Raw genomic sequence first — 57,671 nt, 5'->3', positions numbered from 1 at the left:
TCACGGATGTCGGACAACACCAGATGCTGGTTTCCCAGTATGCCGAAATCACACCAGGCAAACAGCTTGTTATGTCCGGGGGACTTGGTACCATGGGATACGGTTTTCCCGGTGGTGTAGGCGCAAAGATCGGTAATCCTGACAAACCGGTTATTGTTATTTCCGGCGACGGTGGAATGCAGATGAATATTCAGGAATTTGCCACAGCTGTTCTGGAAGAGCTTCCACTGATCCTTTGTGTATTTAATAACGAATATCTTGGTATGGTTCGTCAGTGGCAGAAGCTTTTCTATGGCAAACGCTACAGCATGACCAATCTTCGCTCCGGTGCCCTTTCCCGCCGTACAAATGGCGAGGAATACCCGAAATATACACCAGATTTTGTAAAGCTGGCAGAAAGCTACGGTGCCAAAGGGATCCGGGTTTTCAATAAAAATGAGGTTGCCGCAGCCTTTGAAGAAGCAAAGAAAAATACCAAAGTTCCGACCCTGATCGAGTTCATCATTGATCCTGAAGAAATGGTTTATCCGATGGTAAAGCCTGGCGGAACACTGGAAGATTTAATTATGGATTGTTAATTAACAGGAGGTTTATCCAATGGCAGATAAAGGCATGAAAAAAAGATGGATTTCCCTCTACGTAGAAAACCAGGTAGGTGTTCTGTCCAAGATTTCCGGACTTTTCTCCGGCAAAAGCTATAACCTGGACAGCCTTACCGTCGGTACTACAGAGGATCCTACCGTTTCCCGAATGACCATCGGAACTGTAAGCGACGATGAAACGTTCGAACAGATCAAGAAACAGCTGAACCGAATGGTAGAAGTCATCAAAGTTATTGATTTCACCAATATGTTCGTCCGAATGAAAGAGATTCTTTACATCAAGGTTTTTAACTGCTCTTCTGAGGACAAAGTTGAATTATTCCAGATTGCTGAGACTTTCAAGGCCAGAGTCATTGATTACGGTAAAGACAGCCTGCTTCTGGAATTCGTACAGACAGCGACCAAAAATGATGCAGTTGTCAAACTGATCAAAGAAGAATTCGGCCGCATTGAAGTAGTTCGAGGTGGAAGTGTAGGAATTGAATCTATCAGCATGATGGAAAGATAATTTAAACGATAATGCCCCTCCTGTTAAAGGAGGGCATTTTTGTAAATTTTACGAGGGGATAATCCATTATGAAAAAACAACAAATACCATTAAAAAACTCACTGATTCTCCTTTTGACAGCAACTATCTGGGGAATCGCCTTTGTAGCTCAAAGTGAGGGCGGTGAAGCTGTCGGCCCTCTCACATTCAATGCCACAAGAAACATTATCGGTTCTCTGGTGCTGATCCCGGTTATTTTACTGCTCAATAAAATAAATCCACAGAGCAATTCAGCTGATTTCGCAGAATCCGACAGACAGTCAATGGCATCCAGCGGTTCAACTCCATTTTCCCGCAACAAAACCTTAATTGCCGGCGGTATAATCTGCGGTATCTGCCTGTGTCTTGCTTCCAACTTCCAACAGTTTGGCATCCAGTACACCTCCGTTGGAAAAGCAGGTTTTCTCACTGCATGCTACATTATCATCGTCCCGATCCTTGGACTTTTTATGAAAAAGAAATGCAGTCCTTTTATCTGGGTTGCGGTTGTAATGGCACTGATTGGTCTCTATCTGCTTTGCATCACAGACGGCTTTTCCATTGGAAAGGGAGACTTTCTGGTCCTGATCTGTGCTTTCCTGTTTTCCCTGCACATTCTGGTCATTGATTACTTTTCACCAAAGACAGATGGAGTAAAAATGTCTTGCATCCAGTTTCTGGTCTGCGGAATCCTCACTGCTATCCCAGCCATAATTCTGGAGCATCCCAATCTTTCTTCATTCAGTGGTGCCTGGGGCGCTACTCTCTATGCCGGCGTTATGTCCTGCGGTGTCGCCTACACCCTCCAGATCGTGGGCCAGAAAAATATGAACCCAACCGTAGCCTCCCTGATTCTCAGTCTGGAATCCTGCATCTCTGTCCTCGCCGGCTGGATTATCTTAGGACAGAAATTAAGCACCCGGGAAATCATCGGTTGTGTGGTAATGTTCGGGGCTATCGTTCTTGCCCAGCTGCCGCAGAAAGAAACTGCCAGTGAAAAATAACACGCTCTAAATCTTCCAAAACCCAAAGTAAGAGGTAACGCTTGAACCTTCCAAACGTTACCTCTTACTTATTTACCCCATATCACCCATTATACAGCTGATAATATTTACCTTTCTGCGCAATTAACTCATCATGAGAGCCTCTCTCAATAACACGTCCCTGCTCCAGAACCATAATACAGTCACTGTTTCTGACTGTGGATAACCTATGTGCAATTGCAAATGTAGTTCTGCCTTCCATCAGCTTATCCATACCATCCTGTACAAGCTTCTCTGTACGGGTATCAATAGAGCTGGTAGCCTCATCCAGGATCAGAACCGGCGGATCTGCTACTGCCGCCCTGGCGATTGCAAGCAGCTGTCTCTGTCCCTGGCTTAAATTAGCACCATTATTGCGAAGCATAGTATGATAACCATCCGGCAGTCTTCGGATAAAGCCATCCGCATTCGCCAGCCTGGCAGCTGCAATAACTTCCTCATCTGTGGCATCCAGTTTTCCATAACGGATATTCTCCATAACGGTAGCAGTAAACAGATTAGTATCCTGAAGAACGATACCCATGGAACGTCTCAGATCACCCTTTTTGATCTTATTTATATTGATGCCATCATAACGGATCTTACCATCCTGAATATCATAGAAACGATTCAGAAGATTGGTAATTGTCGTCTTACCGGCACCCGTGGAGCCGACAAATGCAATTTTCTGTCCTGGCTTCGCATACATCTTCACATCGTGAAGCACGATCTTGTCATCACGATATCCGAAGTCAACGCCATCCAGAACAATATCACCTTTCAATTCGATATAATCTGTTTTGCCAGTGGCTTTGTGAAAATGCTTCCATGCCCAGCGTCCTGTACGTTTCTTGGACTCAACCAGCTTACCATTCTCTTCTTTCACATTTACCAGGGTCACATATCCGTCATCTACCTCCGGCTTCTCGTCCAGAAGGTCGAAGATACGCTTCGCTCCGGCAAGTGCCATAACAATACTGTTAAACTGCTGGCTTACCTGGTTGATCGGCTGGCTGAAGCTCTTGTTAAAAGTAAGAAAACTTGCCAGGCCGCCAAGAGTAAATCCACCCACACCATTTACTGCCAGCACGCCGCCAACAATGGCACACAGCACATAGCTGATATTCCCAATCTGTGCACAGGTAGGCATCAGCACGTTTGCAAATTTATTGGCATTATTCGCGCTCTCAAACAGCTGGTCATTCAGCTCATTAAACTTCTCAAGGCTTTCTTCCTCATGGCAGAATACCTTTACAACCTTCTGGCCTTCCATCATTTCCTCGATGTAACCATTTACAATACCAAGATTCTTCTGCTGCTCCATGAAATACTTGCCGCTGAGTCCTGCAAGATTCTTACTTGCCACCAGCATCACTCCAACCATGACCAGAGTCACGATGGTAAGAGGCACATTCAAAATAATCATACTTATCAATACACTGACAATGGTGATCACACTGGAGATCAGCTGTGGAATACTCTGGCTGATCATCTGGCGCAGTGTATCAATATCATTGGTGTAGATAGACATGATATCGCCATGTGCATGTGTATCAAAATATTTAACAGGAAGTGTTTCCATGCGCTCAAACATCTCATTTCGAAGATTGCGTAGGGTGCCCTGACTGACATAGATCATCAGACGGTTGTACGTATATGTGCACGCCACCCCAATTGCATAAAAACAGGCTACACGAAGAATTGCCATTGCAAGAGGATGGAAATCCGGAGTCTCAGATTGAAGCATAGGCATGATATACTGGTCAATCAAAGTCTTCATAAACATGGTTCCCTGCACATTGGCAAGAACACTTACCACAATGCCGATCACAACTACAATAATATGGATCCTGTAGTTCTTAAAAATATACCCCATCAGTCTTCCAAGCATCTTGCCCGGATTCTCTACCATAGGGCCTGAACGGAAGGCTGCCCCGCTGCGGCCTGGCTTCTTTATCGGTCTTTCATTGCTCATGCCTGCTCACCTCCTCTATTCTCATCAAAATCTCCACCACCCTTTATCTGTGAATTATAAACCTCCTGATAAATGGCATTGGTTTTCATCAGTTCCTCATGAGTTCCAAATCCGCTGATTTTTCCCTCATCCATGACAATGATCCTGTCCGCACTCTGAATACTGGAAATACGCTGTGCAATGATCAGCTTGGTAGTATCCGGAATTTCTTCTGCAAAAGCTCTTCTGATACGTGCATCTGTGGCAGTATCTACCGCACTTGTGGAATCATCCAGAATCAGTACTTTGGGTTTCTTAAGAAGAGCTCTGGCGATACACAGACGCTGTTTCTGACCGCCGGAAACATTGGTTCCGCCCTGCTCAATATAAGTATTGTATTTGTCCGGCATTTTCTCAATGAAGTCATCCGCACAGGAAAGCTGACACGCTCTGCGGCACTCTTTCTCCGAAGCCTCTTTATTTCCCCAGCGCAGATTCTCCAGAATGGTACCGGAAAACAGCACATTCTTCTGAAGTACAACTGCTACCTGGTTACGCAGACTATCCATATGGTAGTCACGCACATCCACGCCGCCAACTTTCACTGATCCGGAGCTCACATCATAAAGACGGCTGATCAGGTTTACCAGACTGGACTTGGCACTTCCGGTTCCACCGATAATACCAATAGTTTCTCCTGCGCGGATAGAAAGATTGATATCCTTCAGCACCGGCTCCTTACTGTCCTTCTTATAGCTGAAATCCACATGATCAAATTCAATACTTCCGTCTGCAACTTCCATAACCGGATCCTGCGGATCATGAAGATCTGCTGTTTCATTGATAACCTCAGTTACACGCTCTGCACTTGCTGCGCTCATGGTGACCATAACAAATACCATGGAAAGCATCATAAGGCTCATAAGAATATTCATACAATATGTAAGAAGACTCATCAATTCACCTGTAGTCAGACTGCCGCCAACGATCATATTCGCACCCAGCCAGCTGATTCCAAGAATACATGCATATACTGTAAACTGCATAACCGGCATATTCATAACTACCAGTTTCTCAGCTCTTACAAACATTTCGTAAACTTTATTGCAGGCTTTCTGAAACTTAGTGGTCTCATATTCTTCACGTACATAAGCCTTCACAACGCGGACTGCGCTGATATTCTCCTGTACGCTGGCATTTAAATCGTCATATTTCTCAAATACTTCCCGGAAATACTTAGTCGCCTTTTTCATAATAAATACGAGAAAACATCCAAGAAAAATAACGGCAATAAGGTAAATGCTGGCAACCCTTGCATTGATCATAAACGCCATCGCCATGGCACAGATCAGACTGGCCGGGGCACGGGTACACATACGCAGGATCATCTGGTATGCATTCTGCAGGTTGGTCACGTCTGTAGTCAGACGTGTGATCAGACTTGCAGTACTGAACTTGTCAATGTTTGAAAATGAAAATGTCTGAATGTTAGTATACATTGCTTTACGAAGATTACGGGCAAAACCGGAGGATGCGTATGCTCCGTATTTTCCCCCAAGAATACCGGTAACAAGTCCTGCAACAGCAAGAAGCGCCATAATGGCACCTTTTCTGTAAAGATAACTGATATTACCGGCTTCCACACCGTTGTCGATCATATCTGCCATTACAAGAGGAATCATTGTCTCCACCACAACCTCCAGTATCATAAATACCGGTGTGAGGAAGGAGGCCTTCTTAAACTCCTTTACCTGGGCAAGTAATGTCTTTATCATCAGGTTCTCCCCTTTCTTTTTTGTTAGTTTTCATCCCGCAGACAGCACTCTCTTTGGGCATTTTCCCGGATCATGTCCAGAACTTCCAGGAAGCATTCCAGTTTTTCCTGGGGAATGTCAGACTTCAATACTTTCTGGATCCGGTCAAAATTCTCCATAATTTCCATCTGAAATTCCATTCCCTTTTCTGTAAGCACCAGACGCTTCAGTCTGGCATCTCTTGGAATAGGTTCTCTGGTAATAAGCCCTTTCTTCTCCATTGCCTGAAGGATTCCTGAAGCAGTAGAACGCGCCATCTGAAATTCTGCTTCCAGGTCTTTCTGGAAAACAGCCTCTTCTGAATGCCGGTACAGATAACCAATGATCCACCCCTGCATGCGGTTAATTCCGGCTTTTTCATCCACCTTGGACTGATACGAATTCACCAGACGCCCAATTACCTGATTGAGAGTACGAACCTCATACCCTATTTGCCGTTCCGCCCTGCAGCACTCATCAGGACCAGTTTTCTTCTTTTTCTCCATCTTTCCCTTCTTTCATATACTTCCATACAAAATAGTTCATGTGCGAACTGTTCGGGTTCGAACTGTTCGGGTTCGAACTAATTATAAGGGGCATGTTTCTGAATGTCAATCCTGTTTTTTCAATATCCGCTTTGCTATTTGCTCGCGGAGCGTTTTTTGTGTAATAGGAAATTACTCCGTAATATTTCTATTACACAAAAAAATACCAGAAGCAAAATTCCCATTGCTCCTGGCATTCCTTTTTATTTCGAATAAAAGCTCCACTCCCTTTCATCCACAGGCAGGTCTTCCATCTGATAATTCTCAATCCGGATGAAACTTCCCATCTCGATTTCCTGAATCATACGCTCAATTCCGGAAAGCTCTCCCTGGACTTCCATTTCCACTCTGCCATCCCACAGATTGTCCACCCAGCCGGTAAGATCATTGGCTCTCGCCGCATTTTTGGCACGGTAACGAAATCCAACGCCCTGCACCTGCCCGGAAAAATATATGTGTTTTCTCACTATCGCCATCTTTTGTCACTCCTTATGTACCTTATGATATACGTCAATACCGGCAGATGCAAGAATTTTTATTATTTTCCCTCAAAAATCTGAGCAATCGGGGAATCCGATGACAAAATAACGGTCTTGTTTTCTCCTTGCATAGAAGCTTTCAGTGCTTCAAGACTTCTTACGAAGGAATAAAATTCACTTCTCTCATCTTCCCCATAAGCCTGGGAAAGAATTTTCATATATTCCTGTTCCCCTTCTGCCTTCAAAATCTCAGCCTGCTTCTTCGCATCTGAAATCTGAATGGTCACTTCCTTATCCGTCTTGTTCTGGATTACTTTTGCTTCTGAATCGCCTTCTGCTTTATATGTAGCAGCAATATTATCACGCTCTGAGATCATTCTCTCATACACAGCAGCCTTATTATCGTCCGGCAGATCCAGCTGCTTTGTTTCAAATTTAATCAGCTCTATTCCATATTGTTCCATATTATCTCCAATGGCTTCCATCACCATATCCGATAATTCTCCGTCACGGCTTGTGATCACTCTGTCCTGGGAAAGACTGCTGATCACATTTTTTGTGGCATTATATACGGCCGTATTAATTCGGCTCTCGCTGTTTTCCAAAGAAGAGTTCAGAGTCTGTGCAAATTTAAGGGGATCTGTGATTCTCCACAAAACATAGCTGTCACTGATCATGGTTTTCTTGTCCTTGGTAATCACATCAGATGCTTCCAAATCATATAACAACGTTTCCTTTGGTAAAGACTGTGTTCTTTCTATCAATGGAATTTTAAAGCTGATTCCCGGTTCGCAGATCACTCTGTCAACTTTACCAAACTGACGGATCAGCTTGTATTCATTTTGTTGGGTTATAGTTATGGAAGAACCGATTATTACTGCTCCGAGAATGCCTGCTATAAGTGCCGCTTTTTTCATTTTCATAATTTTTTATCCTTTCTATCAGATACTTATCTTAACTTCACTTAGTTTCTTCACTTGTATCTTCTTCTGTTTTCCAGTCTCCGGAAAAAGAATCCAGCGGCAATATCTTTTCCACGCCACTTCCGTTGTCGATCACAATCTTCATACCAGGCAGCACATCTTCCATGGTTTCATAGAACATTCGCATTTTTGTGGTCTCCGGATTCTTCACATATTCCTCATACATTGCATTAAATCTTGCCACCTCAGCTTCTGCCTCATTGATCCTCACCTGTTTTTGTGCCTCCGCATCCTGAATAATCTGGTCTGCCTGGGCCTGCGCTTCGGGAAGCTTTTCGTTCCTGTATTTATTGGCATTGTTAAGCGCCGTTTCCTTTCCCTGTTTCGCAGTTTCCACCTCTTTAAATGCTTTCATCACTTCTTCAGTAGGCGGCTCGGAATCTTGTATTGTTATGTTAACCAACTGAATTCCAAGATCCTGTTCCTCCATCTGATTCAAAATCATCTCTTTGATCTTGCTCTGGATTTCTCCTTTTCCGGTGGTCAGAACCTCATCCACGTTATAGCTTGCTATCACAGTTCGGATACAGCTTTGCGCAATATTTTTTAAAATCTCTTCCGGCTGCTCAGATGTGTAAAGATATTTTACAGGTTCTGAAATTCGATATTCTACAAAGAAATCCACATCAATAAAATTATAATCCGAAGTGATCATGATTCCTTCATTTTCCACCACCTCATTGTTCCCCATACTGTATCCGATTGGAAATCCCTGGATCGTGGTGTTTACCTTCTGCACCTGCTGTACAAAAGGGACTTTGAAATGTAATCCCGTTTCAGTTACTGCCTTTGGCACTCCAAAGGTTGTGAGTACTGCCTGTTCCTGCTCCTGAATCTGGTAAGTTGCATCCAGAGCCAATCCCCCTGCCGCTATAAGCCCGGCAGCACCGATTGCCAGATATTTCATTTTTCCATTTCGCTTACTCATTTTTCTCCTCCATCTCTTTTACCAACAATAGTTTTCAAAAAGGGAGAATAAAAAAAGACTTTTATCCCAGGCACTGTCATAATGCCTGAAATAAAAGTCTCGCTGATTATCTCATAATGCGGGTAGTTTCATCTACCGTTCTGACGCATTTATGCACCATTCAGAAAAAACGGAATTCCATTTATCTCTTCATGGCCGCTACTCCCTTTTCTTTGAGCGGTATCATATCATAAGTATTCATGAAAATCAAGATGTTTTTTATATTTTTTCACTTATCTTAGCTTCCACGCCCATAAATCCCCATTCCCGCCGTGATTGGCAGGTGTTTGACTCTTTCTACTATGGTTATGCCGATTTTTCAAAAAACAGGACAACTTTTCAGAGAATATGGATTTCTTTACATTAGCATGATACAATTAAGAAAGTAAAAAAACGGCACAGCATAGATCATCCGGCTTGCTGATTGGGATACAGTGAAAACAAACAAATTTGCAAACAGAGCAATAGCCAATAGCCTATCTTCTAAACTGTGAGAACGAAAAATTGCCCAAGGAAATAATGGTGGCATTTGAATAACGAGGGAGTGAGATACATGGAACAATTATTGATTATTGAAGATGATATAGGGTTGAATCAGGGTTTAAGTAAAGCACTGAAAGCAGATGACCGTCAGATTATATCCTGCCAAGACCTAAAAACGGCGAAGGAACAGCTGCTTTGCGGCGGTGTATCCCTGATCCTGCTGGATATCAATCTGCCGGATGGCAGTGGGCTTGAGCTGCTCCGGGAGATCAAGGAAAACACGCCCGGGATTCCTGTTATTCTGCTGACTGCCAATGACACCGATCTGGATATCGTAGACGGACTGGAGAGAGGCGCTGATGATTATATTACCAAGCCCTTTTCTCTTTCGGTTTTGCGGGCAAGGGTGAATACCCAACTGCGAAAGCAAGCGTCAAACCATAAAAATGCGCCGTTCCATATGGATCTATTTCACTTTGACTTTGAGGCTATGACCTTTTATGTGGCAGATTCAAAAGTGGAATTGAGCAAAACCGAACAAAAATTACTGCGTCTGCTTGTTGAAAACCGAGGCCGAACCATGACCCGTGGAGACCTTGTAGACCGGATCTGGACAGATGGCGCAGAATATGTGGATGAAAATGCTTTGTCTGTTACGATCAAGCGTCTGAGGGATAAGCTTGGTGCACAGAAATATATTAAAACCGTCTATGGAATCGGTTATAGCTGGGTGACAAAAGATGAATAAAACCGGCATTGTGATCATACTGCTGTGTTTTCTGGCGGCGGCAGCTGTTGTGTTATGGGAGCGGAGAAAGGCCAGAAAAACGATGGAAGAAATCGAAAGGATGCTAGACGCTGCCATGACCGGCTCCTTTTCTGAAACCAATTTTGATGAAAGCCAGCTGTCTGCATTGGAAACGAAGTTTGCGCACTATCTTTCCGCAGCAGAAGCATCTTCTCAAAATATAGCGCAGGAAAAAGACAAAATCAAAACCTTGATTGCAGACATTTCCCACCAGACGAAAACGCCGATTGCAAACCTGCTGTTATACAGCGAGCTTCTGAAGGAGGAAACTCTGCCTGCATCGGCGAAGGCAAATGTGGAGGCGCTGTACAAACAATCGGAAAAGCTGCGATTTCTGATCGATTCTCTCGTAAAGCTTTCCAGACTGGAAAACGGGATCATTTCACTCTCCCCTCAGCAAGCAGCGCTGCAGCCGCTGCTTGAAAGCGTAGTAGAACAATATACTGCCAAGGCTTCTGAAAAAGGATTGTCTTTGCGACTGCAAGATACCGATGCTTTTGCTGTATTCGACTTCAAATGGACAGCGGAAGCGCTGGCTAATATCGTAGACAACGCCATCAAATATACAGAGCATGGCACCATTACTATTTCTGCCGTAAGCTATGAAATGTTTGCAAGGATCGATATATCGGATACCGGTTCAGGCATCCCGGAAAGTGAGCAAGCGAAGATATTTGCTCGCTTTTACCGCTCAAATAGTGTGCAGAAACAAGAAGGTGTGGGCATCGGCTTATACCTTGCCCGACAGATCATATCCGGCGAGGGCGGTTATATCAAGGTTGCTTCCGTTCCGGGAAAAGGAAGTACGTTTTCCATATTTCTGCCGAAATAACAACAATTCTATCAAAACTGTTAGATTTCATTTTCCGCCGGAAAGAATGTGGAAAGATTCCTATGCGATAATCTGTATGTATCAAAGGATCATTTCCTTTCATACATACAGATTTTTTCATGGAGGTACTCATTTATGGAAGTTTTACAGGCAAAAAACCTGAAAAAGATTTATGGCTCCGGCAATAACGCAGTTCATGCGTTGGATGGAGTTGATTTAAGTGTAAAGAAGGGCGAATTTGTTGCAATCGTCGGCACATCCGGCTCCGGCAAATCCACGCTGCTGCACATGCTGGGCGGGCTGGATCGCCCTACAAGTGGCACGGTCATGGTGGACGGACAGGATATTTTCTCCCTGAAGGAGGAAGCGCTGACCATCTTCCGTCGCAGGAAAATCGGCTTTGTGTTCCAAGCATATAATCTTGTTCCGGTGCTGAATGTGTATGAAAATATTGTTCTACCCATTGAGCTGGACGGTGGCAAGGTCAATAAGGATTTCGTACAGCAGATTGTACAGACACTTGGGCTGGATGATCGTCTGGATGCGCTGCCCAATCAGCTCTCAGGCGGTCAACAGCAGCGGGTAGCCATTGCCCGTGCGCTGGCGGCAGCACCCGCTATCATTCTGGCAGATGAACCCACCGGCAATCTGGATTCCAAAACCAGCCAGGATGTATTGAGCCTTTTGAAAGTCACCAGTCAAAAGTTCGCCCAGACAATCGTAATGATCACTCACAACGAAGAAATTGCGCAGATGGCAGACCGCATTATCCGTATCGAAGATGGTCGGATCGTCTCCCAGAACTAACGGGAGGTGGCTACGATGAATGTCAAAAACAGAAAATGTATTCGAAAGCTCAGCTTAAAATCTCTTTATGCGAACCGTCGCCGCAATCTGATTGCTATTTTTGCCATTGCGCTGACAACGCTGCTATTTACGTCCATGTTCACCATTGTCTTGTCACTGAACGCCAGCTATGAAACCTACCAGTTTCGGCAGGTAGGCGGCTATGCACACGGCACCTTTAAGGATGTTTCCCCCGAGCAGGCGGAACGCATCGCTGCCCACCCAAAGGTGAAGGCTGCGGGGATACGGAAGGTAATCGGTATCACTGCGGAGGGGGTCTTTGCCAAAGTACCGGCAGAGATCAGCTACATGGATGCCAACTGCACTAAATGGAGCTATGCAACCCCTACTACCGGACGGATGCCCGAAAGCGGCAAAGAGGTAGCCATGGATACGGCAGCGTTGCAGCTGCTTGGCGTAACGCCGGAGCTGGGCGCCGAGGTCACGGTTTCCTATTCCATTACGGACAAGGATCAAACCGCCTTTACTGTAACAGATACCTTTACGCTGGTAGGCTATTGGGACTATGATGAACTAATGCCTGTTCATTACATCAACATCAGCCGTGATTACGCAGATGACATCGAAGCGCAGGCAGTAAAAACAGGTTTACAGCCTTTCCGCACCGATTTGAATGTCATGCTGGCCTCCGGCACAAACATTCAAGGGCAGATGGAGCAGGTGGATACCGATCTTGGCTACACATGGGACAGCTATACCGATCCCAACAGCGTCCGGATCGGCGTCAACTGGGGATATACCTCATCCCAGCTGGAGTCGAAGCTTGATCCGGAACTTGTGATCGCCATAGCAGCTTTTTTGCTGCTGGTGATTTTCACTGGGTATCTTATCATCTATAACATTTTTCAGATCTCTGTTGCAGGGGATATCCGGTTTTACGGACTTCTGAAAACCATTGGCACAACGCCCCGGCAGCTCAAACGCATCATTCGCCAGCAGGCACTTCTGCTTTGTCTGATCGGCATTCCGGCGGGGCTGCTGCTGGGCTACGGCATCGGCGCTGTTTTGGTGCCTGTTGTCTTGCACTCCATCCAGTTGGATACAGGCATCACCACCATCAGCACTTCGCCTGTGATCTTCCTTGGGTCCATGCTGTTTGCCTTGTTGACGGTGCTTTTGTCCTGTTCTAAGCCCGGAAAAATGGCAGCCAAGGTCTCTCCGGTGGAGGCTACCAAATATACGGATGTGATGCAGACCAAGAAAAAACGGCGCAGCATCCGGGGAGCAAAGCTCCATCAGATGGCCTTTGCCAATCTGGGACGAAACAAGAAAAAGACGGTGCTGGTGGTGGTGTCTCTGGCACTGTCGGTGACACTGTTCAATGCGCTGTGTGCCTTTGTGGGCGGCTTCAGCATGGAGAAGTATGTATCCGCCATGACCTGCGCCGATTTTATCGTCAGCACGCCCGACTATTTCCGTTACAACCCGGCAGATGAATTCATCACGCCAGAACAAATCGAAGAGATCGCAGCAAACACAAAGGCCAGTCTTTCCGGCACGGGATATGCTGTGCGAAAACCCGCCTACCTGTGGATGACGGAGAATGCTCTGCGGCAGGACTATGCAAAGTACGAAAGCGCCGAGCAGTTGGACAGCCATATGAGCCGTCTGGAGCACCGGGGCAATATGGTGATGGGAGATACCAGAATCGAGGCTCTGGATAACAGTCTGTTTGACAAGCTGCAAGTATTCGACGGAGATATTTCTCCCATGTTGGAGCCGGACAATAACGCCATTGCCATTGCGGTTTCCTTAGATGACTACGGTAATCTGCCCAATCTTGAATACTACCCCAAGGTGGGAGACACGATCACCGTTACCTATGCGGACGATGTGAAATATATCGACAGCCGCACCGGGGAACTCACCGAAGATACACCGGAGGAGTACTTTCAGGCAAAATTGTATGGAGCCAGAGATGTAGAGTACACGGTCTGCGCCTTGGTAGAACTTCCGAATTCCATGAGTTATCGTTATAGTGGTATTGGATATGACGTAGTTTTGTCTGTGGACACCGCACAGAGGGACAGCGGTGGTGCAGCCATTCCGATGCTCTACCTGTTCGACACAGCGGACGAAGTTGACGAGGCCGAAGCAGAGCAATATCTATCGAAGCTCACTGCCGGTGAGTTTTCGCCCTTGATGTATGAAAGCAAGGCCACGGCTCGCTCTGAATTTGCTCAGTTCCGGCAGATGTTCCTTCTGATAGGTGGTATTCTCTGTGCTATCATCGGGCTGGTGGGACTCTTAAATTTCTTCAACGCCATGATGACCGGTATTCTTTCCCGCCGCCGTGAATTTGCTGTGCTTCAGGCTGTAGGAATGACAAACCGGCAGCTCAAAACCATGCTGATCTACGAGGGGTTGTTTTACGCAATGTCTTCTGTAGCGGCGGCCTTTATTCTGTCGCTGGCGGTGGGACCTCTTGCGAGAAAAATGCTGGGCAGTATGTTCTGGTTCTTTGAGTATCGATTCACCATTCTGCCTGTCCTGCTTACAATTCCGTTATTTCTTCTGCTGGGGTGGCTGATTCCTTGCATGATGTATGACAACGCAGCGAAATGCAGTGTTGTAGAGCAATTAAGGGATACTCAATAACTGTTAAGCAAAAAACGGCCCTCTGCCAATGAAAAGGCAGAGGGCTGAAAATCTACGGGTTTATATTCCGTCACAGTTTTTAAATAGGTTTCGGGGTTTCGTTCAAAACAAGACAACCGTCTCGTGTATTGCACTCCCGCAATCCTGGTATCTTATAAAAACTTCCACGCTTCCACATCAAAAACGCCTCTTGGTGTAATTCGGATCTGCGGAATAACCGGCAAAGCCATAAAGGACAGCGTAATAAACGGATCATGACCGTCTTTCACACCCATTTCATGAGCTTTATGGATCATTCGCCCAAGAGTCTCATTGTCTTTCTCAAAACCATTATCACTCATCAGTCCCATTACCGGAAGGGCAAGAGTGTCAAATACTTTATGATTCTCTACGATCGTATAGCCTCCCTGAGTACGCATCAGTTCCCGCACAGCAAGCTCCATGTCCTCATCATTATCTCCGATCACAATAATATTATGGGAATCATGGGATACACTGGACGCAATTGCTCCACCACGGATACCAAAACCTCCGATCACGCCACAGCCGATTTTCCCCGTCATCTTATGACGTTCTACAACTGCAATCTTCTGATAATCGTCATCGGACTGGAATTTGCAGGGACCATCCCCTGCTTTCAGAGTTCCCTTTCTGGTAGTAATCTGTCCTTCTTCTGCCAGAATCACCGGAAAGATTCCATCTGCAGACTCCAGCTGAAATGCCTCTCTGGAAAATTCAGCCACATGCACTGTATTTTTCAATTCAGGGGCACACGGCTTTATAACAATCTTTGCATTTTTATCTACCAATTGCCCTTTAAAGTACACATCTTCTATGGTCACACTGACAAGATCCGAAAGAACCAAAAGATCTGCCTGCCTGCCGGGTGCCACTGCCCCCTTGTCTTTCAGTCCATAACAATTAGCTGCATTGATAGTTGCCATCTTAATAGCGGACACTGGATTCATGCCAAGGCGGATAGCTTTTCGCACGTTATGGTCAATATGCCCTTCCCGCTGGATATCCTCAATATGCTTGTCATCTGTGCAAAAGCAGAATCCGTCACCATTCATGTGTCTCTGTACCAGACCGCCCACAAGTGCCTCAAGATTTCGGGCAGCACTGCCTTCCCTTACGAGAATGGTAAGGCCGTTCCGCCGTTCTCGCATTGCATAATCAAAGAAGCTGCACTCATGGTCCGTAGCAATCCCTGCCATGGCATATGCCTGAAGATCCCCCTCTTCCAGAAACGGAGCGTGGCCATCACGGATTCTGCCTTCAAACAGCTCCAGCTTGTCATGCATGCTTTTCTCGCCCTGTACCACAGAAATGCTGTCCATTACTTCTCCAAGTCCAAGAATCCGGCTGTTATGAAGATAAGGAGCCATATCTTCAGCAGTAAGAGTACATCCATTATCATCAATGGAAGTAGCCGGAACACAGGAAGGCATCATTACGTATACGTTGGCTTTTACATTCTCTGTCTGATCCAGAATATAATCAACTCCTGCCAGACCGGACACATTGGCTGATTCATGGGGATCCACAATAAAAGTGGTAGTTCCATGTCTGGAGGCAACCGTTACCAGTTCAGCCGGTGTAACCAGTGTAGATTCCAGGTGAAGATGGCTGTCAATAAATCCCGGACATACATATCTGCCAGCCAGATCACGTTCTTCTTTCCCATGGAAGCTTCCAATTCCTGCTATAATCCCATCCTGTATGGCAATGTCTCCGCGGATGATCTCTTCCGTAAAAACATTCACAATCCTCGCATCCTTCAATACCAGGTCTGCCTTTTCCAAACCTCTTGCAATTCTGGAATACTGCTGATATTTTTCCAAATTCATATATATCCTCCTTTCATTTGTCAAATAATATTTATTGTACGCAAAAATATTTTGATTATTATTTATGATAGTAACACTTGTACAGTGAAATTTCAATGTAAATTTCAAAACATCCAGAAAAGACAAAAAAACACCAGAGATGATTTTTACTTTTAAATCACCTCCGGTGTTTCCATCAATTCTGCAGCATTGTTTTCATTTCCGACAGGATAGCCTTATCTCCATAATTTTCCCGGATTTTCACTTGTCATAATTATTTATCGTCTCCTGTAAGACGCAGAATATCCCTGATCTCATCCACATTCATATCGAGAATAACCGCCAGCTCATCAATGGTAAAACGGTTCTCCCCGTCATCGTCCGTCAGATCCTTCACTGCCGATTCCAGTTTCTCCACCTTCGTTACCAGACAATCATCCTGGAATTTCTGCTGTGTCTGCTCCTCAATGGCAGCGATGATTCCCTTGCGAAGCTGAAGACGTAGCCAAGCATCATCTTTACGTTCTGTCTCCGGGTCGGAAAGAGCCGTAAGCAGCACCACATTCGCCTCCTGAATCAAATCTGCAAGTTGAATCTCTGTACAGTTCATATCTGCGGCCATATTTGCCGCTACCGGCAGATAAATGCTGGTAAGAGCTGCCTCTGCAATGGCATCCCCATCTGCCAGATTCTCAAACAGTGTGTGAAGCATCTCCGGACTTACTTCCTTACCGTTGCTTACCTCTGCCAGGTAATCCTTCAGATATGCTTCTTCCTCTGAAGTAAGCGGGGTGCTGGTTCCTTTTGACTCCGGTTCCGTCTCACCCACTTCCTCTGTCTCCACCGGGGCAGTGTCTCCCTCTATCATAATTCCCTGCAGTTTCAGATACTGCAGTACCTTTAACATCTGACTGGTCTCAAGATCAGTACTTGCAAAATGCTCCCGAATCTGCTCATGCGTCAGCATATTTCCATTCTGCTTTCCAAGCTCACAAATATTCCTTAATTTCTCCTGAAACTGAATAACGTCCATATTATTCCTCCATGCTTCTTCGTTGTGTAAACTATAACAAATCCGTCCTGTAAAATCAAGGCATTACTGTTCACTCCGTTCACAGTAACGCGCTTCGCGATGCACAGAAAGACGAACCTTCTTGTGACAAGCACAAGAAGTAGCGTTTGCTGTGCAAACTTAACTCTCGGGTTTTCTGTGAACTTTGTTCACAAAAAACACCTCACGGAACGTTATCAGCGAACAGCAGCAAGCAAGTTAAAAAAATGACCCGGATCTAATTTTCATCTCGAAAATCCGATCCAGATCATTCCTCATTTCCTGCGGATGACAGGACTTGAACCTGCACGTCGTAAACACCAGAACCTAAATCTGGCGCGTCTGCCAATTCCGCCACATCCGCATATATATTATTTAAAAAACCGGAATGCCTCTGTTTATAAGGCTTCCGGTTCTCATTCGCAAGTGAAGCATCGGGGATTCGAACCCCGGACAACTTGATTAAAAGTCAAGTGCTCTACCAACTGAGCTAATGCTCCATATAGGACTGGGCTAGCTGGATTCGAACCAGCGAATGCAGCAGTCAAAGTGCTGTGCCTTACCGCTTGGCGATAGCCCAAAGGCAAAGGGTGGATACAGGGATTCGAACCCTGGGCCTCCAGAGCCACAATCTGGCGCGCTAACCAACTGCGCTATACCCACCACAGCGTGTCAGAAGGGATTCGAACCCCCGACCCACGGCTTAGAAGGCCGTTGCTCTATCCAGCTGAGCTACTGACACATATCTCTCTTCATCAGAGAAGCGGGTGATGGGAATCGAACCCACGTATCTAGCTTGGAAGGCTAGTGTTCTACCATTGAACTACACCCGCATTTACGCTGAAACGGTAATGTTGTTACAGCAGTCGGGGTGACAAGATTCGAACTTGCGGCCTCCTGGTCCCAAACCAGGCGCTCTAGCCAAACTGAGCCACACCCCGATGTCTTACAACATCATTTCTATGAAGTTGTCGTTCCTTGTGCTCTCAAGAATTTCTTTTCTCTCGCTCAAGGCAAGAGTTATTATATTATATGGTCTCCCATTTGTCAACACCTTTTTTATAAATTTTTATATTTTTTTCGAAAAAAGATGTAATTCCCGAAAACCCGCTAAAAATGCGGGTTTTCAGGCCCTCCACCACCTGCATTTTTCTCTTTTTCGACTATTTTCAAAAAAATATTTCAAAAAACATTTCATTTCCACAGTCAAACATACAGGTATTTTTCAGTTACAAATACCGAATTTCAATTTCCGGCTCTTCCCCTTTATACAGCTCCATCACCGCATAACTTGGTCTGCGGCCTTCCTGTCTCGGAAAAGAAAGGCTTCCCGGATTGATCACCAGTACACCATTTTTCTTCTCCACCACTGGCTTATGGGTATGTCCAAAGCAAACAATCTCACAGCCTCTGGCTGCCGCCTCTTCCGAAACCCCATAAAGATCCATGGACACACCATAATTGTGCCCATGAGTCACCATGATCTTATGTCCTTCCAGCAAAATCTCATCCTCTCTTGGAAGATCACTGAAAAAATCATTATTTCCTGCCACAATGGTACAGGAACATTCTGCCAGCGCTTCAATAAAAAATTCCCTGCCCTCCACGTCGCCGCAATGAATCAGATAGTCAAAGGGTTGCTCCAAAGCTACTGCCATCTCCAGTGACTCATCTCTCCCATGCGTATCACTGACAACCAGCACCTTCATCGTAATTCTTCCTTTATTGCCTGCAAAGCTTTTCCTCTGTGGCTGATTTTATTTTTTTCTTCCATAGACAGCTCTGCAGATGTACAGCCGTATTCCGGCAAGAAAAAGATAGGATCATATCCAAAGCCATTGGCTCCCTTTTCCTCATATCCTATACGGCCTTCCATGGTTCCGCGCACAGTTTCCACTCTTCCATCTGGAAAAGCTGCTGCAATAGCACAGACAAAACGGGCTGTACGCTGCTCATCCGGCACGCCATCCAGCCTCTGGATCAAATTTGCATTCTTAATATGATAGTCTGTATTCTCGCCCATATAACGCGCAGAATAAACTCCCGGCTCCTTATTCAGATAATCAATCTCAAGTCCAGAGTCATCGGCAAGCACAATTTCCCCATTACCGGTGAGCTTGCTGATGGCAGTCGCCTTAATCACTGCGTTTTCCTCGAAGGTTTTGCCATCTTCCACAATATCAGCCTGAATCCCGGCTTCTTTCATAGATACCACTTCTGCATCCAGATCTGCCAGGATTTTACGGATTTCTTTCATTTTATCTGCATTTCCTGTTGCAAAGATTATCTTCTTCATTTATCAGTGCCCTCTTTCTTTTCCTGTGCCGCACGTCTTGGAGGCTTTGGTCCCAGGAACTGGTAAAAATATGTTTTCAGCATTCCGTTATAGATTTTACGGTTCTTATCCGCCTTGCGCCCAATGTCATTTTCAGCTTTGTCATAAGAAGTGATCAGATACATAGACCACTTATCCAGCCCGCGGTAGCTCTCACCGATCTCGCGGTAAAGCTGCGGCAAAGCTGCTTTTTCTTCCAGACGCTCGCCATAAGGTGGATTCGTAATGATAAATCCGTAAGGCTTCGGGTGATGAAGCTCCTTCACAGGACGCTGCTGAAAATGGATCAGGCTTTCTACTCCTGCCATTTTCGCATTTGCCCTGGCTGCCTTCAGCGCCTCAGCATCAATATCATAGCCCTGAATATCTGTCTCGATTTTCAGATTCACTCTGTCCTGAGCCTCTTCTACAGCCTCATACCAGCATCTTCTCGGCACAACATGCTTCCAGTCCTCGGCAAGGAAAGAACGGTTCATACCCGGTGCAATATCTGCAGCCATCATAGCCGCCTCGATTGGAAAAGTACCACTTCCGCAAAAAGGATCTACAAGACTTCTGTCCTTTTTCCACGGAGTTAACATAATCAATGCGCTGGCAAGGGTTTCTGTAATAGGTGCCTTAACGGTCATCTGGCGATACCCTCTCTTATGAAGAGAAACACCGGAAGTATCGATTCCAATAGTTGCCACATCCTTCATAAACGCCACACGGATAGGAAAACTTGCCCCATCCTCCGGGAACCAGGACACGTTATATACGCCCTTCAGGCGCTCTACAATGGCTTTTTTCATAATAGACTGGATATCAGACGGGCTGAACAGCTTACTCTTCACTGAATTGGCTTTCGCAATCCAGAATTTGCCATCTGCAGGAATGTAACGTTCCCATGGCAAAGCTTTCGTTGCCTCGAAAAGCTCATCAAATGTCTCGGCTTTCACTTCCGCAACCTTCAGAAGAATACGCTCTGTGGTACGCAGAAAAACATTGGCATCTGCAATTCCCTGGGCATCTGCCAGAAAAGTAACCTTACCATCCTCCACCTTGCTGATCTCGTAGCCAAGATCTAGTATTTCTCTTTTCAAAACCGCTTCCAGACCAAAATGGCAGGGTGCGATCAGTTCAAATCTTTCTGTACTCATTCACTGTTTTTCCCTTCTTAAAGCACTATGCTTTTTACAATATTTCCGTCAAAATCCATGATGGAAAAAACACCGTCCTCAAGCATCGCATAGGTAGGCGGGTTTCCTTCTTTCGGAATGGATACGGAACCCGGATTCAAAAGAATGTATCCCTCCATCTGCTCTGCTTTCAGCACATGGGTATGACCATGGATCAGAATATCTCCCTCGCATAAGGGCGGCAGGTTATTCTGATTATAAACATGTCCATGAGTCGCATAAAGCGTCTTGCCGTCAATTGCCAGAATGCAGTAATCTGCCATCACCGGAAACTCCAGAACCATCTGATCCACTTCTGCCTCACAATTGCCGCGCACAGCATAAATTTTGTCTTTCATGGCATTCAGCATGGGAATCACCTGCTTAGGTGCATATTCTTTTGGCAGATCATTTCTTGGTCCGTGATAAAGCAGATCGCCCAGCAGAACCAGGCGCTCTGCCCCTTCTTTCTCAAAAGCATCCAGCATTTTCCTGCAATAGTAAGCAGAACCATGGATGTCAGAAGCAAACATATATTTCATAAACTTGGTTTCTCCTCTGTTTTTAGTGTTCGAATTGTCTCTCTCCTTTTCGGTTTACATAACCTCATGAAAAGGACATTTTTCTTCTTTACATTATCATGCCTTGATGGAAATTACAAGATAGTACTCTTTTGAATTTTTTCTCATATATCGCATATCAGATTTCTCCCTCTGTACTCCTTCATTCCCCCGATCACCGTTTTTGTCTTATATCCATTTCGCGCCAGAATCCTGGCTGCCTGAAGACTTGCCCCGCCTCTGTCGCAATACAGCACCAGTATTTTCCCTTTTGGAAAATCATATGTCTGCATTTCTTCAAACTTCTCATATGGCACATTTACCGCTCCCTTTATATGTCCGGTATGGTACTCTTTCGGATTTCTTAAATCTATAAGAAAGGAATCTTTCCGTCCAACATAATAATCCAGCATTTTTCCGGAAATCGGCTCTACAGGAAACATGGAAAATCCCCTTTTTTATCAGTATATCCACAAATACAAAAAAGGTGCCAAAATGCACCTTTTTTAAGTATTGCTTTTCGCAACCTCCGCAGGGGACTTACTTGATTCGGTTAAATATAAATCAAGATCAGAAATCCGTTGTACACCTGCGGACTATTTCGCACGGAACACACACATTCTTTTCAATCTGTATTTCTCTCTCAAGAAGATCGATCATTCGTTCCACTGTCTTTTTGCACATTACGCCCAGCTTACTGTCCACCGACGTGAGCTCAGGATCACTGCTGATTGCAAGAATTGAATTATTATATCCGGCAACAGGCAGTTCTTCAGGAATCGCCAGTTCCTTAATCTTTGCATACTTTACTGCTCCGATTGCAATTCCATCCTCCGTTGCAAGGACACTGTCAAAATCAAGGGTCCGGTTGTATTCAAGCAGCATATCCCGCGTATATTCAATGTCATTTCTGGTCTTGAATTTCAGATTTCCACAAATCGGATATCCGGCTTCCTGCAATGCAGCTTCGTATCCCGCCATTTTCTGCCTGGCACTATAGGATTCTGAATCATACATAAAAAGAATTTTCTCTTTTCCTCTCCGTATAAAGGCTTTCGTCACTTCATAAGTAGCCTGAAAATCATCCGCATAGGTGCAGTAAATATTATCGCCTGAAACCTTTGCGTTAATCATAAATATGGAAACCTGTTCCGCTGCCTCCCGAATATAATCTGTGTCAGATTCATCTTTACCATTTCCTGCATATGTAGAACCAACCAGTATCAGCGTGTCTATTTTCTTAGACAAAAGGAGTCTGACATAATCCTCCTTTTCTTCCTGTTTAAATCCACTGCAGCCAAGAATACAGTCATATCCATGAGCATGAAGATTTCGCTCCAGATAAGATACTGCTTTTGCCATATAGATATCGTCAATGTTTGGACAGATGATTCCTACTGTTTTCATCGATCCAAGACCAAGGCCTCTGGCAAACGCATTCGGCGTGTATTCATTTTCTTTCATAACCGCAAGAACCTTTTCTTTTGTCTTCGGGCTGACTTTCGGACTGTTATTGACCACTCTGGATACTGTTGCGATGGAAACATTTGCCAGCTTTGCAATATCATATATATTCACTATAGTTCTCCTGTTCGTTCTGGTAATAATAGAAAATAAGCTTTCTGATATCAATCATTTTACAGGTCAAACCCAAAATAGTCTACTGCATTATTGTACGAAATTCCGCACACGATTTCCTTCAAAGTTTTATAATCAGCTGGATACTCTCCATTTTCCACCCATCCGCCAATAAGCTTGCAAAGAATTCTGCGGAAATACTCATGTCTGGTATAGGACAAAAAGCTTCTTGAATCAGTAAGCATGCCAACAAAGTTTGCAAGCAGTCCCAGATTTGCGAGTGATGTCATCTGTGCGATCATACCTGTTTTGTGATCGTTGAACCACCATGCACTTCCCTGCTGAATTTTGCCTGCTGCCTCTGTTCCCTGGAAGCAGCCCAGGATTGTTCCGATTGCCTCATTATCATTAGGATTGAGGGAGTACAGGATTGTCTTTGGAAGTTCATTTGATGCGATCAGAGAGTTCAGGAAATCTGCTGTCTGAGCACTTGGCGCATAGTTATTGATGCAGTCATATCCAGTATCCGGTCCGAGCTGCTCATACATAAATGCATTGTTGTCTCTCTTGCATCCATAATGGATCTGCATTACCCAGTTCTTTTTATGATATTCTTTTCCAACAAACTGCATAAAAGCTGTCTTGAAGATCATTTCTTCTTCTCTTGAGATGCTTTCGCCATTCAGTCTCTTTTTAAAGATTTCATTTACTTTTTCTTCTGCCGCAGGCGCATACATAACATATTCCAGTGCATGGTCAGATACACTGCATCCCATCTGTGCAAAGAATTCCATTCTCTTAAGAAGGGCTTCTTTCAGATCTGCGAAATCAGCAATTTCAACGCCACTAACCTGTGAAAGCTTTTTCATGTATTCCGGATATTCCGGTTTTTCCAGATTCATTGCCTTGTCCGGACGCCATGCAGGAAGCACTTTTACCTCAAAGCTTTCATCTTCTGCAAGAACTTTATGCCATTTCAGATCATCTATCGGATCATCTGTTGTACAGATTAATTTTACATTGGATTTGCGAATAATGTTTCTTACAGACATATCATCTTCCTGAAGCTTTTTGTTACACAGGTTCCACACTTCTTCGGCTGTATCTCCGTTCAGATATCCTGTATATCCGAAATATCTCTGCAATTCCAGATGGCTCCAGTGATAGAGCGGATTTCCGATTGCTTTACCAAGAGTTTCTGCCCATTTCTGGAATTTTTCACGGTCACTGGCACCACCAGTAATGTAGTACTCATCTACTCCATTTGACCGCATCTGACGCCATTTATAATGATCACCGCCAAGCCACACCTGGGTAATATTCTCAAACTTACGGTCCTCTGCAATTTCCTGGGGATTGATATGGCAATGGTAATCTACAATTGGCATTGTCTCTGCATACTCATGAAATAACTTTTTTGAAGTTTCTGTTGAAAGTAAAAAATCTTTGTCCATAAATGCTTTCATAGAATAATTCTCCTCTTCTCTCTATCCGTTCCAGCGAAAATGTAAGGTCTTACATTTTAATCACAGTATACGATAAATAAGTGTCATTTTCAATTCATACAGCATTTGAAGAACAGCCAAATTTATGCATGATATATTGTGTATTTTTACCATTTTTAGCTTTTTTCCCATTTTCTATTGACGTTCCTGTTTTGTTGATGTAATTTGAATGTAAGCTCTTACATATATTATTTTCACATAAAGGAGGTTGTTGATTTCTTGAAATCTTTTATTAAAATTAATCCTTCAGATAATGTAGCCGTTGCGCTTCAGCCTCTGGCGAAGGGCACTGTGATCGAACTTGATAACTCCACACTCACTCTTACAGAAGACATCATGCAAGGACACAAGTTTGCATTAAAAAATCTCAAGCCTGGTGATTCCATTATTAAATATGGTAATCCCATTGGATGTGCAACCACAGAAATTTCTGCAGGTTCCTGGATTCATACTCACAATTTAAAAACAGGGCTGGGAGATCTTCTTACTTATACATATAACAAAAATGTCACAGAGCTTCCACACCAGAAGCCAAAATTCTTCCAGGGCTATCGCAGAAAAGACGGCCGTGTTGGTGTACGTAATGAAATCTGGATCATCCCTACAGTAGGCTGCGTTAACAATGTCGCATCTGCTATTGAGCGGGCCTCACAGAAGTACATGACAGACCAGATTGATGGTGTCTGTGCTTTTCCCCATCCTTACGGATGTTCCCAGATGGGTGATGATCAGAATAACACACGTCAGATCCTTGCTGATTTAGTGAACCATCCCAATGCAGGCGGAGTTCTGGTTCTTGGACTTGGCTGCGAAAACAGCAACATCGATGAATTAAAGAAATTTATCGGGGACTATGATCCTGAGCGTGTACGTTTTCTCGTTGCCCAGGAATGCGAAGATGAGATCCGTGATGGTATTGAAGCTGTCAAAGAACTGATTTCCTATGCATCCTCATTTAAGCGTGAACCAATCAGTGCATCTGAGCTGGTGATCGGTATGAAATGCGGCGGCTCTGATGGCTTGTCCGGAATCACGGCAAACCCTACCGTTGGTGCATTTTCTGACAAACTGATTTCCATGGGCGGATCCACGATTCTTACAGAAGTTCCTGAAATGTTCGGCGCTGAGGAATTACTTATGAACCGCTGCGAGACAGAAGATCTGTTCAACCAGACAGTTGCCCTTGTCAACGATTTCAAAAACTATTTTAAAAGTCACAACCAAACCATTTATGAAAATCCTTCTCCCGGAAACAAAAAAGGCGGTATTTCCAGTCTGGAAGATAAATCTCTTGGATGTACGCAAAAATCCGGAAGTGCACCTGTTATGGGAGTTCTTTCTTATGGAGAACCTGTAAAGGAAAAAGGACTAAACCTGCTGAGTGCACCTGGCAATGATCTTGTCGCCTCTACTGCCCTTGCTGCATCCGGTGCACACATTGTACTTTTTACCACCGGACGCGGAACACCATTTGCGAGTCCTGTACCTACAGTAAAAATCTCCACAAATAACCAGCTTGCCAAAAAGAAGCAGAACTGGATTGATTTCAACTGTGGAGTCATGGTAAATGACACTCCTCTTGATGAGCTTTCAGAAAATCTTCTGGACTTTGTCCTTGAGATTGCATCCGGAAAGAAATCAAAATCCGAAGAAGCAGGTTTCCATGATATGGCAATCTTCAAACAGGGCGTTACTTTATAAAACATAAATCGAATTGCGGAAGCAGCGTAGCTGCGTAGCAATCCGGATATCAAATGAGTGTCAAAAGACCTTTTAACACTCATATCATTATATATGAGGAAAAATGAAAATGAAAAAATTATCTTATGCTGTTTTAAAAGAACAGGGCTATGATGGATACCTTCTTGAATCAGCGCCGGAACGTGTACTTCAGTTTGGTGAAGGAAACTTCCTCCGTGCATTTGTAGATTATTTTATAGATGAGTTAAACGAAAAAGCCGGATTCAACTCCAAAGTTGTTCTGTGCCAGCCAATCGCTCCAGATCTCGATGACAGGTTCAACGAACAAGAGGGTCTTTATACCTTATTTCTCCGTGGATTCCAGGATGGCAAAAAAATAAATAAAAAGCGTGTTATCTCCTGTGTAAGCCGTTGTCTCAATCCATATAAGGATTTTGAAGCAGTTCTCGCATGTGCAGATAACCCGGACCTCCGTTTTATCGTATGTAATACAACAGAAGCCGGAATTACTTATGATTCTTCCTGTCAGTTTACTGATGTTCCGGCTGGCAGCTATCCTGGAAAACTTACTCAATTTATGTATCGCCGTTTCCAGAAATTCGGTCAGGAAGCCGGCAAAGGATTTATCATTCTTTCCTGTGAGCTGATCGATGATAATGGAAAAGAGCTTGAAAAATGTGTATTAAAATATGCTGAACAGTGGAATCTTGGTGAAGACTTTATCAACTGGATCAAAGCTGAAAACATCTTCTGCTCTACACTTGTAGACCGTATTGTAACAGGTTATCCAAGAAATGAAGCTGCTGCAATCTGTGAAGAACTTGGCTATAAAGATAACCTGATCGACACAGGTGAAATCTTCGGCTTCTGGGTAATCGAAGGACCTCAGTCAATCAAAGACGAATTCCCGGTTGACAAAGCGAACCTTCCAATCCTGATCACAGACAATCACAAACCATACAAGCAGAGAAAAGTACGTATCTTAAATGGTGCTCATACCTCCTTTGTACTGGGTGCTTACCTTGCAGGACATGATATTGTCAGAGACTGCATGAACGACGATGTGATCTGTGGATTTATGAACAAAACTATTTATGATGAGATCATCCCTACTCTGGACCTTCCAAAAGCAGAGCTCAAAGATTTTGCCGCTGCTGTTACAGAACGTTTCAAAAACCCATTTATCGATCACGCTCTTCTTTCCATTTCTCTGAACTCTACATCCAAATGGAAAGCACGTGTTATGCCGTCACTCAAAAAATATGTTGAACGCAAAGGTACACTTCCTGCATGCATCACAGCTTCTTTCGCCTTCTACATTGCATTCTATAACGGATATGCTATGAGCGAAGACGGACTTACAGCCAAAAGAGCAGCTAATGAATACACTGTAAAAGATGACAAAGCAGTTCTCGAATTCTACCTTGCACATAAAGATGATTCCGCAGCGGATCTTGTTCATGCAGTCTGCACCAATACTTCCTTCTGGGGCGAAGATCTGACACAGATTTCCGGATTTGAAGCAGCTGTATGCAATTACTTAACTCAGATCCGTGAAAATGGTGCGTATGAAGTAATGAAAGCACTGGCTTAAATATATTACTGAATCATAAGTTCTTTCCATGATTGAAAGCGACGGTGCAGGACGCGTGCAACGTTAGAGCGTGTCTGAAAAAGGCTCTGGATTTCCTTCCGCATTGCTCATCAAAAACCTCCGGCATACATTAAACCTCCCAACATGGGCGCAGAGTCAACAGACCCTGCGCCCTTTCTTAAAATATTTTAATATCTGGAAGTAGTATCTTCCCCAGACTCGTAAGAATTACGACTCTTGTTTTTGCTGCTGTTTTTTGAGTAAGAATTCTTGCAATCCTGAGAATTCATCTCATTTTCATAAGATCTGTTTGTTGAATTTTTGCTGTTCTTGTTTTCAGACTCATAATTTTTTGCCATTTGAGTATTCCTCCTGTTGAATGCCGCTGTTCGCGTTCTGTTCCGCACCCAGCAGCTGTTTTCAGATTACTTTGTGTATTGTAACCAATTGCAGAAAGAATATTCATCAAAATGATATTGCTTTTTTTTCCAATTTATATTATAATTGGCTTTGTAAAAGAATTTACCCTTCAAAAATTTTTTTACATAACCCCTTATTTAATTATTTATACTCCCCTCGAAATACCCGGTAGCTCCCCTACCGGGTGTTTCTCTTTGGATTTATAAGGGTTTGCGGGGTTTTGGGGTTCACCATTCTCGTAATATTTCTGTAACATTTAATAGATATGTCCAAAATATGTCCAAGATTCTATTTTCCGTCCAATCTTGGCTCTCCAAAATAACCCAAAATGAGGACAGTTTTATCACTGCCTCCTACAATGCTGTCCCTTTCTTTGGAACAAATAAATAACTCATATCCGCGTGTTCCAGTTCAAGCAACGAAAGCTTTTTATCAATTCCCCCGGCATACCCTGTCAGACTTCCATTTGTGCCTATCACACGATGGCAGGGAATGATAATAGAAATTTCATTGTGTCCAACCGCACCTCCAACTGCCTGGGCAGACATGCGGGATACATTTTTCATCTCTGCCATTTTGCGGGCAATTTCTCCGTATGTGATCGTCTGTCCATAGGGAATCTGCAATAAAATCTTCCACACTGCCTGTCTGAATGTTGAGCCGTCCGGATGAAGTGGCGGAGTAAATTTCGGTTCTTCACCGGAGAAATAAACATCCAGCCATTTTTTCGCTTCCGTGAGAATCTCTGTTTCCTGTGGAATATGCTTGTCTGGAAGTGTATTCCCAAAATATTTCTGTCCTTCAAACCATAGACCAGTAATTCCCACTTCATCTGCCGCCAGTAAAATATGCCCTAACGGCGATTTATATTTGTATGTGTATATCATATTTATACCTCAAAAATGCATGGAATCCTACGATTCCTATGAACAGATTTACAAAACAAAGTTTCCATTTTCCCTTAACCACTCATCCGCTGAGCAAAATCATCACCATCTGCACACAAGTGGTTCCGCAGGTGTAGCCACCATACTGACGCAGGTTCGGGATATCGATAAAAACATCAGCATCCTGGGTCTGCCCAGACTAAGGGAGACTGAGCAGATGGACTCTCTACCGCCTGCACCTGGTAAGTGAATAACAAGAAACATATGGCACCATCAAAAGCACCTGGTATCAAAATTCTGCATAGCTTTTTCATTTAGGCTCCTCATTCACCGTTCATACAACATGCTCCTTAAATGCTTTTCATTGTCAACACATCAATTTGTAAAATACAGAAAATCCCCACATGGTCTCTCATAATTATTAATCAGCTTATTCATGACCTGACCATTGTAATACAATGTGGCGGAGCCGCCGCCATCCAGGTTGTAGGCGTACTGACAACCATAGCTATTGAAGATATTAACAAGATCCCAGTGGTTCAGACCGGCGTAACTGCCAGTGTCGGTGACAAGAAGCACATAAATGCCAGGTTTCACCATTCCCACAGCAGTTCTCGGATAATATTTGGCTGTTTCTGACCAGGCAGGCTGGGCCTGTCCATCTTTGATCAGAATCGGACCAAAATTATAGGTATCTTTCACGCCCTCTTCCAGAAGAGCTTCGCCTTTTAATCCCTGCTCTGGTGTATAAATAGTGCCATCATATTTTACAGCCATTACGCTGTAACTGGTCTCATAATTTCCATAAATCACACCATTCTTGATACACATTCCAAGAGGTGACGGCCGCCCTGTCTGGTAACTAAACGCACTTCCATTCACTCCGATAATACCCCCATTACCAGAAACCGCACCGGAGGTAGTCTGTCTGGCACCACCATAGGTTCCATAAGATAAAGCGGATTTCAGCTGTCCGGAATTTTTGATTTTTATCAGCGCTACCCAGTAAGGAACATTATGTGTGGATTTTCTGCGCAGATCAATATTAAGAGAGCTGCTTTTATATGTATAGCGGTTATCATTCACCTTCACATCCGGTCTGGTCTGTCCGGTTCTTCTCCCGCTATCATTTACATAATATTTTCCCACCCACACATTTGTATACAAAGCACCTGTTTTCTTATCAAAATAATAACGATATTCACCAATTTTCTGCCATCCTGTTGCCATTCTGGAATTAGGAAGGAAATAATATCGCTTTCCTCCGTAGCTCAGCCAGCGGTTGGCAATTGCCACACCTGACTTATTGAAATAATAAGAGTATTTCGTTCCTGTAGCCCATCGGTTGCGGAACATAATGCCATTCTTCCGGTTGTAATAATACCGTTTCCCGCCTGATTTCAGCCAGCCTGTATAGCGTTTTCCATTCTTTGTGCTGTAATAACGCTGACCTTTGTAGGTAATTTTTCCCCAAAGCAGTTTTCCCTTGGAATTATAAAAATAATAGTCTTTTCCCCGCTTCACCCAGCCATGCTTTTTCGAAGTGATACTCACAGTCGTATTGGAAGCCTTCACATAAGAAGCGGCCCACACCGGAGAGGAACACATGGTAAATATCAAAAACAGAAAACAGATAATCCCAAAGCTTCTTTTTTTCAATTCCTTCTCCCCCCTCATTTCAATAAAAAATCGTAACAGTTCAGTACTTTCACAGTTACACGCTCCGTGATGTACAGAACTCACTAAGCATTTGCTTTCTGGTTATAAAAAATTCGGGGCAGACAAATTACTTCGTCTGCCCCGCTGTATTTGCCTTGCTGCAGGTAATTATTATGCGGCTGCCTGCTCGCATAAATTACTGATTAAGCTGCCGGTGTCTCACTGTCATCCAGTGTATCTCCAGCCATATCTGTCTGCTCTTCGGACTCAGCAACACCATCTGTCTCCGTACTCTCAATATCGCTGTCGCCTGTAGCAGCGATCACATCGTCCAGCCATCCCTCAGGCATGCCTGCGCTGGTCAGATTCTCTGTGATTGCATCCATATTCATGGAAGCTGTATAAGCTTCAATTTCATCATCATTACTGAAATCATAAACATCTGTCAGGGAAGCAACATCAACTGCTGCAAGTGCCTCACCGCCATTGCCGCCTGTCAGAGAAACTGAACCAAGAGTTGCACCACCTGCTGCAATAGCAAGATTCCAGTCAATGCTGTCCTCATCTGCACCATCGGCTGTAAAGATCAACTGCATTCCACCAAATGGATCATAGGAATTTCCATCTTCATCTTCCACAGGCGCACCGGAAATTGTGTAAGTTCCCTTCCAGATTCCGTCCTGTACTGCCTTGGTATCATAATCTGTAACATCAATCACAGCTGCATCCGCTTCACCGGAAGAAATCGTGTAAGTTCCGCTTAACAGGTCACCTTTCAGCTCACCGCTTCCTTCAATTGCAACCTTGTCATCTCCGGAACCCAGCTGCATGGAAAATCCTCTCTTATCTCCATCCGCTGTACACAGATATCCGAAAAGCTCTTCCTCCTGCTCATCATTCAGAAGGAACTGGCGTCCAACAACCTCTCCGTCACTGTCAACCCATGCCCTTAAAATAAATCCGGACTCGTCAGTCTCATCAGCTTCTGTATCCAGATCTTTCTCCATATCCTCGATTGCTTCCAGGAAAGTCTCATAAGTATAATCTGGATCATTCATGGCTTCTGTCCAGGTCTCAATAAGCCCCTTCAGTTCTTCATCAGACTTGGCTGTATCCAGAATCTGCTGGAACATTGGAAGTGCCTCTGCCTGTGTAACATGTCCTTCCAGAACGCTAAGCTCCTGACTTACATCTCCTGCAACAGCTTCCTGTGCTCCAGGATTCTCAGCATCTGCAACATTATCAAAAATAATATCTGTGTATCTTGTAAGAATAGATGTCACTAAGTCTGCTTCCGGAAGGTTCTCCAGAGTGGAAAAATAGCTGTTCATGCTATCTGCCAGATCAAGACTCGTGGTAAAGGAAGAATCCAGTTCCTGATCTGCCTCTTCCACTGCTTCCTGAGTCATCTGCTCCATATTCATTTTAATATAGCCATCACTCAGCTCCGGAATTCTCATATAAATTTCAGAATTCTCTGTATCAAAATAATATTCTATTGTACAGATCTTGGTTCCATTTACATTCACATCCATAAACTCAGTCATGGACTTATCAGACATGCTTACATTTCCACTGATGGAAGCATCCGCCAGCCAGGAGATATCCACAGGAGAAAGCATTCCCAGAATTGCTTTTCCACCATCTTCCAGACTTACCTTTATTTCCGCATTTCCCTTAACTTCTTCTGTATCCATTTCAGAAAGGCTCTTTGCGTAATCAGCACCAAATTCCTCGATCATTTTGGCAAAGGCTGCTTTCTCAGTTTCCTTGTAAGAATCTGCTGCCCATGTGGTAGCCGGTACTGCACTGATTCCCATAAGGGATGCTAACAAAATTGCGGTAATTTTCTTTCTCTTCATAAGATCCTCCTTTGGTATAAATCCTTACGGATTCTGCAATCTTCCCGTTGCTGTTTGCTGGTAATTCCCAACTGCTCTCATTACCAGTTAAGCAACCAGTTTCTGTCAACGATCCGTCACGGACTATACAAAGTTCCATAACAGACATATCTGACAAAACAAGTTAATATCAGAATAGCATTTGCCGAACTTATTGTCAATAACCCATAAATATTCTGACGATTCCCGTGACAAAAAAGTGGTTACTGTTCCATCTGTGACCAATAAAACAAAAATTTTTCCCACAAACAAATCCTATAATTCCGGACAGGCTCTGATATATCATATTGTACCATTTACTCTCCACTGTCCTGTATAATATAACTATCCAGTTTTTCCATATACCTCTGGTCACGCTCAACAGTAATCACAATCACGTCATCCGGTTCATATTTATCCAAAAGCTCCTGGTCAAAGTCATCAATTCTCACAAATATGGTTTTCTGATAGCGATAGGGCATGTATTTTTCAAGGCGGAGTCGAAAAGAATCCCCGATCACCATTAAAGTTTTCTCATTCTCCGAATTGGATTTAAACACTTTCAGGATCTCCTCGCCGCCTTCACTCTCCTCTTTTTTCACCTTGTAACGGATACCATCGTGAAAATAATTCAACCCATACTCCCTGTCATCATTCAGCTCTTTATACCGCCCGATCATCCTGGACAGATCCCCCCTGCAAGGTTTAGTTCCGATCAGAACCTGAATATCTTCGATTGGCAGACTTTCACCTGTCATATCCTGTACAATTTTCTCGTTGGTAATATAGCCGCCTAAATTGTTCATATGAGTATCATATTTTCGGAACAGCTGGTATTTTTCAGTAAACTCCCTCAGATAATCTGCCAGAAAATCAAATTCCACGTCGGAATTTTCTTTCATATATTTTGCAAAAGTCTCCATTCTGGAATCCCCGATTCCAATCACCTTTGGCTTCTCCGGCATATACTTCGAATAAAGTGTCTCTTTGTTGGGAGCCACGTAGTAATGGAATTGTTTCACACCCCTGTCCAGGAACCAGTCCCGTACTTTTGCAATTCCGGATGCAATTTCCGCACTTTGTTCCAGTGTATACACATTGGTTTTCTGGTAATCTGCCATGGCATTTTCTCCCTCCCTTTCCGGCAGGTAAAACAGCCAGTTATCTTCTCCGATCACCACATCCCCGATCTTTGTATTGCGGAAAAATTCCGTATCAATAAAGTTGCAGAACTTCACCAGGTCATTTTTGAAGGGCACATGATCCTTATAATACGCCTCAAACTGCTCCGGGAAGTCTCCCAGAGATTCCAGATTCACCTCCGGAAATTCAGCCAGTTTTCTGTTTTCATTGTTTTCCGTATCAAATCTGCCGGAAAATCCAGCCCACACCACTCCTGGCAGAACCAGACTTCCTGCAAATAATACAATCAGAATTTTCTGTTTTCTCATATGCTTCCTGTTAAAATCTGAAATAAATAAACGGGTTATAGCTGTTATTTACAAGTGCCGCCACACTCAGCCAGAAAATCACCATACAGGCGATCATTCTCGGAACTGTCACCATTCCATTGGCAGGGATTTTTCCAGCGGAATGTACCCGGACCTTCTCATATATCTTCTGCAAAACTCCTGCAAATAAAACACCCATAACGATCAGAAAGATCATTTTGCTGTCAAGATATGCAGAAAGAAGAATGGTTCCTCCATGTGCCACAAACATATTTCTCACATAAGTGAAAAACAGGGAAATATTTTCTGCACGGAACAGAATCCATCCAAAAAACACCGCGGTCACTGTGTAGCCCCAGCCCACGATTCCAGGCAGTTTTTCCAGTTTTTTCCCAAGCCACACACGTTCCAGTATAAGAAAAAGGCCATGATAAAGCCCCCAGAGGATAAATGCCATTCCAGCCCCATGCCACATTCCGGTAAGGAAAAATACGATAAGCAGGTTTCGATAGGTGCATGCCGCGCCTTTACGATTTCCTCCCAAAGGAATATAGACATAATCACGAAACCAGGAAGACAGGGAAATATGCCATCTGTGCCAGAATTCCTGCACGGAACCAGCTGTATAGGGATAATTGAAATTCTCCTGGAATTCAAATCCGAACATTTTTCCAAGACCAATGGCCATATCGGAATATCCTGAAAAATCGTAATAAATCTGCATCATGTAAAGAATTGCGCCCAGCCACAGAGCCTTCCTGGATACCGCATATGGACCATATTTAAAAATTTCATCCACCACACGGGCAAAGGAATTGGCAAGGAGAACCTTTTTCCCAAGTCCCCAGCAAAAACGCATTATCCCGGCTGCAAATTTTCGGATAGTCTCTTTTCTTCCTGTAATCTGAGCTGCAATGTCGCGATATTTTACAATAGGTCCTGCGATCAGCTGTGGAAAAAAGGAAATATACAAAAGCATATGCCAGAAATTGTGCTGTGCCGGCACCTCTCCCCTGTACACATCGATCACATAGGACAACGCCTGGAAAGTATAAAAAGAAATTCCAATTGGAAGCGCCACCTGAAAAAGAGTGGTTCCTGTTCCATCTGCTGAAAAAAGTCCGGTTATGGCTTCTGTCAGAGTGCCAAAATACTTGAAATATCCCAGCAACCCCAGATTAATAATCAAAGTTGCCACAAGAATCTTTTTTTTCCTGGTCTGATATTTTTCAATCAGAATTCCGCCGGTAAAATTCACCGCCACGGAAAACAGCATAAGGAAAACATAAAGCGGCTCTCCCCATGCATAAAAAAGCAGACTGAAAAATACCAGGATTCCATTTCGGATTTTTCCGGGACTTATATAATATGCTGCCAGTACTAAGGGCAGAAAGATCCATAGAAAGAGCATCGAGCTGAAAACCATGTGTATCTCCTTTATTTTTCAAACAGGCTCTGGAGCATGTTTGTCTGTCAATGCTCAGTATTATAACATAAAAGACCCTCCCCATACCAGTATCCTGAAAAAATTCACATTCTGGTATGAGAAAGGTCTCCGTTTTTAACTGAGAGAAAAATCCATCCGTTCTCACTTATTTCGTTTTATAACTACACAGAACTTTTTTCGCGTGCAGATTGCAGGAATGATCTGAGGCATCTCCGCCTCATTTCAAGCCACTTACCAGATTTTGGAGTCCACAGCTGCGCGCTCGATCGGCAGGCCTTTCATATATCTTTCCATGAACATATTAAAGCCTTCTACACCCTCCGGATCCGGATTCAGGGTGCTTCCCTGATTTCCTGCAAATACCTTGGTATCCAGGAAGTCTTCCAGGGTCTCATTCTCCTCTTTGTTTACAAGATAGGAAGCGAGCACTGCAATTCCCCATGCACCGCCTTCACCGGCAGTCTCCATAACAGAAACCGGGGCATTTACAGCATCTGCAAGGATCTGCTGTCCAACACCTTTTGTCTTAAACAGTCCGCCATGACCAAGAAGACGGTCAACCTTTACCCCCTCTTTCTTAAACAGGATGTCAAGACCAACTCTCATAGCGCCAAGGCAGGTATAAAGATTGGTTCTCATAAAGTTGGCAAGATTGAATTTGCTCTCTGGAGAACGTACAAACAGTGGTCTTCCTTCTGTAAATCCAGTCATATGCTCACCGGAGAAATAGCAGTAGGACAAAAGTCCGCCGCAGTCCACATCTCCCTCCAGAGCCTTGTTGTATAAGGTTCCGAAAAGCTTGTTCATATCAGCTTCCATACCCATTGCTTCTGCAAACTCACGGAAAATATTTACCCATGCATTCAGATCAGAAGTACAGTTATTAGAGTGTGCCATTGCAACCGGATGTCCGGATGGAGTCGCAACCATATCAATTTCAGAATATGGTGCAGATAACTCCTTTTCCAAAACAAAAGAGGCAAATACGGAAGTACCTGCGGAAACATTTCCGGTACGCTTTGCAACGCTGTTGGTAGCTACCATTCCAGTGCCAGCATCACCTTCCGGCGGGCACATAGGAATTCCGGCTTTCAGCCTGCCTGTTACATCAAGAAGCTTTGCTCCTTCTTCTGTCAGGCAGCCAGCGTCCTGTCCCGCAACAAGACATTTCGGCAGAATGCCGCGAAGCTTCCATGGGAATCCATAAGAAGCAACCTGCTCATCGAACTGCTGAACCATTTTTTCATTGTAATCCCTGGTAGTGCTGTCCACCGGGAACATTCCTGCAACATCGCCAATTCCAAGAACTCTTTTTCCAGTCAGTTTCCAATGTACATATGCCTCCAGAGTGGCAATGTAATCAATATCTTTTACGTGAGGCTCGCCTTTTAAAATTGCCTGATACAGATGTGCGATACTCCATCTCTGAGGAATATTATACTGAAAAAGTTCGGACAGTTTTCTGCTTGCCTCTCCCGTAATATTATTTCTCCAGGTTCTGAACGGAACCAGAAGATTTCCTTCTTTGTCAAATGGCATGTAGCCGTGCATCATGGCGCTGATTCCAATAGCACCAACGCTTGTCAGCTCTACACCATATTTCTCCTCTACGTCCTTTGCCATCTGCTGATAACAGTCCTGCAGACCGGACCAGATATCTTCCAGACTGTATGTCCATACCCCATTCTCATAGCGGTTCTCCCACTCGTGTCCGCCGGATGCGATTGGTGCATTATTTCCATCTACCAGAACTGCCTTGATTCTTGTGGAACCGAACTCGATTCCAAGTGCTGTCCTGTTATCCAGGATTGCCTGCTTTGCTTCTGCTGCTCCCATGTGTAAAATCCTCCCGTTGTCTTTTTATAATGTGTAACATTCTTCACTGTTCAACCCAACGCCGTAAACAGGCTCCAGAGCGTGTTTGCCATTCTATGCGTTTTTACCTTCGAAACGCAATTTCATTCCAGCGAAGCTCATTCTTGAAGTTACGGATTGTAGTATCTTTGTCAATGTATACAGCTTCAATTCCCATTGCTGCAGCCCAGTCACCCATCTGCTCTGCTGTAAGATCATAAGTAAAGGCAGTATGATGTGCTCCACCTGCAAGGATCCATGCTTCTGCGCCGGTAGCCAGATCTGGCTGTGGTGTCCAGAATGCACTTCCTACAGGAAGCTTCGGCATAGGTTTCTCAACCTTCTTGCAATCTACATCATTGATGATCAGACGGAATCTATCCCCCAGATCAACAAGGGATGTTGCGATTGCAGGGCCTGTCTTGGATGTAAATACAAGTCTCGCAGGATCCTCTCTCTCACCCATGCTAAGCGGGCAGACTTTAATAGCCGGCTTGCCATCTGCTACGGATGGGCAAACCTCCAGCATATGTGACTGCAGGATTCCCTCTTTTCCAGGAACAAGATTGTAGGTGTAATCTTCCATCATGGAGGTTCCCTTAGCGTCCTTCATGCCTGCTGTCATAATCTTCATCAGACGAACCATTGCAGCTGTTTTCCAGTCACCTTCTGCGCCAAATCCATAGCCCTTCTCCATAAGTCTCTGGATTGCCAGTCCCGGAAGCTGCTTCAGTGCTCCAAGATCACCGAAATGAGTTACGATTGCCTGATAGTTTTTCTCTTCCAGGAATTTCTCAAAGCCTATCTCAATTCCTGCTTGTACTGCTACATGACGTTTGAATTCTTCCGGGTCTCTTCCCTCAGAAAGAATGTCATATTTATTATAATATTCTTCCACAAGAGCGTCAATATCTCCCTTGGAAACAGCGTTCACATATTCTGCGATTTCATTTACCGGATAGGCATCAACTTCCCAGCCAAATTTAATTTGAGCTTCTACCTTATCCCCCTCTGTAACGGCAACATTTCGCATATTGTCGGCCACACGGCAAACTCGGATGTGGCTGCTCTCCATAATGCCAACAGCAGTTCGCATCCAGGAAGCCAGACGCTCCTGAACCTTTTTGTCAGCCCAGTGGCCCACAATTACCTTTCGCTCGATTCCCATGCGGGTTACCATGTGACCATACTCGCGGCCACCGTGTGCGGACTGATTCTCGTTCATAAAGTCCATGTCAATGGTGTCGTAAGGGATTTCCTGGTTGAACTGTGTGTGAAGGTGGCAAAGAGGCTTTCTATATTCTTTCAGACCAAGTATCCAGGATTTTGCCGGGGAAAAAGTATGCATCCAGGTGATCACACCAGCACAGTCTTCATCAGCATTTGCCTCATTGAAAGTCTTACGGATAAGTTCATTGGTAATCAAGGTTGGTTTCCATATAATCTCGTATGGAAACATACCGGATTTGTTCAGCTCTTCCACAATAATACAGGAATGCTCAGCTACTTTACGGAGACACTCATCCCCATAAAGATCCTGTGAACCTGTACAAAACCAGAATTTGTAATTTCTTCCTGTTTTCATTGTAAAAATCCTCCTGTTTATTATATTTTTGTAAATATTGTTATTGATTCAATTTTTCAGGTGATGGTTTGCAATGTATATTTCCAATTGTAAGGAAACAATTATCAGTAATTCTTTGCAGCAAATATCATTTAAGCCTTCTGCAGGAACCACGAACAATTAACTCCGGCTGAATCAGACGTTCTACTTTGCTGTCCTCTTCTGACACTCCATTGATTTTTTCTAATATCAATTCTGCTGCCATCTCTCCAAGCCGCTCCTGTGGATGGGCAATGGTTGTGATTCCGGTTCCGCGCTGAGCATAGAGGGAATTGTCATAGCCTGTAACGGAAATATCCTTTGGTACTTGAAGACCACAATCTTCAAGAGATTCAATCACCTGCACAGCAATCTGATCATTGTAGCAGACGATTCCATGAGGAAGCGATCCGGTTTTTACCATTTCTTTTACCATCATAGATGGTTTACTCCGCCGGTCTTCGGTGTGGAACCATACTACCAGATCTGGATCATAAGGAATACCAGCCTCCTGCAATGCCCTCACATACCCTTTATGTCTCTGGATACCCTGAATGTCATCTGCCTTGAAAAAACCGGTAATCCTGCGGTGTCCCTGCTCCAGAAGGTACTTTGTCACCAGATAACCGCCCCTGGCATCATCCATAAGAATGTGGGGCTTGTCCTTCATTTCCGTGTAAATTCCCTGGATAAAAATGTATGGAATCTGATATTTCTCCAGATTTTCGTAAAGGCCAGGATGCCGACAGCTAAGCTGGCTTTTACTTGGCTCTATGATCAGGCCATCAATATCTTTCTGCAAAAGCTCTTCTAGACATTTCGCCTCTTTCTGACGGCTGTTACCTGTATTTTTCAAAATGATGCTGTAGCCCTGCTCAGACAGTACATTATCTATTCCCTGAATCAACCTTGGGAAAATGTAGTCGGAAATATAAGTTGTCACTACCGCAATATTTCTGGACTTTTTCATATGGCGCATTTTCTCGGAACAAAAAGTTCCTTTTCCATGGCAGGCTTCTATATAGCCTTCCTGTTCCAGAAGACTAAGTGCCTTTCGCACCGTATGCCGGCTGAGGGAATATTGTACTGTAAACTGATTCTCTGATGGCAGCTTCTCTCCTGGCTGAATCCTGCCGGAAATGATCTCCTCTTTTAGTTCTTCCATCAGGGTAAAATATTTTGGCTTGCCATTTTCAGTCATTCTTCCTTCCTCCTGTTTCCATCTTACAACTTGTACGCACATACGGACAAGTTGTTGTGTTTGGATATTGTATATAAAATAATCAGCTACATTTTATGCTCTTTTAACAAATGTTGGGGATTCTAAAGTGAAAGAAGTGAAAACATAAGATTTTATTTACAGAATGGCTATGTAAATCAACGCTTACATAGCCATCTGTTTTACACAAGTGTTATCTCGTTTACACAATGGGCATCCGAAATTCATGCTTTCACAGGACCTTACCGCCTGCACGATAACAAACAACACTCGCTAAACATAACTTTGTCTTGTTTTATTACAATGTCTCAATCAGCGAGTCAATGTCTTCCATTTTCGTTGCCCAGCTTGTTGCAAAACGGACTACTGTATGACTATCATCATATTTTTCCCAGAAGCTGAACTTCACTTTTTCGCCCAATTCCTCCATCTTTTTATTTTCCAGAATAACAAAAATCTGATTGGTTGGGGAATTAATGAAAAATTCATAGCCCTTCTCTTTTAATGCAGCTTTCAGTTTTGCAGCGGTTTCGATAGCATTTTTGCTGATTTCCAGGTACAGATTTCCTGTGAAAAGAGTATCAAACTGAATTCCAAGCAGTCTGCCTTTCGCAAGAAGCGCTCCCTGCTGTTTGATCATAGTAAAGAAATGTTTCGGTGCCTTCTTCGGGAAAACGACAGCTTCACCGCACAGGGCACCAACCTTGGTTCCTCCGATATAAAATACGTCTGTATAATTTGCAATATCTTTCAAAGTCACATCTGTCTCTGCCACCAGTCCATAGCCCAGTCTGGCTCCATCCAGGAATAGCGGGATCTCATATTCCCTGCATACACTGGAAATATCTGCCAGTTCCTGCTTTGTGTAAAGAGTTCCGTATTCTGTCGGATGTGAAATATAAACCATGCCTGGAAAAACCATGTGATCATAGCTTCCGTCTGCGTAGTAGGTCTGGAGATAATCTTTCAGATCTGCGGCAGAAATTTTACCATTGTTCTGGGGAAGGGGAAGAACTTTATGTCCGGTAAATTCAATTGCTCCGGCTTCATGAGCATTTACATGACCGGTAACTGCGGAAAGCACTCCTTCATACCGATTCAGCACGGACGCGATCACCACTGCATTTGTCTGGGTACCCCCTACCAAAAAATAGACCTCCCCATCCGGACAGCCACACGCCTCTTTTATTTTTTCCTTCGCTTTGTCACAGAAAGGATCCTGTCCATATCCCGGAACCTTTTCCAGGTTGGTTTCCATTAATCTTTTTAAGATTGCCTCATGAGCACCTTCGCAATAATCATTTTCAAAATACAGCATGATGTAACTCCTTTGTTTCATATTTTTCACTTGTACCATACAGGTATATTTTACTTTGATTTCGTTTTTTAATCATATACCTGCCCTAAATTTTTTACAAGAAAAATGTTTCCGGATAACAGTTCCGTAACCAAATGGCCAATAAATTCTTTCTTTTATATAATTCAGGGTTGACATTCCCACCTTTGCCGAATTATAATTACCACAACAAAATACATTTGCAGTCACGCTTCAATAAAAGGGAGTAGCTGGCATATCAAATGCACTGTTTCTGGTTTAGTGCATTTTTGTATATGGATTTTCATGCGTCAGAACGGTAGACAGTTCCACGAATCTGTCGCCCGCAGAAAATTGAAATGGCAAGACTTTTATTACAATAGTCGCATATCTTCAGATATGCAGTATTGTAATAAAAGTCTTTTTTTATACCCCAAAAACAGGTTATAAAATGCCTTCCCTACAAGGCTTTCATTTTTATAACAATATTAACATTATGCAAGTATTTTTATCTATTTAAGCACTTACATTCAAACACCCAAAAGGAGGAAAATGAAATGGAATTTTTAACAGACGGAATCCTTGCATTAACCTGGCAGCAAATTGTAATGTTTGCCGTCGGAATCACCCTGATCTGGCTGGCTATCAAAAAAGGATTTGAACCAGCCCTGCTTCTGCCAATGGGCTTTGGTGCCATACTTGTGAACCTGCCTTTTTCCGGAGTTTTAAACCAGACTCTGGCTGGCGGGATCCAGGCAAACGGAGTCATTGAATGGCTGTTCCATGTGGGAATTGAAGCCTCAGAAGTCATGCCGATTTTACTTTTCATCGGAATTGGCGCTATGATCGACTTCGGTCCCCTGCTTTCCAATCCCTCTTTGTTCCTGTTTGGCGCAGGTGCACAGCTTGGAATTTTTGCTGCAATTTTACTGTCCACCATCCTTGGATTTGACCTAAAAGACGCTGCTTCTATCGGAATCATCGGTGCTGCCGACGGACCTACTTCCATTCTGGTATCCCAGGTCCTGAATTCCAGATATATCGGCGCCATTGCAGTTGCCGCCTATTCCTACATGGCACTTGTCCCAATTGTACAGCCCTTTGCCATCCGGCTTGTCACTACAAAGAAGGAACGCTGCATTCACATGGAATATAATCCGAAATCCGTTTCCAAAACCATGAAGATTGCTTTTCCCATTATAGTTACTGTAATCGTGGGGCTGGTAGCACCTCAATCCGTTGCGCTGGTTGGATTTCTCATGTTCGGCAACCTGATCCGGGAATGCGGTGTCCTGGGCACCCTGTCCGACACAGCCCAGAATATTCTGGCAAATCTGATCACCCTGCTTCTTGGAATCACCATTTCCTTCAGCATGCGTGCAGACCAGTTTGTAACAAAAGAGACCTTACTGATCCTGGTGATTGGACTTTTTGCTTTTGTCATGGACACCATCGGCGGCGTTCTCCTGGCAAAATTTATGAATCTTTTCCTGAAAAAAAAGATCAACCCAATGATTGGCGGTGCCGGAATTTCTGCATTTCCAATGTCCTCCCGAGTTGTTCAGAAAATGGCCATGGAAGAAGATCCCACAAATGTAATTCTCATGCAGGCCGCCGGTGCCAACGTGTCCGGACAGATTGCTTCTGTAATCGCAGGCGGCATGGTTATCAACCTGGTCACAAAATTTTTATAAAAAAATTTTTATAATGAGGAGGGTCTTATCTATGAATACATCCAATATCATTATTGCACTTGAAATCATGGCAAAAGGAATGGCAGGAATCTTTACTGCCATTCTGTTCATCATTCTTTGTGTATGGCTTCTCGGAAAAATCGGAAAATAAATACTCCAATATATCTATAGCGCTTCTCTTTTCATCCCCGACAAAAAACGAGCCAAGGTCACATGCAGCATTGACCTTGGCTCAATATTTTTACTAATACATCGTTTCGTAAATAACTATACCAATCGCGTAGGATGTAGATCCGAGTGTGCAGGTCTAAAATCCACATTTTCTCTCTGTTACTCTACTGCATCAGCAGCATTCTCAGAGGCAGAACCGGGCTCCCCATCATAATTTTCCAGGAAAGAATGTCTCACACCATATTGTTTATATCCCACAACTGTATCAATATTTACATTCTCTACGCTCTTGAAAATGTTGCCCTCTACAAACGGATTCACCTTTTTCAGGTCACGGATCAGTTCCTTGATTTCTACACGTTTGGAGCGATTTTCGTTATTGCAGGTAGTGCAGGTATCTGTAAATTTACATGCACACTGAATAAAATGGAGATCATTGTAGTCACGCCATGCCTTAATATCATCCTCCCGCACCAGATACAATGGACGGATCAATTCCATTCCCTCAAAGTTGGTGCTGTGAAGCTTGGGCATCATAGTCTGTACCTGGGCACCGTAAAGCATGCCCATAAGAATGGTCTCAATCACATCATCATAGTGGTGACCCAGTGCAATCTTGTTGCAACCCATTTCTTTTGAAAAAGCATAGAGATGCCCGCGGCGCATTCTTGCGCAAAGATAACAAGGAGATTTCTCCACATTAAATACAGACTCAAAAATATCAGACTCAAAAATACGAATAGGAATATTTAACCTTCTGGCGTTTTCCTCGATTACCTGACGGTTGGCCGGACTGTAGCCCGGATCCATAACCAGAAATTTCACCTCGAAATCAAATTTATTATGAAGCTTCAGTTCCTGGAAGCACTTTGCCATCAGCATAGAGTCCTTGCCGCCGGAAATACAGACTGCAATCCTATCTCCCGGCTTCACAAGCTCGTAAGTATTGATTGCCTTGGTAAACCTGGACCAGATTTTTTTCTTAAATTTCTTGCGAAGACTGATCTCCACATTTTTCACAAAATCTTCGTCCTGTGAACTCTTCATGGCATCCATAAGCCAGGCAATGTACCCTTTCTCAAGGCTTACTGCATCCAGCCCCTCTTCCTCGAGCTTCTTAGCGATTTCTTTACTATTGATTCCGCGGCTGCAGCAAATAACCAGTTTTCTGGTCTTATCCACTTCCGGATTCTCCATGATTTCCTCTGGCTTACAGGCCAAAGCCCCCTTAACAGCGCCATGGGAAATCTCAATCTCGTCGCGGACATCAATGATCTGATAGGACTCCGCTGGTAACTTTTTTAATTCTTCTATTGTTATACTGCTCATTTAAATCCTTCCCTGAATATATTCTATAATGTCCATACTTTATATCACGATCTCAACAAAACTGTAACTCGTTCCTGCTCAGAAGAAACCTTGCTGAATATGATTGTTACTGTTCACTGGTCACGTTCCGCGAGGCGTTTTTTGTGAACAAAGTTCACAGAAAACCCGAGAATTGCGGCGCGAAATCATGCGAATGCATGATTTCTGTGCATCACGAAGCGCGTTACTGTGAACGGAGTGAACAGTAACATATGATTCTCTAAAGCATGTCCGACATTTTTTTGTTACAAAACGGACATGTCGTCTATCGGCGACATCTCTATATATGAAAATCAGCTGCTGTGCGCCTGCGACACTCCCGCATCTGCCGTTCGTGACGTTCATAGTATCATGTTAATTCCGATTTTTTATCAGTGACACAATAAACAAAATCAACGCCAGTACCGCAAAAAACGGAATCACTGCCACCAGAATATGAAACAGCAAAAAGACGACTATCAGCAGGATCACCACGCCCAGAAGTTTGCTGTACCAGGTATCAAACCGCCATACATGTACATGATTCCGGCTGGAGCTCTGGGTATTCTGTGCGTCATCCGAATAGGTGCTGTACTCCTCATAATCCAGCTGCCCGTTATCCACATCTGTATCCAGCAAAGTCCTGGCGATCAGCCTGGGATCTCCAAGTTCATCAAGAACCTGCTGCTCATCGCGTCCACTACGTACCTGTGACTGAATATAATCTTCATAGTAACGCACATGCGCCGCCACCTTACCCTCATGCATCTGTCCGGACAGCTGACTTCTCAATGTATCCAGAAATTCTGTTCTATTCATTCAATTATTCAACCTTTCTTATATAAAACCACGAATCATTATCCTGTTTCAAACAGGCTCTGTGCATTTTCTATTCTAACAATACTTGCCCTCATACGCAACTATCCAAGTCATAAAATTTTTATGAAGTCAGAAGCGGAGATTGTATTTTTCAATTCGGGTAGATTTTATCCACGTTCAAAGCATTTGTTATTTTTCACAAATATACATCGTCTTTTTTGACAATAATGCTGTCTGTTAATTTATTGACAAAATGTTTTTTTAATGATACAATGAACACATCAATTGAAAAGCTTCTGAATACTGACGGATCGTGGAGTTAACCACAGGGACTTCAGGAGCAGATCATGAGGATTACTGTTTACAGCTGCTGCACCATATTTTGCAGACAGCATAGGCAGTAATTTCCAGCCGACCGTCTGGGCAGTATTTGAATCATCAGATACTGCCCTTTTTTTACCGGGAGGTACCTCTGACATGAGGGAAATACCGTTGTCTTTTTAAGAAGCGGTCATATAAAAACCATTTAATCTTACACAACGAAAGGAGCTTTTATTATGGGGTTTAAAAGTGACATCGAAATCGCACAGGAATGTGAAATGAAACCAATCACTGAGATTGCAGCTAAAGCAGGTATTGAGGACAAATATCTTGAGCAGTATGGTAAATACAAAGCAAAAATCGACTACAATCTTCTGAAAGAAACAGATAAGAAAGATGGCAAACTGATTCTGGTTACCGCTATCAACCCGACTCCTGCCGGAGAAGGAAAAACCACTACTACAGTTGGTCTGGCAGACGCTATGCAGAAGCTTGGCAAGAACGTTATGGTAGCTCTTCGTGAGCCATCCCTTGGACCGGTATTCGGTGTAAAAGGCGGTGCAGCAGGCGGCGGATATGCCCAGGTAGTTCCAATGGAAGATATCAACCTTCACTTCACAGGTGACTTCCACGCAATCGGCGCAGCAAACAACCTTCTTGCAGCAATGATCGATAACCATATTTTCCAGGGCAATGCTCTTAACATCGACCCACGTAAGATCACATGGAGAAGATGTGTAGATATGAACGACCGTCAGCTTCGTAATGTAGTAGACGGACTTGGCGGAAGAACAAACGGTATGCCTCGTGAAGACGGCTATGACATCACGGTAGCTTCCGAGATCATGGCTGTTCTCTGTCTTGCAAGTGATATCAAAGACCTGAAAGAAAGACTTTCCAGAATCATCATCGGTTATACATATGGCAAACCGTCAGAGCAGAAACCGGTAACAGCTGGTGATCTTCATGCAGAGGGTGCTATGACAGCACTTCTGAAAGATGCTCTGAAACCAAACCTTGTTCAGACACTGGAGCATGTACCTGCAATCGTTCACGGCGGACCATTCGCAAACATTGCTCACGGATGTAACTCCGTAACCGCTACCAAGATGTCTCTGAAGCTTGCTGATTACACCATCACAGAGGCTGGATTCGGTGCTGACCTTGGTGCCGAGAAATTCCTTGATATCAAATGCCGTATGGCTGGTCTGAAACCAAATGCAGTTGTTATCGTTGCTACTGTCCGTGCACTGAAATACAATGGCGGCGTTCCGAAGGCTGATCTTAACAATGAGAACCTTGAGGCTCTTGAGAAAGGTCTTCCAAACCTTCTGAAACACGTAAGCAACATCAAAAATGTTTACAAGCTTCCATGTGTTGTTGCAATCAATGCATTCCCGACAGATACCAAGGCAGAGCTTGACCTGGTAGAAGCAAAATGTAAAGAGCTTGGCGTTAATGTTGCACTTTCTGAAGTATGGGCAAAAGGCGGCGAAGGCGGTATTAAATTAGCTGAGGAAGTAATCCGTCTTGTTGAAGAGCCAAACGACTTCACATATTCCTATGAGCTTGAAGGCTCTATCGAAGATAAGCTGAACCAGATCGTTCAGAAAATCTATGGCGGTAAGAGAGTTGTTCTTACAGCTAATGCTCAGAAGCAGGCAAAACAGCTGGAAGAGCTTGGATTCGGAAACTGCCCGATCTGTGTGGCAAAAACACAGTACAGCTTAACAGATGACCAGACCAAGCTTGGTGCTCCGACAGGCTTTGAAGTAACTGTTCGTAACCTGAAGATTTCTGCAGGTGCAGGCTTCATCGTAGCCCTCACAGGAGAGATCATGACCATGCCAGGTCTTCCAAAGGTTCCGGCTGCTGAGAAAATCGATGTAGACGAAACAGGTAAGATCACAGGACTGTTCTGATTTTTACATGTCAGCCAGGTTTCCGTGTAAACATGGATTTGGCACGTTGCTCACAAAAATCAACGCCCGGGAGACCCAAACTCCCGGGCGCTTTTTACATACAAGCAAAGTGTATCCTTTGAAAATAAAATAAAGGATTTTATCAGCCTGCCAGGGACAGACGCCCTGGCAGTATTATGTATATTACTTATTTCAGCTTCTCCCCTGTAAGCATCTCATATGCCTGGAGATATTTGTCGATTGTCTTGTCCACGATTTCCTGTGGAAGAGTCCAGTCGTTGTCCGGGTTTGCTTTCAGCCAGTCACGGGCAAACTGCTTGTCAAAGGATGGCTGGCCATGACCTGGCTCATATCCATCTGCCGGCCAGAATCTGGAGCTGTCCGGTGTAAGCATCTCATCACCAATAACAATATTACCATTTTCATCAAGTCCAAACTCAAATTTGGTATCTGCAATAATAATACCTTTGCTTAAAGCATACTCAGCACATTTTTTATATAATGCGATGGTGTAATCACGAATCTTCTCTGCATACTCCTGACCATGTCCCGGATAGTATTTCTCAAGATGGGTAACGCTCTGCTCAAAAGAAATATTCTCATCGTGGTCGCCGATCTCAGCCTTGGTAGAAGGTGTGTAAATAGGCTCAGGCAGCTTGTCAGACTCTTTCAGACCTTCCGGAAGAGTAATTCCGCAAACTGTACCATTCTTCTGGTAGCTTGCCCAGCCGCTTCCAGTGATATATCCACGAACGATGCACTCAACCGGGATCATATCCAGCTTGCGGCACATCATGCTGTTTCCGTCAAACTTATCCTGCTGGAAAAACTCCGGCATATCTTTTACATCAACAGAAATCATGTGGTTCGGCAGGATATCCTGGGTCATATCAAACCAGAACTTGGACATCTGTGTAAGAACAGTGCCTTTCTTCGTCACTTCGTTGTTCAGGATCACATCAAAACAGCTGATACGGTCTGTCGCAACCATGATCAGGCTGTCTCCGTTGTCGTAAATCTCGCGTACTTTGCCTTCTTTAACTGGCTTCATTTCCTGCATAGCTTTACACCTCATCACTTTTCTATTTTTCATTTTTGTAAAAGTCCCAAAGGCATGACTGTTTCACAATCTCAGCCTGCCTGTCTCCGCTTTTACAGCACCCAATTATTTTACCATTTTGCAAACAAAAAAACAATTCTCTTAAATGCCGAAATCAAGGCATCTTTTCCCGAAATCCATGTGAATCTTCACATGTAACCATTCAAAGTGATTGATTCCTGCACTATCTTCGTTTTATAATAAGAAAATATAACCAGCAGGATACTCTGCCTGCGAGGGACATTTCAGCTCACAAAACTAATTTACCATATATTCCAGGAGGCACTATGATCTATAAATTTGCAGCCGCCGACATGGACGGTACTTTATTAAATGACAAAAACGAAATTACACCATACACCATCGAAATAATCCGGCAGGCAGCCGCGCAGGGACTGATTTTCTCCATTTGCACCGGGCGCCCCATTCAGGGAGTGGAGCGCTATCAGAAACAGCTGGGCATTCAGGGACCTGTGATCACTTATAATGGGGCTATGATCCTGGATTCTGCTGACGGACGCGTTCTGTATAGACAGGAGCTGAAAGCTGACGATGCGCGTCTGATTCTGGAAGCAGGACTGAACTATGATACTACCATGTGCATCTGGTCGGACAATAAATTATATGGGAACAAGCTGAATGACCGGATTCAGGAATACAGCCAGGCTACCAAGGTAACGCCCCTTCTCATGCCATCTATCGACGAGCTTTTGGCGCAGGGGATTACGAAAATTCTCTGGTATGACGATGTTTCCCAAATTCAGCAAATAGAAAAAGAGCTACGGAAAACAGCTCATTTTCATAACGTAACTTTTTGCACCTCCAAGCCCTTCTATCTGGAGTTCTTCAACAGTAAGGTGTCAAAGGCTGCAGCTATTGATTGCATTGGTAAGCTCTACAATTTCACCCCCGCTGAAACTATCGCTATCGGCGACGGTTTCAATGACCTCTCCATGATCCGCTATGCTGCCCTTGGCGTTGCCATGGAAAATGCACCAGATGGCGTGAAAGAGTCTGCGGATTATATCACTGCACGCACTAACAATGAGGATGGTGTTGCAGAAGTTCTGGAGAAATTTGTTTTATAGAATCATGACTATACAAAAATGGTGATTGTGTTAATTATTTCACATTCAACACAATCACCATTCTATCAATCCGTTTTAAACCAAATTATGTCCGCCTTGCTATATCTCTTACAGATTCTTAAACATTACAGCTGTAGACTTCGCTCTTACAGCCAAATATGCTCGCTACATCTCTTACAGATTCTTAAACAGCGGCTTCATAGCCGGATACAGTTCTTTGAACTTCTGGTATCTCTCCTCATATTTCGCAGCCAGTTCTGGAGTAGGCTCTACAGTATCCACTACTTTTGCAAGCTTCTTGCCAGCAGTCTCAACGTCCGGATAAACACCGCATCCTACTGCTGCCAGCATAGCACCGCCAAGGGATGGTCCCTCTTCCACTTCCAGAACGTCAACCTTAATATTCATAACATTTGCAATGATCTGCTTCCACAGCGGGCTCTTTGCACCACCGCCACAGATCTTGGTACGCTCAATTTTAATTCCAAGACTCTTTGCAACCTCCAGAGAATCACGAAGTGCGAAAGCAACTCCCTCCAATACAGCCTGGGTCATATCTGCTCTTGAAGTGTCCATGGACATGCCGAAGAATACGCCTCTTGCATCTGGATCGTTGTGTGGGGAACGCTCACCCATCAGGTATGGCAGGAAGAATACGTGATTCTCACCAAGCTTCTGGATAGGCGCCTGCTCTGCTGCGAAGTCCTTCGTTCTAAGAATCTCCTCAGCCCACCATTTATTACAGGAAGCAGCACTGAGCATACAGCCCATAAGATGATAGCTTCCATCTGCGTGACAAAAGGAATGAAGGGCATTGTGCTCATCCACACCAAAATTCTTGCTGGAAATGAACACGGTTCCGGAAGTACCAAGGGAAATATTGCACTGTCCGTCACCAACTGTTCCAGTACCAACTGCTGCTGCCGCATTGTCACCGGCACCTGCGATAACCTTAACATTCTCAGAGAAGCCAAGCTCTTTTGCCACTTCTGGCTTCAGAGTTCCTACAACTTCCCAGCTCTCATAAACCTTCGGAAGCTGCTCCTCCTTCACCCCACAGATCTCCAGCATTTCCTTTGACCAACAGCGATTCTTTACATCGAGAAGAAGCATACCGGAAGCATCTGATACATCCGTACAGAAGGAACCGCTTAAACGATAAGCAAGATAATCCTTCGGGAGCATGATTTTCACTACTTTTGCAAATTTCTCCGGCTCATTTTTCTTCATCCACAGAATCTTCGGAGCAGTAAAGCCGGCAAATGCAATATTTGCAGTATACTGGGAAAGCTTGTCCTTTCCGATCACATTATTCAGATAATCTGTCTCTTCAGAAGTACGTCCGTCATTCCACAAAATTGCAGGACGAATTACCTGATCCTGATCATCTAAAGTTACCAGTCCATGCATCTGTCCGCCGAAGCTGATTCCGGCAACCTGGGAGCGGTCAATGCCCTCTGTCAGTTCTTTCATACCAGCCATACTCTGGGTATACCAGTCTTCCGGATTTTGCTCAGACCAGCCCGGATGCGGGAAAAATAATGGATATTCTTTTGATACGATATTACAGATTTTTCCGGATTCTTCCATAAGAAGAAGTTTTACTGCGGAAGTACCAAGATCAACACCGATAAAATACATTTTTATCCTCCTTAAGTTCATGCCTTAGGCGTTCCTTCTAGGCTTTCCGGCCAGAACCCTCTTAGAATGCTCTGCCCGCCTATTCTAAAAACAGCCGTACCGCATAAAGTGGTACGGCCGTTTCTATATACGCCTATAATTCTATTCAAATCGTCCCTTCCTGCTTTTTAAGCAAGAAGCAATCATTCTACATTGCTCTCAACTTTGTACACAGCAATTACTTACTGTTTATTTAAGCATTAGCCCCATGGATTCTCTGTAGGATATCTTACACCAGCTGGCTGGTTGTAACCGATCTTCTTAACATCAAGTCCAAGGAATTTCACTACTTCGTAGAATGCCTTTCCATAATGTCCGAACATAACTGCACCGTGATGCGGGTAGTTGCCCTCGATCAGTACGTGACGGTAGAATCTTCCCATCTCTTTGATTGCGAAGATACCAATACCACCAAAGGATCTTGTAGGTACGTCAAGAACTTCACCTTCTGCAACATAAGAAACAAGCTCTCCCTCAGAGTTGCACTGCAGACGATAGAATGTAATATCAGAAGCAGCGATATCTCCCTCCAGAGTTCCTCTTGTGAAATCTGGCTCAGATCCTTCCGGCTCAAGAAGTCTGTGCTGGATCAGCTGATATTTAACAGCTCTGGAATCGCACATCTTGCAGGCCGGAGTATTTCCGCAATGGAAGCCCATGAATGTATCGGTAAGCTTATAATCATATTTGCCCTTGATATCCTCATCATAGATGTACTGAGGAACGGAGTTGTTGATGTCAAGCAGTGTAACAGCGTCATTGGAAATGCAAAGTCCGATGTACTCGCTAAGAGCTCCGTAGATATCAACCTCACAGGATACCGGGATTCCTCTTGCAGCAAGACGGCTGTTTACATAGCATGGCTCAAATCCAAACTGTGACGGGAATGCAGGCCAGCATTTATCAGCAAATGCAACGTATTTTCTTGCTCCCTTGTGAGCCTCAGCCCAGTCAAGAAGAGTAAGCTCAAACTGTGCCATCTTAGCATTAAGATCTTCATAATATTTGCCTTCGCCCATCTCTTTTGCCATATCAGCACAGACATCCGGGATACGAGGATCATTCTCATGCTCTTTAAAGGAAACAAGAAGGTCAAGCTCAGAGTTCTCTTCAATCTCAACGCCCAGCTCATAGAGTCCTTTGATCGGTGCGTTACATGCGAAGAAGTCCTGTGGACGTGGTCCAAAGGTAATGATCTTCAGGTTACGAACACCGATAACGGCACGTGCAACTGGTACGAAGTCAGCGATCATGGTAGCAATGTCAGTTGCAGTTCCAACCGGATATTCCGGAATATAAGCTTCAAGATGACGCATCTTTAAGTTGTAGGAGCAGTTCAGCATACCGCAGTAAGCATCGCCACGACCATTGATCATATCGCCATCGCCCTCAGCAGCAGCTACATACATGCAAGGTCCGTCAAATCTCTCAGCGATCAGGGTCTCTGGAGTCTCTGGTCCGAAGTTTCCAAGGAAAACAACAAGTGCATTACACTCAGCTTTGTTTACATCCTCGAGAGCCTTCTCCATGTCTTTCTCATTCTCAACAGTTACTGGACATTCATAAAGCTCACCCTTGTAAGCGTCCATGATAGCTGCGCGTCTCTTCTCAGAAAGCTGAATCGGGAAACAGTCACGGCTTACTGCGATTAATCCAAGTTTTACTACTGGTATATTGTTCATAATAGGTATTCCTCCATATTTTAATTTTTTAAGAAACTTTCAATTGTGGTAGCTATGTAAGCTCCTCAGGTCTCAATATTCATTTTTCAAACAGACTTTAGTAGTTACCCACCAACAACGTGTCGGTTTATCTTCTGAAAAAAATGAGCAACTATGAATTATTTTATCAGTCAATTGTGATATTCTCACCCTTCAGACCATTAAATGCGCCAGCGATCTTCGCATCCTCATGTGCGATCAGCCATTTGTTCTTGGCTGTCATCAAGCTGTCCTCTCCCATCTTCTCAGTCTGGAAAGTAAGGTCTGTGTTAGTTCCTTTCGGAAGTACAACAACACACTGGAAACCGCCCTCATTCACATGACATGGTGCGTAGTGAAGTGTGGTAGCGTATACCTCGATTCCGGTTCCTGCCGGTACAAGGAATGCCTCGATCTTAGATGTATCATAGGTATGATCCGGCTCAATGTCCTGCTGATGTCCGATAAGAAGGACAAGATCTGTAACCGCTACATTGATCTCGGAATTACGATGATACTCCACTGCATTCAGCTTCTTGTTATGGCCGTTGCAGTATCCGATCTGGACCGGCAGCCCGCCGTATCCCTTATTCTGCAGGTCCTTCATAATATCCAGTGCCTCCAGCTCCTCAACAGATGGAACATAGATTACGTCCTCTGGAACCGGAGTGTGTTTCATCTCCTTGATAAGACCTGTAAAGTCGTATCCCTCCAGCACCTGTCCATATTTACGGAATGCCGGATCTGTTACTTTCTGAATCTTCACGATTAACCTCCTTTTGCGCATATCAGAATGCGGACATGGCTGCTATCTGCCACTCTCACAGCAGTCCAACATGCTCATACTCAAGATTCCCGAACCAGCTGCTGATCTCAGTCTGCCCTGGTTCTTTCTGCATGAAAAAAGCATACCATATTCTGATATGCTTTACGACGGTTTTCTTGTCTTATCTATAGCACTTTTTTGACATTTTATTCTTTTGGAGTTGTATTAAATTTTTGTCTTACTTCGCTTGGAAGTCTGTTATATTTCTTCTGAAACTCTCTGGAAAAGGCTCTGCTGCTGGCAAAACCGTTGTCCAGGGCAATCTGGCTCACTGTTTTCTCTGTATTCATCAGTTCCCGACATGCATAAGACATGCGAATTTCCTGTAGATAAGTCTTAAAATTGATTTTTGCATACTTTTTGAACATTCGCGACAAATAAGCGTCTGAATAGCCAAATAAATTTGCCATCTCAGAAAGTTTCAGTTCTTCTGTATAATGCTCACGCATATAAGTGGTAATTTTTGACAAAGCATCCAGTCGTCGGCTGTCCTGAATTTCCTCCTGTGCAGCCTCGGTCTCACGATAATCCCTTACCATCAGGTACAAAATATTGTAGTACAGTGCCATAGTCCGGTACTCCCATCCTTCTTCACGGGCACGGTACACCTTATAAAGCTCCTCAATAAAAAATGCCAGCTTCCGGTTATCCGGAGCCTTGGACTTCTGATCCTTTGCTACACGGGCTGCACTTGTAAATCGGATAAACCGCTGGGCAGTAAAATATTTTTCGAACTGCTTTAGTGGAATCTGCAAAACCACAGTCTCATTTTTCCTGGGGGCGTGAATGGAGTGGATCTCATTGGAATTGATGATGATCAGCCCGCCAGCCTCCAGGGGGTACTCTTCTTCATTAAGAAAAAAAGTCAGTCTGCCTTTTAGCACTGCAAAAATCTCAATTGAGGTATGCCAGTGTTTTTCTCTTTCGTAATTGCCGTGTCCGCCTTCAAATAAAAAGATTTTGAAAGGAAGACCTTCGTTTGGTATGATCAATTCATGCTGAAATTCCAAGATTTCACCTCCGGCAGGTATATTTCTATAAAGCCGCGCCATTTTCTTTCAGTTCCGAACCGGCTAGAGCGTGTTTGAAAAAGGCTTTCTGCAAGATGTTCGTCACAATTTGTGGGAGATTTCGCTCGGATGAGGGCGCCGTAGCGGGCTACGGCAACCGAATTCAGGTGAAATATACCGCAAAGTGGAGCGTGCAGATTGCGGGAATGATTTTTCAAACACGCTCTAAAGTCTCTTGCTGTAAGAATATCATTTTCCCCTATATTTGACAATCCTGTTTCTTAGATTCTTTTTGGCTCCGCTGCCACGTCTTTTCTCGTTTCGTATTTTCTTAAATACAAGTTTTTTCTTATCTTGTATTTACCAGCTCAAACGCTTATAATTGAAATTAATTTTCAATATGTTATTTTTATTTTCGGGAGGTTTATCATGAAATTTATATATCCTGCTGTTTTTAAGAAAACCGAAGATGGTCGTTATAAGGGAACTTTCCCAGACCTGGAAGGCTGCTTCGGAGAAGGAGACACTTTAGACGAAGCTATCGAAAGCGCTAACGCTGCTGCATTCGACTGGATTTCTGTAGAGCTCTCCGAAGAAGTTCCAGAGCTGCCTCCGATCACAGATCCAGATGATATGGAATTAGAAGATGAGGATGTGGTCAGAAATATCCAGGTGAACATCCGGTTGTATGATGGGTGGGATGAATGAAGTTTACCGTGAGTGTTTGAAATGTCCGCTTACGTTCCAGACTTCACTGACTTACCTAATAAGTCCAAAATGGGGAGGCAAAGCCTCCCCATTAATTTTATCACTGTACCTGGTCAGAACCTTCTCAGTTACAAAATATTTTTGTTTTATCTTGCCTGCTTCTTCACTGCCACTGCAATGGACAGACCGGGAGCATAATATGGAATCAATGTAGCCTGCAGTGCATGATAAATATCAGACTTTCCAGGCCATACGGTCTCCAGAAGATTGTTCTCTCTGTCCAGCTGGTGGAACCAGGAACCGTTTACGTGATCCAGAACTTTCTCATCCAGATATTTCATAAACTCTGCATAATCTGCTGCGTATTTCTCATTATCTGTTACATGGAACAGAACGGAAGAGGTGTTGATTGCTTCTGCAAGAGTCCAGTGCATTCTGTCATGGACTACAGGTTTGCCGTTCCAGTCTGTTGTGTAACAAATTCCCGGTGCACCGTCTGCATTCCATGCGTCAGCAACTGCGCGGTTATACAGATTCTCTGCAGCTTCAATATAAGGTGCTGCGCCAGCCTTGTCCTCTTTATATGTAGAAAGCGCCCACTGTGTGATCAGTCTTGCCCACTCAATTCCGTGTCCCGGAGTTGCGCCGTATGGCTTAAACTGGTCGTCCGGACGGTCTTTGTTGCATTCCAAATCCGGTACCCAGTCACTGGAAAAATGCTCCGGTATACGCCAGTTATTGTCCTTTGCCCATACCAGAACATGGTCGATGATCCTGCCTGCACGTACACGATATTTCTCATCCCCGGTCACATCAGCTGCGGCAAGAAACGCCTCAACGGTATGCATATTTGCATTCAAGCCTCGATAGGAATCCAGCTCTGTAAATTCTGTGTTCCAGGTATCACAGGAAAGTCCTTCTTCCTCGTTCCAGAATCTCAGATCATAAAGTGCCAGCGCATCTTTCAGAAGCTCTTCTGCCCCTTCTCTGCAGGCCAACACGCCGGAAGAAGCTGCCAGAATTACAAATGCATGGGCATAGCACTGCTTGGTTGGAACAATTTCATTGTCCTTTGTAAGACCTGCATACCAACCACCATTTTGATCATCGTGAAGCTCGCCTCTAAGCCCCTTCAACGCTGCATCAGCCAATGCCTCGCTGCCTTCATGTCCAAGCATGGAACCAATGCTGTACACATGTGTCATACGGCTTGTGATCCAGGTTTCACGGTTACGGTCTTTCCAGGGAGTGCCGTCATCTCCAAGATAATAGGAGCTTCCTCCTGGTGACGGAAACTGATGTCCGAAGCTTAATAAGCCATCTCTAACATCCTGCAGAAATTTCTGGTTTTCAGCTGTTCCAAGCTGATATTTATTCTCTGTAACTGCCATTTCTGTTTTCTCCTTTTATACTGTAATATCCTGTGAAAGTCCCGCTCTACAGCTGACTCTCATATATAGTGATGTCACAAATAGGCAACAAATCCGTTTTGTGATGATCTCCCACTTTGTAATCTTCATTTTACCTTATCTGGAAGGCCTTGAACAGAGGGGTGAACTTTGGCTTTTATGGGGATTTTTACTGTTTCACTTTTCTGACACAATTATACTCCCAGACGGGATTTCGGTCAATTTATTTAAGTTTCATCAAAACAGCCGCCATTAGTACGTTATTTGATATGCCCCTTGTCAAGTAGACAGGTGAAATATCTAAAGGTAAGCGACAAAAATACCTACATTTCATTTTGGAGTGTAGGTATTTTTATGCACACCATTTCTCTTT

General features: G+C 44.0%; 48 protein-coding genes and 7 tRNA genes (1 of these 55 running past the window's edge). 14 read left to right on the top strand and 41 right to left on the bottom strand.

Going from position 1 to position 57,671, the window contains the following annotated elements; genetic code table 11:
- The 3 genes from ilvB to I2D69_RS05205 all read left to right on the top strand — a co-directional run.
- Positions 1-578 carry the end of a biosynthetic-type acetolactate synthase large subunit gene (gene ilvB / locus I2D69_RS05215; protein ID WP_195379518.1) on the top strand. Its footprint begins 1,141 nt before the window's first position, so 578 of the gene's 1,719 nt are visible here — the last part of the coding sequence; the start codon falls outside the window, past its left edge; it ends in the stop codon at positions 576-578.
- A 34-nt stretch (positions 579-612) separates the two neighbouring features.
- Positions 613-1,110, top strand: a complete 498-nt coding sequence (gene ilvN, locus I2D69_RS05210; protein ID WP_334285059.1) for an acetolactate synthase small subunit — start codon at positions 613-615, stop codon at positions 1,108-1,110.
- Between the two features lie 68 nt (positions 1,111-1,178).
- Positions 1,179-2,132 (top strand): DMT family transporter, encoded by a 954-nt coding sequence (locus tag I2D69_RS05205; RefSeq protein WP_207741800.1) that lies wholly within the window; start codon positions 1,179-1,181, stop codon positions 2,130-2,132.
- Between the two features lie 82 nt (positions 2,133-2,214).
- Here the strand turns inward: I2D69_RS05205 and I2D69_RS05200 are convergent, their stop codons facing one another.
- The 6 genes from I2D69_RS05200 to hflK form a co-directional block, all read right to left on the bottom strand.
- Positions 2,215-4,125 carry an ABC transporter ATP-binding protein gene (locus I2D69_RS05200; RefSeq protein ID WP_118579764.1) on the bottom strand — a complete coding sequence of 637 codons (1,911 nt, stop codon included), beginning with the start codon at positions 4,123-4,125 and terminating at the stop codon, positions 2,215-2,217.
- Positions 4,122-5,879: an ABC transporter ATP-binding protein gene (locus I2D69_RS05195; protein WP_118579767.1), complete on the bottom strand. Its 1,758-nt coding sequence runs from the start codon at positions 5,877-5,879 to the stop codon at positions 4,122-4,124. The genes I2D69_RS05200 and I2D69_RS05195 overlap by 4 nt, the downstream gene beginning before the upstream one ends.
- A 23-nt stretch (positions 5,880-5,902) precedes the next feature.
- The gene (locus tag I2D69_RS05190) at positions 5,903-6,403 is read right to left on the bottom strand and encodes a MarR family winged helix-turn-helix transcriptional regulator (RefSeq protein WP_148461750.1); all 501 of its coding nucleotides are present in this window, start codon (positions 6,401-6,403) and stop codon (positions 5,903-5,905) included.
- Between the two features lie 242 nt (positions 6,404-6,645).
- Positions 6,646-6,918: an acylphosphatase gene (locus I2D69_RS05185; protein ID WP_118579773.1), complete on the bottom strand. Its 273-nt coding sequence runs from the start codon at positions 6,916-6,918 to the stop codon at positions 6,646-6,648.
- Positions 6,919-6,980: 62 nt separating this feature from the next.
- Positions 6,981-7,844 carry a protease modulator HflC gene (locus I2D69_RS05180; protein WP_118579775.1) on the bottom strand — a complete coding sequence of 288 codons (864 nt, stop codon included), beginning with the start codon at positions 7,842-7,844 and terminating at the stop codon, positions 6,981-6,983.
- Positions 7,845-7,881: 37 nt separating this feature from the next.
- Positions 7,882-8,832: an FtsH protease activity modulator HflK gene (gene hflK, locus I2D69_RS05175; protein ID WP_195379517.1), complete on the bottom strand. Its 951-nt coding sequence runs from the start codon at positions 8,830-8,832 to the stop codon at positions 7,882-7,884.
- A gap of 592 nt (positions 8,833-9,424) precedes the next feature.
- Here hflK and I2D69_RS05170 point away from each other — a divergent pair.
- The 4 genes from I2D69_RS05170 (at position 9,425) to I2D69_RS05155 (ending at position 14,459) form a co-directional block, all read left to right on the top strand.
- On the top strand, positions 9,425-10,102 hold the full coding sequence (locus I2D69_RS05170; RefSeq protein ID WP_195379516.1) for a response regulator transcription factor: 678 nt from the start codon (positions 9,425-9,427) through the stop codon (positions 10,100-10,102).
- Complete coding sequence (locus I2D69_RS05165) at positions 10,095-10,994, top strand: HAMP domain-containing sensor histidine kinase (protein ID WP_195379515.1); 900 nt, start codon at positions 10,095-10,097, stop codon at positions 10,992-10,994. The genes I2D69_RS05170 and I2D69_RS05165 overlap by 8 nt, the downstream gene beginning before the upstream one ends.
- Positions 10,995-11,129: 135 nt before the next feature.
- A complete protein-coding gene (locus I2D69_RS05160; protein WP_006858253.1) occupies positions 11,130-11,801 on the top strand; it encodes an ABC transporter ATP-binding protein in 672 nt (223 codons plus the stop codon).
- Positions 11,802-11,816: 15 nt separating this feature from the next.
- A complete protein-coding gene (locus tag I2D69_RS05155; RefSeq protein WP_195379514.1) occupies positions 11,817-14,459 on the top strand; it encodes an ABC transporter permease in 2,643 nt (880 codons plus the stop codon).
- A 152-nt stretch (positions 14,460-14,611) separates the two neighbouring features.
- Here the strand turns inward: I2D69_RS05155 and ade are convergent, their stop codons facing one another.
- From ade to uxaC, 16 genes are all read right to left on the bottom strand, one after another.
- Entirely contained in the window at positions 14,612-16,309 is a 1,698-nt protein-coding gene (gene ade, locus I2D69_RS05150) for an adenine deaminase (RefSeq protein ID WP_195379513.1), read from the bottom strand.
- 253 nt (positions 16,310-16,562) lie between these two features.
- Positions 16,563-17,321, bottom strand: a complete 759-nt coding sequence (locus I2D69_RS05145) for an RNA polymerase sigma factor region1.1 domain-containing protein (RefSeq protein ID WP_195379512.1) — start codon at positions 17,319-17,321, stop codon at positions 16,563-16,565.
- Between the two features lie 301 nt (positions 17,322-17,622).
- Positions 17,623-17,703 (bottom strand) — tRNA-Leu (locus I2D69_RS05140).
- Between the two features lie 63 nt (positions 17,704-17,766).
- Positions 17,767-17,839 (bottom strand) — tRNA-Lys (locus I2D69_RS05135).
- An 8-nt stretch (positions 17,840-17,847) separates the two neighbouring features.
- A tRNA-Gln gene (locus tag I2D69_RS05130) sits at positions 17,848-17,919 on the bottom strand.
- A gap of 9 nt (positions 17,920-17,928) precedes the next feature.
- Positions 17,929-18,002: transfer RNA gene (locus I2D69_RS05125), tRNA-His, on the bottom strand.
- A gap of 5 nt (positions 18,003-18,007) precedes the next feature.
- Positions 18,008-18,081: transfer RNA gene (locus I2D69_RS05120), tRNA-Arg, on the bottom strand.
- 20 nt (positions 18,082-18,101) lie between these two features.
- Positions 18,102-18,172, bottom strand: a tRNA-Gly gene (locus I2D69_RS05115).
- Between the two features lie 33 nt (positions 18,173-18,205).
- A tRNA-Pro gene (locus tag I2D69_RS05110) sits at positions 18,206-18,280 on the bottom strand.
- Positions 18,281-18,568: 288 nt separating this feature from the next.
- Positions 18,569-19,048 (bottom strand): metallophosphoesterase, encoded by a 480-nt coding sequence (locus tag I2D69_RS05105; RefSeq protein WP_173771164.1) that lies wholly within the window; start codon positions 19,046-19,048, stop codon positions 18,569-18,571.
- Entirely contained in the window at positions 19,045-19,635 is a 591-nt protein-coding gene (locus tag I2D69_RS05100; protein WP_195379511.1) for an XTP/dITP diphosphatase, read from the bottom strand. The genes I2D69_RS05105 and I2D69_RS05100 overlap by 4 nt, the downstream gene beginning before the upstream one ends.
- Complete coding sequence (locus I2D69_RS05095; RefSeq protein WP_173773091.1) at positions 19,632-20,813, bottom strand: class I SAM-dependent RNA methyltransferase; 1,182 nt, start codon at positions 20,811-20,813, stop codon at positions 19,632-19,634. Before I2D69_RS05095 ends, I2D69_RS05100 begins: the two co-directional genes overlap by 4 nt.
- A gap of 17 nt (positions 20,814-20,830) precedes the next feature.
- Entirely contained in the window at positions 20,831-21,373 is a 543-nt protein-coding gene (yfcE, locus tag I2D69_RS05090) for a phosphodiesterase (protein ID WP_195379510.1), read from the bottom strand.
- A gap of 143 nt (positions 21,374-21,516) precedes the next feature.
- Positions 21,517-21,834 carry a rhodanese-like domain-containing protein gene (locus tag I2D69_RS05085; RefSeq protein WP_118579811.1) on the bottom strand — a complete coding sequence of 106 codons (318 nt, stop codon included), beginning with the start codon at positions 21,832-21,834 and terminating at the stop codon, positions 21,517-21,519.
- Positions 21,835-21,961: 127 nt separating this feature from the next.
- Positions 21,962-22,969, bottom strand: coding sequence for a LacI family DNA-binding transcriptional regulator (locus tag I2D69_RS05080; RefSeq protein WP_173773089.1), 1,008 nt, complete (start codon positions 22,967-22,969; stop codon positions 21,962-21,964).
- 59 nt (positions 22,970-23,028) lie between these two features.
- Entirely contained in the window at positions 23,029-24,435 is a 1,407-nt protein-coding gene (gene uxaC / locus I2D69_RS05075) for a glucuronate isomerase (protein ID WP_195379509.1), read from the bottom strand.
- Between the two features lie 258 nt (positions 24,436-24,693).
- Here uxaC and I2D69_RS05070 point away from each other — a divergent pair, with 258 nt between their 5' ends.
- Positions 24,694-26,175, top strand: a complete 1,482-nt coding sequence (locus tag I2D69_RS05070; protein ID WP_195379508.1) for an altronate dehydratase family protein — start codon at positions 24,694-24,696, stop codon at positions 26,173-26,175.
- A gap of 109 nt (positions 26,176-26,284) precedes the next feature.
- Complete coding sequence (locus I2D69_RS05065) at positions 26,285-27,769, top strand: tagaturonate reductase (RefSeq protein WP_195379507.1); 1,485 nt, start codon at positions 26,285-26,287, stop codon at positions 27,767-27,769.
- 188 nt (positions 27,770-27,957) lie between these two features.
- Here the strand turns inward: I2D69_RS05065 and I2D69_RS05060 are convergent, their stop codons facing one another.
- From I2D69_RS05060 to I2D69_RS05015, 10 genes are all read right to left on the bottom strand, one after another.
- A complete protein-coding gene (locus tag I2D69_RS05060) occupies positions 27,958-28,128 on the bottom strand; it encodes a hypothetical protein (RefSeq protein WP_173716171.1) in 171 nt (56 codons plus the stop codon).
- A gap of 414 nt (positions 28,129-28,542) precedes the next feature.
- Entirely contained in the window at positions 28,543-29,076 is a 534-nt protein-coding gene (locus tag I2D69_RS05055; protein ID WP_148461765.1) for a methylated-DNA--[protein]-cysteine S-methyltransferase, read from the bottom strand.
- 375 nt (positions 29,077-29,451) lie between these two features.
- Positions 29,452-30,735, bottom strand: coding sequence for a phosphodiester glycosidase family protein (locus I2D69_RS05050; protein WP_173719175.1), 1,284 nt, complete (start codon positions 30,733-30,735; stop codon positions 29,452-29,454).
- 203 nt (positions 30,736-30,938) lie between these two features.
- Positions 30,939-32,597 carry a hypothetical protein gene (locus I2D69_RS05045; protein ID WP_148461767.1) on the bottom strand — a complete coding sequence of 553 codons (1,659 nt, stop codon included), beginning with the start codon at positions 32,595-32,597 and terminating at the stop codon, positions 30,939-30,941.
- 335 nt (positions 32,598-32,932) lie between these two features.
- Positions 32,933-34,066 carry a hypothetical protein gene (locus tag I2D69_RS05040; protein ID WP_173719174.1) on the bottom strand — a complete coding sequence of 378 codons (1,134 nt, stop codon included), beginning with the start codon at positions 34,064-34,066 and terminating at the stop codon, positions 32,933-32,935.
- A 10-nt stretch (positions 34,067-34,076) separates the two neighbouring features.
- Entirely contained in the window at positions 34,077-35,492 is a 1,416-nt protein-coding gene (locus tag I2D69_RS05035; protein WP_195379506.1) for an MBOAT family protein, read from the bottom strand.
- 252 nt (positions 35,493-35,744) lie between these two features.
- Complete coding sequence (locus I2D69_RS05030; RefSeq protein ID WP_195379505.1) at positions 35,745-37,349, bottom strand: FGGY-family carbohydrate kinase; 1,605 nt, start codon at positions 37,347-37,349, stop codon at positions 35,745-35,747.
- 103 nt (positions 37,350-37,452) lie between these two features.
- The gene (gene araA / locus I2D69_RS05025) at positions 37,453-38,952 is read right to left on the bottom strand and encodes an L-arabinose isomerase (protein WP_148461770.1); all 1,500 of its coding nucleotides are present in this window, start codon (positions 38,950-38,952) and stop codon (positions 37,453-37,455) included.
- A gap of 127 nt (positions 38,953-39,079) precedes the next feature.
- Positions 39,080-40,171: a GntR family transcriptional regulator gene (locus tag I2D69_RS05020; RefSeq protein WP_195379504.1), complete on the bottom strand. Its 1,092-nt coding sequence runs from the start codon at positions 40,169-40,171 to the stop codon at positions 39,080-39,082.
- Between the two features lie 316 nt (positions 40,172-40,487).
- Complete coding sequence (locus tag I2D69_RS05015; protein WP_195379503.1) at positions 40,488-41,507, bottom strand: low specificity L-threonine aldolase; 1,020 nt, start codon at positions 41,505-41,507, stop codon at positions 40,488-40,490.
- Positions 41,508-42,061: 554 nt separating this feature from the next.
- On the opposite strand from I2D69_RS05015, the gene I2D69_RS05010 reads away from it, so the two are divergent.
- A complete protein-coding gene (locus tag I2D69_RS05010) occupies positions 42,062-43,198 on the top strand; it encodes a sodium ion-translocating decarboxylase subunit beta (protein WP_195379502.1) in 1,137 nt (378 codons plus the stop codon).
- A gap of 330 nt (positions 43,199-43,528) precedes the next feature.
- Here I2D69_RS05010 and I2D69_RS05005 read toward each other — a convergent pair whose 3' ends face one another.
- Positions 43,529-44,698: an ATP-binding protein gene (locus I2D69_RS05005; protein WP_148461774.1), complete on the bottom strand. Its 1,170-nt coding sequence runs from the start codon at positions 44,696-44,698 to the stop codon at positions 43,529-43,531.
- Positions 44,699-45,091: 393 nt separating this feature from the next.
- The gene (locus tag I2D69_RS05000) at positions 45,092-45,535 is read right to left on the bottom strand and encodes a DUF1700 domain-containing protein (RefSeq protein ID WP_118581793.1); all 444 of its coding nucleotides are present in this window, start codon (positions 45,533-45,535) and stop codon (positions 45,092-45,094) included.
- Between the two features lie 557 nt (positions 45,536-46,092).
- On the opposite strand from I2D69_RS05000, the gene I2D69_RS04995 reads away from it, so the two are divergent.
- Positions 46,093-47,778, top strand: coding sequence for a formate--tetrahydrofolate ligase (locus tag I2D69_RS04995; protein ID WP_195379501.1), 1,686 nt, complete (start codon positions 46,093-46,095; stop codon positions 47,776-47,778).
- Between the two features lie 187 nt (positions 47,779-47,965).
- Here the strand turns inward: I2D69_RS04995 and I2D69_RS04990 are convergent, their stop codons facing one another.
- A complete protein-coding gene (locus I2D69_RS04990; RefSeq protein WP_173717512.1) occupies positions 47,966-48,838 on the bottom strand; it encodes a phosphoribosylaminoimidazolesuccinocarboxamide synthase in 873 nt (290 codons plus the stop codon).
- Positions 48,839-49,164: 326 nt separating this feature from the next.
- Between I2D69_RS04990 and I2D69_RS04985 the strand changes: the two genes are divergently transcribed.
- Positions 49,165-49,965, top strand: a complete 801-nt coding sequence (locus tag I2D69_RS04985) for a Cof-type HAD-IIB family hydrolase (RefSeq protein WP_195379500.1) — start codon at positions 49,165-49,167, stop codon at positions 49,963-49,965.
- Between the two features lie 174 nt (positions 49,966-50,139).
- Here the strand turns inward: I2D69_RS04985 and xylB are convergent, their stop codons facing one another.
- The 5 genes from xylB to I2D69_RS20800 all read right to left on the bottom strand — a co-directional run bounded on the left by xylB (position 50,140) and on the right by I2D69_RS20800 (position 55,348).
- Positions 50,140-51,606: a xylulokinase gene (xylB, locus tag I2D69_RS04980; RefSeq protein ID WP_195379499.1), complete on the bottom strand. Its 1,467-nt coding sequence runs from the start codon at positions 51,604-51,606 to the stop codon at positions 50,140-50,142.
- 239 nt (positions 51,607-51,845) lie between these two features.
- On the bottom strand, positions 51,846-53,327 hold the full coding sequence (locus tag I2D69_RS04975; RefSeq protein WP_195379498.1) for a fucose isomerase: 1,482 nt from the start codon (positions 53,325-53,327) through the stop codon (positions 51,846-51,848).
- 166 nt (positions 53,328-53,493) lie between these two features.
- Complete coding sequence (locus I2D69_RS04970) at positions 53,494-54,111, bottom strand: DUF4867 family protein (RefSeq protein ID WP_195379497.1); 618 nt, start codon at positions 54,109-54,111, stop codon at positions 53,494-53,496.
- A gap of 206 nt (positions 54,112-54,317) precedes the next feature.
- Positions 54,318-55,181 (bottom strand): AraC family transcriptional regulator, encoded by an 864-nt coding sequence (locus I2D69_RS04965; protein WP_173717509.1) that lies wholly within the window; start codon positions 55,179-55,181, stop codon positions 54,318-54,320.
- Positions 55,160-55,348 carry a DUF6783 domain-containing protein gene (locus I2D69_RS20800; RefSeq protein ID WP_306467821.1) on the bottom strand — a complete coding sequence of 63 codons (189 nt, stop codon included), beginning with the start codon at positions 55,346-55,348 and terminating at the stop codon, positions 55,160-55,162. Before I2D69_RS20800 ends, I2D69_RS04965 begins: the two co-directional genes overlap by 22 nt.
- Here I2D69_RS20800 and I2D69_RS20795 point away from each other — a divergent pair.
- Both I2D69_RS20795 and I2D69_RS04960 read left to right on the top strand, forming a co-directional pair.
- Positions 55,277-55,450: a DUF6783 domain-containing protein gene (locus I2D69_RS20795; protein WP_306467822.1), complete on the top strand. Its 174-nt coding sequence runs from the start codon at positions 55,277-55,279 to the stop codon at positions 55,448-55,450. The two genes, I2D69_RS20800 and I2D69_RS20795, sit on opposite strands and share 72 nt — an antisense overlap.
- Before the next feature lie 160 nt (positions 55,451-55,610).
- Entirely contained in the window at positions 55,611-55,889 is a 279-nt protein-coding gene (locus I2D69_RS04960; RefSeq protein ID WP_118581811.1) for a type II toxin-antitoxin system HicB family antitoxin, read from the top strand.
- 146 nt (positions 55,890-56,035) lie between these two features.
- On the opposite strand, the gene I2D69_RS04955 is transcribed toward I2D69_RS04960, so the two are convergent.
- Positions 56,036-57,280 (bottom strand): AGE family epimerase/isomerase, encoded by a 1,245-nt coding sequence (locus I2D69_RS04955; protein ID WP_195379496.1) that lies wholly within the window; start codon positions 57,278-57,280, stop codon positions 56,036-56,038.
- Positions 57,281-57,671 lie beyond the last annotated feature (391 nt).

Origin of the sequence: Ruminococcus sp. D54t1_190329_F1 (genome assembly GCF_015551645.1) — a bacterium.
Lineage (GTDB): Bacteria > Bacillota > Clostridia > Lachnospirales > Lachnospiraceae > Blautia_A > Blautia_A faecis.
This window is presented reverse-complemented; position numbering and strand designations above follow the sequence as displayed.

Coding starts and splice junctions, on each gene's coding strand:
- xylB (WP_195379499.1), bottom strand. CDS start 51,606: ATGTATTTTATCGGTGTTGATCTTGGTACTTCCGCAGTAAAACTTCTT.
- I2D69_RS04990 (WP_173717512.1), bottom strand. CDS start 48,838: ATGCAGGAAATGAAGCCAGTTAAAGAAGGCAAAGTACGCGAGATTTAC.
- I2D69_RS05195 (WP_118579767.1), bottom strand. CDS start 5,879: ATGATAAAGACATTACTTGCCCAGGTAAAGGAGTTTAAGAAGGCCTCC.
- I2D69_RS05185 (WP_118579773.1), bottom strand. CDS start 6,918: ATGGCGATAGTGAGAAAACACATATATTTTTCCGGGCAGGTGCAGGGC.
- I2D69_RS04995 (WP_195379501.1), top strand. CDS start 46,093: ATGGGGTTTAAAAGTGACATCGAAATCGCACAGGAATGTGAAATGAAA.
- I2D69_RS05165 (WP_195379515.1), top strand. CDS start 10,095: ATGAATAAAACCGGCATTGTGATCATACTGCTGTGTTTTCTGGCGGCG.
- I2D69_RS05190 (WP_148461750.1), bottom strand. CDS start 6,403: ATGGAGAAAAAGAAGAAAACTGGTCCTGATGAGTGCTGCAGGGCGGAA.
- I2D69_RS05040 (WP_173719174.1), bottom strand. CDS start 34,066: ATGAGAAAACAGAAAATTCTGATTGTATTATTTGCAGGAAGTCTGGTT.
- I2D69_RS04975 (WP_195379498.1), bottom strand. CDS start 53,327: ATGAACAATATACCAGTAGTAAAACTTGGATTAATCGCAGTAAGCCGT.
- I2D69_RS05085 (WP_118579811.1), bottom strand. CDS start 21,834: ATGTTTCCTGTAGAGCCGATTTCCGGAAAAATGCTGGATTATTATGTT.
- I2D69_RS05065 (WP_195379507.1), top strand. CDS start 26,285: ATGAAAAAATTATCTTATGCTGTTTTAAAAGAACAGGGCTATGATGGA.
- I2D69_RS05170 (WP_195379516.1), top strand. CDS start 9,425: ATGGAACAATTATTGATTATTGAAGATGATATAGGGTTGAATCAGGGT.
- I2D69_RS05145 (WP_195379512.1), bottom strand. CDS start 17,321: ATGGACGTTATTCAGTTTCAGGAGAAATTAAGGAATATTTGTGAGCTT.
- I2D69_RS05030 (WP_195379505.1), bottom strand. CDS start 37,349: ATGGGAGCAGCAGAAGCAAAGCAGGCAATCCTGGATAACAGGACAGCA.
- I2D69_RS04960 (WP_118581811.1), top strand. CDS start 55,611: ATGAAATTTATATATCCTGCTGTTTTTAAGAAAACCGAAGATGGTCGT.
- hflK (WP_195379517.1), bottom strand. CDS start 8,832: ATGAGTAAGCGAAATGGAAAAATGAAATATCTGGCAATCGGTGCTGCC.
- I2D69_RS05005 (WP_148461774.1), bottom strand. CDS start 44,698: ATGAGCAGTATAACAATAGAAGAATTAAAAAAGTTACCAGCGGAGTCC.
- I2D69_RS05105 (WP_173771164.1), bottom strand. CDS start 19,048: ATGAAGGTGCTGGTTGTCAGTGATACGCATGGGAGAGATGAGTCACTG.
- I2D69_RS05045 (WP_148461767.1), bottom strand. CDS start 32,597: ATGAAGAGAAAGAAAATTACCGCAATTTTGTTAGCATCCCTTATGGGA.
- I2D69_RS05055 (WP_148461765.1), bottom strand. CDS start 29,076: ATGATATACACATACAAATATAAATCGCCGTTAGGGCATATTTTACTG.
- uxaC (WP_195379509.1), bottom strand. CDS start 24,435: ATGAAAGCATTTATGGACAAAGATTTTTTACTTTCAACAGAAACTTCA.
- I2D69_RS05000 (WP_118581793.1), bottom strand. CDS start 45,535: ATGAATAGAACAGAATTTCTGGATACATTGAGAAGTCAGCTGTCCGGA.
- araA (WP_148461770.1), bottom strand. CDS start 38,952: ATGAAAACAGGAAGAAATTACAAATTCTGGTTTTGTACAGGTTCACAG.
- I2D69_RS04985 (WP_195379500.1), top strand. CDS start 49,165: ATGATCTATAAATTTGCAGCCGCCGACATGGACGGTACTTTATTAAAT.
- I2D69_RS05200 (WP_118579764.1), bottom strand. CDS start 4,125: ATGAGCAATGAAAGACCGATAAAGAAGCCAGGCCGCAGCGGGGCAGCC.
- I2D69_RS05205 (WP_207741800.1), top strand. CDS start 1,179: ATGAAAAAACAACAAATACCATTAAAAAACTCACTGATTCTCCTTTTG.
- I2D69_RS05020 (WP_195379504.1), bottom strand. CDS start 40,171: ATGACTGAAAATGGCAAGCCAAAATATTTTACCCTGATGGAAGAACTA.
- I2D69_RS04955 (WP_195379496.1), bottom strand. CDS start 57,280: ATGGCAGTTACAGAGAATAAATATCAGCTTGGAACAGCTGAAAACCAG.
- ade (WP_195379513.1), bottom strand. CDS start 16,309: ATGAATTTGGAAAAATATCAGCAGTATTCCAGAATTGCAAGAGGTTTG.
- I2D69_RS05010 (WP_195379502.1), top strand. CDS start 42,062: ATGGAATTTTTAACAGACGGAATCCTTGCATTAACCTGGCAGCAAATT.
- I2D69_RS05015 (WP_195379503.1), bottom strand. CDS start 41,507: ATGCTGTATTTTGAAAATGATTATTGCGAAGGTGCTCATGAGGCAATC.
- I2D69_RS05160 (WP_006858253.1), top strand. CDS start 11,130: ATGGAAGTTTTACAGGCAAAAAACCTGAAAAAGATTTATGGCTCCGGC.
- I2D69_RS05060 (WP_173716171.1), bottom strand. CDS start 28,128: ATGGCAAAAAATTATGAGTCTGAAAACAAGAACAGCAAAAATTCAACA.
- I2D69_RS05180 (WP_118579775.1), bottom strand. CDS start 7,844: ATGAAAATGAAAAAAGCGGCACTTATAGCAGGCATTCTCGGAGCAGTA.
- I2D69_RS05035 (WP_195379506.1), bottom strand. CDS start 35,492: ATGGTTTTCAGCTCGATGCTCTTTCTATGGATCTTTCTGCCCTTAGTA.
- yfcE (WP_195379510.1), bottom strand. CDS start 21,373: ATGAAATATATGTTTGCTTCTGACATCCATGGTTCTGCTTACTATTGC.
- I2D69_RS05100 (WP_195379511.1), bottom strand. CDS start 19,635: ATGAAGAAGATAATCTTTGCAACAGGAAATGCAGATAAAATGAAAGAA.
- ilvN (WP_334285059.1), top strand. CDS start 613: ATGAAAAAAAGATGGATTTCCCTCTACGTAGAAAACCAGGTAGGTGTT.
- I2D69_RS05095 (WP_173773091.1), bottom strand. CDS start 20,813: ATGAGTACAGAAAGATTTGAACTGATCGCACCCTGCCATTTTGGTCTG.
- I2D69_RS20795 (WP_306467822.1), top strand. CDS start 55,277: ATGTTCGTCACAATTTGTGGGAGATTTCGCTCGGATGAGGGCGCCGTA.
- I2D69_RS05155 (WP_195379514.1), top strand. CDS start 11,817: ATGAATGTCAAAAACAGAAAATGTATTCGAAAGCTCAGCTTAAAATCT.